At 63.0% G+C, this 57,047-nt stretch carries 48 protein-coding genes, 2 rRNA genes and 3 pseudogenes (2 of these 53 cut by a window edge); 33 read left to right on the forward strand and 20 right to left on the reverse strand.

The features are described 5' to 3' along the window. The 4 genes in view from cobJ to cobG are tightly spaced (each overlapping or abutting the next) and all read right to left on the reverse strand, a layout consistent with a single transcriptional unit that may run on beyond the window. Positions 1-841: the start of a precorrin-3B C(17)-methyltransferase gene (cobJ, locus tag PFEN_RS04635; protein WP_191485843.1), read on the reverse strand. 866 nt of this gene lie to the left of the window's left edge; only the first 841 of its 1,707 coding nucleotides appear in the window; its start codon is at positions 839-841; its stop codon lies off the left edge, out of view. Next, positions 838-1,569, reverse strand: coding sequence for a precorrin-2 C(20)-methyltransferase (locus PFEN_RS04640; RefSeq protein WP_191485923.1), 732 nt, complete (start codon positions 1,567-1,569; stop codon positions 838-840). The genes cobJ and PFEN_RS04640 overlap by 4 nt, the downstream gene beginning before the upstream one ends. Then, positions 1,569-2,195 carry a precorrin-8X methylmutase gene (locus PFEN_RS04645; protein WP_191485844.1) on the reverse strand — a complete coding sequence of 209 codons (627 nt, stop codon included), beginning with the start codon at positions 2,193-2,195 and terminating at the stop codon, positions 1,569-1,571. Before PFEN_RS04645 ends, PFEN_RS04640 begins: the two co-directional genes overlap by 1 nt. Then, the gene (gene cobG, locus PFEN_RS04650) at positions 2,188-3,636 is read right to left on the reverse strand and encodes a precorrin-3B synthase (RefSeq protein WP_224770888.1); all 1,449 of its coding nucleotides are present in this window, start codon (positions 3,634-3,636) and stop codon (positions 2,188-2,190) included. Before cobG ends, PFEN_RS04645 begins: the two co-directional genes overlap by 8 nt. 140 nt (positions 3,637-3,776) lie before the next feature. Here cobG and cbiE point away from each other — a divergent pair, with 140 nt between their 5' ends. The 25 genes from cbiE to PFEN_RS04775 all read left to right on the forward strand — a co-directional run bounded on the left by cbiE (position 3,777) and on the right by PFEN_RS04775 (position 28,005). Next, positions 3,777-4,979 carry a precorrin-6y C5,15-methyltransferase (decarboxylating) subunit CbiE gene (cbiE, locus tag PFEN_RS04655; protein WP_191485846.1) on the forward strand — a complete coding sequence of 401 codons (1,203 nt, stop codon included), beginning with the start codon at positions 3,777-3,779 and terminating at the stop codon, positions 4,977-4,979. A gap of 139 nt (positions 4,980-5,118) precedes the next feature. Next, positions 5,119-6,216 carry a cobalt-precorrin-5B (C(1))-methyltransferase gene (locus PFEN_RS04660; RefSeq protein WP_191485847.1) on the forward strand — a complete coding sequence of 366 codons (1,098 nt, stop codon included), beginning with the start codon at positions 5,119-5,121 and terminating at the stop codon, positions 6,214-6,216. A gap of 11 nt (positions 6,217-6,227) precedes the next feature. Beyond that, positions 6,228-6,968 carry a cobalt-precorrin-6A reductase gene (locus PFEN_RS04665; RefSeq protein WP_191485848.1) on the forward strand — a complete coding sequence of 247 codons (741 nt, stop codon included), beginning with the start codon at positions 6,228-6,230 and terminating at the stop codon, positions 6,966-6,968. A gap of 54 nt (positions 6,969-7,022) precedes the next feature. Further along, positions 7,023-7,358: a type II toxin-antitoxin system RelE/ParE family toxin gene (locus PFEN_RS04670; protein WP_191485849.1), complete on the forward strand. Its 336-nt coding sequence runs from the start codon at positions 7,023-7,025 to the stop codon at positions 7,356-7,358. Between the two features lie 6 nt (positions 7,359-7,364). After that, the gene (locus tag PFEN_RS04675) at positions 7,365-7,688 is read left to right on the forward strand and encodes a DNA-binding protein (RefSeq protein WP_191485850.1); all 324 of its coding nucleotides are present in this window, start codon (positions 7,365-7,367) and stop codon (positions 7,686-7,688) included. 144 nt (positions 7,689-7,832) lie between these two features. Continuing rightward, positions 7,833-8,234, forward strand: coding sequence for a DUF2946 domain-containing protein (locus PFEN_RS04680; RefSeq protein WP_191485851.1), 402 nt, complete (start codon positions 7,833-7,835; stop codon positions 8,232-8,234). Positions 8,235-8,282: 48 nt separating this feature from the next. Next, positions 8,283-8,771 carry a copper chaperone PCu(A)C gene (locus tag PFEN_RS04685; protein ID WP_191485852.1) on the forward strand — a complete coding sequence of 163 codons (489 nt, stop codon included), beginning with the start codon at positions 8,283-8,285 and terminating at the stop codon, positions 8,769-8,771. Between the two features lie 21 nt (positions 8,772-8,792). After that, on the forward strand, positions 8,793-9,230 hold the full coding sequence (locus PFEN_RS04690) for a DUF2946 domain-containing protein (RefSeq protein WP_191485853.1): 438 nt from the start codon (positions 8,793-8,795) through the stop codon (positions 9,228-9,230). Positions 9,231-9,324: 94 nt separating this feature from the next. Further along, positions 9,325-11,445 (forward strand): TonB-dependent copper receptor, encoded by a 2,121-nt coding sequence (locus tag PFEN_RS04695; protein ID WP_191485854.1) that lies wholly within the window; start codon positions 9,325-9,327, stop codon positions 11,443-11,445. 310 nt (positions 11,446-11,755) lie between these two features. Continuing rightward, the gene (locus tag PFEN_RS04700; protein WP_191485855.1) at positions 11,756-13,138 is read left to right on the forward strand and encodes a PepSY-associated TM helix domain-containing protein; all 1,383 of its coding nucleotides are present in this window, start codon (positions 11,756-11,758) and stop codon (positions 13,136-13,138) included. 216 nt (positions 13,139-13,354) lie between these two features. Further along, a complete protein-coding gene (locus PFEN_RS04705) occupies positions 13,355-14,143 on the forward strand; it encodes an ABC transporter ATP-binding protein (RefSeq protein ID WP_191485856.1) in 789 nt (262 codons plus the stop codon). Then, entirely contained in the window at positions 14,140-15,090 is a 951-nt protein-coding gene (locus tag PFEN_RS04710; RefSeq protein ID WP_191485857.1) for an ABC transporter substrate-binding protein, read from the forward strand. Before PFEN_RS04705 ends, PFEN_RS04710 begins: the two co-directional genes overlap by 4 nt. Beyond that, positions 15,087-16,097 carry a FecCD family ABC transporter permease gene (locus tag PFEN_RS04715; protein WP_191485858.1) on the forward strand — a complete coding sequence of 337 codons (1,011 nt, stop codon included), beginning with the start codon at positions 15,087-15,089 and terminating at the stop codon, positions 16,095-16,097. Before PFEN_RS04710 ends, PFEN_RS04715 begins: the two co-directional genes overlap by 4 nt. A gap of 343 nt (positions 16,098-16,440) precedes the next feature. Continuing rightward, the gene (gene urtA, locus PFEN_RS04720; RefSeq protein WP_191485859.1) at positions 16,441-17,706 is read left to right on the forward strand and encodes an urea ABC transporter substrate-binding protein; all 1,266 of its coding nucleotides are present in this window, start codon (positions 16,441-16,443) and stop codon (positions 17,704-17,706) included. A gap of 259 nt (positions 17,707-17,965) precedes the next feature. Then, positions 17,966-19,468 carry an urea ABC transporter permease subunit UrtB gene (gene urtB, locus PFEN_RS04725; RefSeq protein ID WP_191485860.1) on the forward strand — a complete coding sequence of 501 codons (1,503 nt, stop codon included), beginning with the start codon at positions 17,966-17,968 and terminating at the stop codon, positions 19,466-19,468. Then, positions 19,468-20,547 (forward strand): urea ABC transporter permease subunit UrtC, encoded by a 1,080-nt coding sequence (gene urtC / locus PFEN_RS04730; RefSeq protein ID WP_191485861.1) that lies wholly within the window; start codon positions 19,468-19,470, stop codon positions 20,545-20,547. The genes urtB and urtC overlap by 1 nt, the downstream gene beginning before the upstream one ends. Next, complete coding sequence (gene urtD, locus PFEN_RS04735; protein ID WP_191485862.1) at positions 20,544-21,404, forward strand: urea ABC transporter ATP-binding protein UrtD; 861 nt, start codon at positions 20,544-20,546, stop codon at positions 21,402-21,404. The genes urtC and urtD overlap by 4 nt, the downstream gene beginning before the upstream one ends. Positions 21,405-21,560: 156 nt before the next feature. Next, positions 21,561-22,259 carry an urea ABC transporter ATP-binding subunit UrtE gene (urtE, locus tag PFEN_RS04740; protein WP_191485863.1) on the forward strand — a complete coding sequence of 233 codons (699 nt, stop codon included), beginning with the start codon at positions 21,561-21,563 and terminating at the stop codon, positions 22,257-22,259. A 30-nt stretch (positions 22,260-22,289) separates the two neighbouring features. After that, positions 22,290-23,129 (forward strand): urease accessory protein UreD, encoded by an 840-nt coding sequence (locus PFEN_RS04745; RefSeq protein WP_191485864.1) that lies wholly within the window; start codon positions 22,290-22,292, stop codon positions 23,127-23,129. Positions 23,130-23,172: 43 nt separating this feature from the next. Further along, the gene (ureA, locus tag PFEN_RS04750) at positions 23,173-23,475 is read left to right on the forward strand and encodes an urease subunit gamma (protein WP_191485865.1); all 303 of its coding nucleotides are present in this window, start codon (positions 23,173-23,175) and stop codon (positions 23,473-23,475) included. A gap of 7 nt (positions 23,476-23,482) precedes the next feature. After that, positions 23,483-24,016 carry a GNAT family N-acetyltransferase gene (locus PFEN_RS04755; protein WP_191485866.1) on the forward strand — a complete coding sequence of 178 codons (534 nt, stop codon included), beginning with the start codon at positions 23,483-23,485 and terminating at the stop codon, positions 24,014-24,016. 6 nt (positions 24,017-24,022) lie between these two features. After that, complete coding sequence (locus tag PFEN_RS04760) at positions 24,023-24,556, forward strand: GNAT family N-acetyltransferase (protein WP_191485867.1); 534 nt, start codon at positions 24,023-24,025, stop codon at positions 24,554-24,556. Next, positions 24,553-24,861, forward strand: a complete 309-nt coding sequence (locus tag PFEN_RS04765; RefSeq protein ID WP_191485868.1) for an urease subunit beta — start codon at positions 24,553-24,555, stop codon at positions 24,859-24,861. Before PFEN_RS04760 ends, PFEN_RS04765 begins: the two co-directional genes overlap by 4 nt. A gap of 184 nt (positions 24,862-25,045) precedes the next feature. After that, on the forward strand, positions 25,046-26,746 hold the full coding sequence (ureC, locus tag PFEN_RS04770) for an urease subunit alpha (protein WP_191485869.1): 1,701 nt from the start codon (positions 25,046-25,048) through the stop codon (positions 26,744-26,746). 107 nt (positions 26,747-26,853) lie between these two features. Then, positions 26,854-28,005 carry a sensor histidine kinase gene (locus PFEN_RS04775; RefSeq protein ID WP_191485870.1) on the forward strand — a complete coding sequence of 384 codons (1,152 nt, stop codon included), beginning with the start codon at positions 26,854-26,856 and terminating at the stop codon, positions 28,003-28,005. Positions 28,006-28,043: 38 nt separating this feature from the next. On the opposite strand, the gene PFEN_RS04780 is transcribed toward PFEN_RS04775, so the two are convergent. Both PFEN_RS04780 and PFEN_RS04785 read right to left on the reverse strand, forming a co-directional pair. Then, positions 28,044-28,349 carry a chaperone modulator CbpM gene (locus PFEN_RS04780; RefSeq protein WP_191485871.1) on the reverse strand — a complete coding sequence of 102 codons (306 nt, stop codon included), beginning with the start codon at positions 28,347-28,349 and terminating at the stop codon, positions 28,044-28,046. 2 nt (positions 28,350-28,351) lie between these two features. Beyond that, the gene (locus PFEN_RS04785) at positions 28,352-29,302 is read right to left on the reverse strand and encodes a DnaJ C-terminal domain-containing protein (RefSeq protein WP_191485872.1); all 951 of its coding nucleotides are present in this window, start codon (positions 29,300-29,302) and stop codon (positions 28,352-28,354) included. Between the two features lie 309 nt (positions 29,303-29,611). On the opposite strand from PFEN_RS04785, the gene PFEN_RS04790 reads away from it, so the two are divergent. Then, entirely contained in the window at positions 29,612-30,877 is a 1,266-nt protein-coding gene (locus PFEN_RS04790; protein ID WP_191485873.1) for an Hsp70 family protein, read from the forward strand. A gap of 136 nt (positions 30,878-31,013) precedes the next feature. Here PFEN_RS04790 and PFEN_RS04795 read toward each other — a convergent pair whose 3' ends face one another. The 3 genes from PFEN_RS04795 to PFEN_RS04805 form a co-directional block, all read right to left on the reverse strand. Beyond that, positions 31,014-31,757, reverse strand: a complete 744-nt coding sequence (locus tag PFEN_RS04795) for an outer membrane beta-barrel protein (protein ID WP_191485874.1) — start codon at positions 31,755-31,757, stop codon at positions 31,014-31,016. A 327-nt stretch (positions 31,758-32,084) separates the two neighbouring features. Further along, positions 32,085-33,095, reverse strand: a complete 1,011-nt coding sequence (locus tag PFEN_RS04800; protein WP_191485875.1) for an AI-2E family transporter — start codon at positions 33,093-33,095, stop codon at positions 32,085-32,087. A 103-nt stretch (positions 33,096-33,198) separates the two neighbouring features. Then, positions 33,199-33,558, reverse strand: coding sequence for a PsiF family protein (locus tag PFEN_RS04805; protein WP_191485876.1), 360 nt, complete (start codon positions 33,556-33,558; stop codon positions 33,199-33,201). A 105-nt stretch (positions 33,559-33,663) separates the two neighbouring features. On the opposite strand from PFEN_RS04805, the pseudogene PFEN_RS30425 reads away from it, so the two are divergent. Further along, a pseudogene (locus PFEN_RS30425) lies at positions 33,664-33,753 on the forward strand (EamA family transporter); the annotation flags it as partial. A gap of 30 nt (positions 33,754-33,783) precedes the next feature. Here PFEN_RS30425 and PFEN_RS04810 read toward each other — a convergent pair. From PFEN_RS04810 to PFEN_RS04825, 4 genes are all read right to left on the reverse strand, one after another. Then, positions 33,784-34,902 (reverse strand): GNAT family N-acetyltransferase, encoded by a 1,119-nt coding sequence (locus tag PFEN_RS04810; RefSeq protein WP_191485877.1) that lies wholly within the window; start codon positions 34,900-34,902, stop codon positions 33,784-33,786. Between the two features lie 159 nt (positions 34,903-35,061). Next, complete coding sequence (locus PFEN_RS04815; RefSeq protein ID WP_412071389.1) at positions 35,062-35,511, reverse strand: OmpA family protein; 450 nt, start codon at positions 35,509-35,511, stop codon at positions 35,062-35,064. 58 nt (positions 35,512-35,569) lie between these two features. Continuing rightward, entirely contained in the window at positions 35,570-36,841 is a 1,272-nt protein-coding gene (locus PFEN_RS04820; protein ID WP_191485879.1) for a diguanylate cyclase domain-containing protein, read from the reverse strand. Then, positions 36,838-37,410 carry a YfiR family protein gene (locus tag PFEN_RS04825; RefSeq protein ID WP_191485880.1) on the reverse strand — a complete coding sequence of 191 codons (573 nt, stop codon included), beginning with the start codon at positions 37,408-37,410 and terminating at the stop codon, positions 36,838-36,840. The genes PFEN_RS04820 and PFEN_RS04825 overlap by 4 nt, the downstream gene beginning before the upstream one ends. A 333-nt stretch (positions 37,411-37,743) precedes the next feature. On the opposite strand from PFEN_RS04825, the gene PFEN_RS04830 reads away from it, so the two are divergent. The 4 genes and pseudogenes from PFEN_RS04830 (at position 37,744) to PFEN_RS04845 (ending at position 42,255) form a co-directional block, all read left to right on the forward strand. Beyond that, complete coding sequence (locus tag PFEN_RS04830) at positions 37,744-38,595, forward strand: sugar phosphate isomerase/epimerase family protein (RefSeq protein WP_191485881.1); 852 nt, start codon at positions 37,744-37,746, stop codon at positions 38,593-38,595. A gap of 12 nt (positions 38,596-38,607) precedes the next feature. Next, positions 38,608-39,666 carry an isopenicillin N synthase family dioxygenase gene (locus PFEN_RS04835; RefSeq protein WP_191485882.1) on the forward strand — a complete coding sequence of 353 codons (1,059 nt, stop codon included), beginning with the start codon at positions 38,608-38,610 and terminating at the stop codon, positions 39,664-39,666. Between the two features lie 43 nt (positions 39,667-39,709). Beyond that, positions 39,710-40,497, forward strand: a pseudogene (locus PFEN_RS04840) (ABC transporter substrate-binding protein). Positions 40,498-40,713: 216 nt separating this feature from the next. After that, positions 40,714-42,255 carry an amino acid ABC transporter permease/ATP-binding protein gene (locus tag PFEN_RS04845; RefSeq protein WP_191485883.1) on the forward strand — a complete coding sequence of 514 codons (1,542 nt, stop codon included), beginning with the start codon at positions 40,714-40,716 and terminating at the stop codon, positions 42,253-42,255. An 8-nt stretch (positions 42,256-42,263) separates the two neighbouring features. Here the strand turns inward: PFEN_RS04845 and recD are convergent, their stop codons facing one another. From recD to recC, 3 genes are read right to left on the reverse strand one after another with little or no spacing between them, the layout of a single operon-like run. Continuing rightward, positions 42,264-44,351 (reverse strand): exodeoxyribonuclease V subunit alpha, encoded by a 2,088-nt coding sequence (gene recD, locus PFEN_RS04850; RefSeq protein ID WP_191485884.1) that lies wholly within the window; start codon positions 44,349-44,351, stop codon positions 42,264-42,266. After that, positions 44,348-48,034, reverse strand: a complete 3,687-nt coding sequence (gene recB, locus PFEN_RS04855) for an exodeoxyribonuclease V subunit beta (protein WP_191485885.1) — start codon at positions 48,032-48,034, stop codon at positions 44,348-44,350. Before recB ends, recD begins: the two co-directional genes overlap by 4 nt. Further along, complete coding sequence (gene recC / locus PFEN_RS04860) at positions 48,031-51,489, reverse strand: exodeoxyribonuclease V subunit gamma (RefSeq protein WP_191485886.1); 3,459 nt, start codon at positions 51,487-51,489, stop codon at positions 48,031-48,033. The genes recB and recC overlap by 4 nt, the downstream gene beginning before the upstream one ends. Before the next feature lie 81 nt (positions 51,490-51,570). On the opposite strand from recC, the pseudogene PFEN_RS04865 reads away from it, so the two are divergent. After that, positions 51,571-51,690: pseudogene (locus PFEN_RS04865) on the forward strand (transposase); the annotation flags it as partial. 188 nt (positions 51,691-51,878) lie between these two features. Here PFEN_RS04865 and PFEN_RS04870 read toward each other — a convergent pair. After that, positions 51,879-53,063: a M20 aminoacylase family protein gene (locus PFEN_RS04870; protein ID WP_191485887.1), complete on the reverse strand. Its 1,185-nt coding sequence runs from the start codon at positions 53,061-53,063 to the stop codon at positions 51,879-51,881. Positions 53,064-53,131: 68 nt separating this feature from the next. After that, on the reverse strand, positions 53,132-54,442 hold the full coding sequence (locus PFEN_RS04875; RefSeq protein WP_191485888.1) for an MFS transporter: 1,311 nt from the start codon (positions 54,440-54,442) through the stop codon (positions 53,132-53,134). Positions 54,443-54,602: 160 nt separating this feature from the next. On the opposite strand from PFEN_RS04875, the gene PFEN_RS04880 reads away from it, so the two are divergent. Then, positions 54,603-55,523, forward strand: coding sequence for a LysR family transcriptional regulator (locus PFEN_RS04880; RefSeq protein WP_191485889.1), 921 nt, complete (start codon positions 54,603-54,605; stop codon positions 55,521-55,523). Positions 55,524-55,713: 190 nt separating this feature from the next. Here PFEN_RS04880 and rrf read toward each other — a convergent pair. Both rrf and PFEN_RS04890 read right to left on the reverse strand, forming a co-directional pair. After that, positions 55,714-55,829: ribosomal RNA gene (gene rrf / locus PFEN_RS04885) — 5S ribosomal RNA — on the reverse strand. 171 nt (positions 55,830-56,000) lie between these two features. After that, positions 56,001-57,047, reverse strand: a 23S ribosomal RNA gene (locus PFEN_RS04890); it runs 1,845 nt beyond the window's last position.

Below are 57,047 nucleotides of genomic sequence, written 5' to 3' on the forward strand. Positions count from 1 at the left end.
CCTGTTGCGCCATTTCAGCGACAGAACCGCTCGAGGCGACAAAGCGCAACGGCACACCCAGCTCGACCGCCGCCGCGCGCAACGCGGAACTGGCCATCTCGCTGTCCGCCGCCAACAGGCAGGCCAGCGACTGCCGGGCGATATTCGCCCCGTGCAAGGCTTGGCGCACGGCACTGGCCAGCTCCGGCACCTGGGCCGCGACCGCCACCAGCACACTGCGCGGATAAATCAGCAATTCGTTGGCGGCCGGCGCGCGCTCGGCGCTGCCGACATGAATCGACAAGCGTGCCTGGCGATCCTCCGGCAAGTGCGCCTGCGCCAGCCAGGGCGCCGCCCCTTCGATACGCACGCTTTCGCCGGCCAGCAGGTCGGAGACAAAGCGTTTACCCAGTTCCAGATCGCCCAGGGCATAACCACTCGGCGGGTTCAGCAGGCAGGTGCCGAAACGCAGCTCACCACTGGTGGTGATGGCCGCCGCCACACCGAGGCCGGCGGCCATTTCCCGGGCCATGACATTCACCCCGCCGAGTCCCCCGAGCAGCGGCACCACGGCGCTGCCATCCTCGGCCACCGCCAGCACCGGCGGCTCGGCGCCTTTTTCCAGCAACACCGGGGCCAGCGTGCGGATCACAATACCGGCGGCGCACAGGGCAATGATGGGGGTGTCCTGCTGATAGAGCTGGCGCAGCGTCGCGCCAAATTCGTGGTACAGCCGATCGGCGCCGTCGACGCGCTCCGCCAGCCCGTAGACCAGCGCATCCGGGTAAATCCGTTGCAGCCGACGGGCCGTCGCCAGGCTGCCATTGCCGAGGATGACAATGGCCGGTTGCGCGCGACTCATCCCTGCCACCGTTCGCCGGGCACAATGATCAGCGAGAAGTACGGCGAGGACATCGGCTCGACCTCATTGAGCGGCACGATCTTCTGATTGGCCATGGTCGCCCGCTCCACATACAGGGCACGGCCAGCCAGGCCCAACTCTTCCAGCACCTGGCGAACCTTGTGGAAATTGCGTCCCAGTTTCATGATCACCGCCGCGTCGGCATCGGCCAGGCGGCGCTTGAGTTCGTCATGCGCCAACACGCCGGACAACACCGACAGGCTCTGGTTGCGGTACACCAGCGGGACCCCGAGCACCGCGGCGCCGCCGAGCATCGAGCAGACCCCGGGAATCACCTGGGCCTCATAGCGCTCGGCCAGACGGTCGTGCAGGTACATATAGGAACCGTAGAAGAACGGGTCGCCCTCGCAGATCACCGCCACGTCGCGGCCGGCATCCAGGTGCGCGGCCACGGCCAGGCTGGCCTCGTCGTAGAAATCGCTGATCACCTGCTCATAGGACAAGGGCGCGGGCAGCGCCTCGGTGGTCACCGGATAGACCAGCGGCAACAGGGTCTGGGCCTCCTGCAAGTGCGCCTCGATAATGCCGAACGCATTGCCTTTCTTGCCCTTGGCGACGAAGTACGCCACCACCGGCGACTCGCGCAGCAGGCGCAGGGCCTTTAGCGTAATCAGTTCCGGGTCACCGGGACCCACGCCGAGGCCGATCAGACGTCCAGGCTGCTGCATCATTCAACCTCCGTAGCGAGGGCATTCACCGCGGCGGCGGCCATGGCGCTGCCACCCAAGCGCCCCTGCATGATCACGAACGGCACGCCACGGCTATCGGCCGCGAGCATCGCCTTGGACTCGGCGGCACCGACGAAGCCCACCGGAAAGCCGAGGATCAGCGCCGGTTTCGGCGCGCCGGCATCGAGCATTTCCAACAGGTAGAACAGCGCCGTCGGCGCGTTGCCGATCACCACCACGCTGCCTTCCAGGTGGGGCCGCCACAGTTCCAGCGCCGCCGCCGAACGGGTATTGCCCAGGGCCTCGGCCAACTCGGGCACGCGCTCGTCGCGCAAGGTACAGATCACCGGGTTGCCGGCTGGCAGGCGCGCACGGGTCACGCCCTCGCTGACCATCCGCGCGTCGCAGAGAATCGCCGCGCCGGCCGCCAGGGCTTCGCGCCCGGCCTTGCCGGCACCGGGGGAAAATTGCAGGCCGTCGATGGCATCGACCATGCCGCAGGCGTGGATCACCCGCACGGCGAGCTTCTCCAGATCCGCCGGAATACGCGCCAGGTTGGCTTCCGCGCGAATGATCGCGAAGGAGTTGCGATAGATCTCCTGACCGTCGCGGATGTAATCAATCATCGGTGTTGCTCCGTGAGCGGGCTTCCAGCAGAACGCCCGCCGCATCAATAGTAAGGTCGCGCGCCTGCAGCCGGCCGAAACCCGGTTGGGCCGCATCGCGAAAATAGAGGTCGTAATGGCCGGGCGAAACCGCCAGCAAGGTCGCCGGCGCCACATGGGCCGCCGCGCAGGAGCGCGCGCAGCCGGACAGGTGCACGCCCTGGGGCTGGTCCCGCAGGCGCAGCGCCAGCGTCCGGGCATCGCCCTTGGTGTCGGCCAGGCCCTTGCCACAGCCAACCGAACCGGTACAGGCGATCAGTTGTACCAGGGCGTCGCTGGCGTCGCCTGACAGGCCGAGGCGTTGCAACCGCGCGCTAACGATTGCCGCGTCTTCGACACGAATATTGGGCAGCAACAGGCTCTGCCAGGGCGTCAGGCGCAGGCTGCCATCACCGAACTCATTCGCCAGCCGGGCCACGCCATCGAGCATCGAGGCGTCGAGCCGGCCCAGGGGGGGCACCGCGCCAATGTACACAAACCCCGGCTGACGCTGTGGATAAGTGCCGATATGCAGTAGACCGGGGGCCGCGGATCGCTGCCAGGACGGGACCGCCACGGGTTCAAAGCCAAGGCGTTGGGTCAGTTGCGCGAGGAATTCCGCGGGCGAGACTGCGGCCAGCAGATGGCTCATGCGCGTCTGTTCGGGGCGAGCCAGATCGAGAAACAGCTCCAGCACCGCCACCACCAGCCCATGCCCTTCGGCCAGGGGCACGGCGGCCAACGGCGGGTCGTTGGCCGGACAACCGGCCAGGCCGAACGCCAGGTACGGCAGGTCGTCCAGCAGCAGCGCCGACAACCACAGGTCATGGGGATGCTCCAGCATCGCCAGGGCCTCGCCGCCATCCAGTTGCACCGCGAACTTGGCCGACAATTCATGAAAGCGCTGGTGGCCCTGCAACGTCAGCAGGATCCGCGAGGCCAACGGACGCGTGTCGATCAGCATCCGCGAATCAATGCCCGCGCTCGGACTGAGCATCAGGTTGCGTACATCATCTGCGCCACTGGCCTGCGCCAGCCTGGTCGGCAAGGACTTGTCCGCGAAGCTTCTATCGACCTTGAGGTCCTCTTCGCGGGCAATCGGGCCTCGACCGGCGGCTCCTGCAGGCAAAGGTGTATCTGCGGTTTCGGTAGTGGGGCCCAGGCCGGCAACCAGCAACGTCTCGATCAAGGCCGAATGCTGCTTGCCGATACCGCGAATCTGCAGGTTGGCCCGATTGGTCGCTTCGATCACCCCACCGGCATAGCGCTCGGCGGCACGGGCCACCGCCTGGGCCTGGGCGCTGTCGATGACCCCGCCGGCCAGCTTGATCCGGCAGATACCACCGTCCAGCGCCGGGACGATACGCAGTAACCCCGGGCAGGCCGAAGGGCGGATGGCAATGGTGGGCAGGCGTTCGTTCAAGGGGGTGACCGGCTGTGAAGGAAAAAGGCATTGACGACTATCGAAAGGCATTTCGCCCTCGAAGGCGCGGTATTATGCCTGCTTTGTCCGATGGCATGAAAAGCCTGCCCGTCGGAACCGCTGAGTTTTGAGGATTTCAGATGGCGTCTTGGCTGACAATAGTGGGAATCGGTGAAGACGGCTTCAGTGGCCTCGGTCAACAGGCCCGGGAAGCACTGTTGGCGGCTTCACGAGTATTCGGCGGCCAGCGGCAGCTCGACCTGCTGCCGGACGCGGTCCACGCCGAGCGCCTGGCCTGGCCGAGTCCGTTTTCCCTGGAGCCGCTGCTGGCCCTGCGCGGCGAACCGACCTGCGTGCTGGCCAGCGGCGATCCAATGCTGTTCGGCGTGGGCGCCAGCCTGGCGCGCCGGGTCGCCGCCGAGGACATGCGGGTGCTGCCCGCGCCCTCCTCCTGTTCGCTGGCCGCCGCCCGCCTGGGTTGGGCCTTGCAGGATGTGGTGACGCTCTCGCTGGTCGCCCGCCCGCTGGCGAGCCTCAATGCCCATCTGCACAGCGGCGTGCGCCTGCTGGTGCTGAGCAATGACGGCCTGAGTCCCGCCGCCATTGCCGCGCTGCTGCGCGAACGGGGGTTCGGCCCGAGCCGGATCAGCGTGCTGGAACATCTCGGTGGCCCGGCGGAACGGCGGATCGCTGGGCTGGCCGAGGACTGGAACGATCCAGTCGTGGCCGATCTGAACCTGGTTGCCATCGAATGCCTGGCCGCCCTCGGCACGCCACGTCTGTCACGCATCGGCGGGCTGCCGGACGCGGCCTTCGAGCATGACGGCCAACTGACCAAGCGCGATGTCCGCGCCATCACCCTCGCCCGCCTCGCCCCGATGCCCGGTGAGTTGTTGTGGGATGTCGGGGCCGGCAGCGGCTCCATTGGCATCGAATGGATGCGCGCCCACTCCAGTTGCCGGGCCATTGCCATCGAGGCCGATACCGGCCGCCAACAATTGATCGAACGCAACCGTGAGCGCCTCGGTGTGCCGGGCCTGCAACTGATTCGCGGTAGCGCGCCCGAGGTCCTGGAGGGGCTGGAGCCAGCGGATGCGATCTTTATCGGCGGTGGCGTTACCCGTCCCGGAGTGCTGGACAGTTGCTGGGCGCGGCTCAAGCCGGGAGGACGGTTGGTGGCGAATGCCGTGACCTTGCAAAGTGAACTGCTGCTGATGAACTGGCGCCAGGCCCACGGCGGCGAACTGACGCGCATTCATATCGCCCAGGCCCAACCGCTGGGGGATTTCGACACCTGGCGCCAGGCCTTGCCGATCACCCTGCTCGAGGTGCTCAAACCGTGAGTTCCGCAGGCCCTGTAGGAGCAGCCGGTCGACGCTCGATTGCTCGCGATGGAAGTCCGGGCAGCGCTGGGCATCAGGTTTCCCGCGTTATCGTTGACGCCCATCGCGAGCCAGCTCGCTCCTACAGAGGGCAAGCGTGATGCGTGAGGAGACCGCCGAACAACCCGCGCCCCTGCGCAGCGGCCTGACCACCGGCAGTTGTGCCACCGCCACCGCCCTGGCGGCGGCGCGCCTGCTACTGAGTGACATCAGCTGCGACGCCGTACAAATCACCCTGCCCAAGGGCAAGCGCGTGGACCTGCGCCTGGAGTTCTGTCGCCGCCATGACGATGCGGCCGAGGCCGGCACCATCAAGGATGCCGGCGACGACCCGGATGTCACCCACGGCGCCCTGCTGTACACACAGGTGCGGCTGATCGCCGAACCCGGCGTGCAGTTTCATGCTGGACGCGGTGTCGGCACCGTCACCCGCCCCGGCCTGGTCCTGGCCGTCGGCGAACCGGCGATCAACCCGGTGCCACGCCAGATGATCAGCGACCATCTGCTGCAACTGGCCGCCGAGCACGGTTATACCGGCGGCTTCTCGGTCACCGTCAATGTCCGCGACGGCGAGACCCTGGCCCTGAAGACCATGAACCCGCGCCTGGGTATTCTCGGCGGGCTGTCGATCCTCGGCACCAGCGGCATCGTCCGGCCGTTTTCCTGCGCGGCCTATATCGCCTCGATCCACCAGGGCATCGACGTCGCCAAGACCAACGGCTACCTGCACATCGCCGCCTGCACCGGCAACGCCAGCGAAGACACCATGCGCCGGGTCTACCACCTGCCGGAAATCGCCCTGATCGAAATGGGCGATTTCGTCGGCGCCGTGCTCAAGCACCTGCGCAAGGTGCCGGTGGACAAACTGAGCCTGTGTGGTGGCTTCGGCAAGATCAGCAAGCTGGCGGCCGGGCACATGGACCTGCACAGTCGACATTCGAGCATCGACCTGCCGCAACTGGCCGCCTGGGCGGCCGAGGTCGGCGCCGACCAGGCCTTGCAGGATGCGATTGTCCAGGCCAATACCAGCCAGCAGGCGCTGGCCATGGCCAGCGCGGCGGGTATCGCCCTCGGCGATGCGGTCTGCCAGCACGCCCGCGACTTCGCCCGTGGCGTGGTCCCCGCGCAGGTGCGGGTGGAAGTCTTCGCCATCGACCGCCAGGGCGGCATCGTCGGCCATGCCGAAGCGCTGCCATGAGGAGTCCCGATATGAAGAACCCAACCAGCAAGCGCCTGTTGCTGCTCGGCGGCGTCACCGAAGCACTGGCGATTGCCCGGACCTTGGGCCCCGCGGATATCTACAGCCTGGCGGGTATCGGGCGGGTGCCGACGGACTTGCAGTGCCAGGTCCGGGTCGGCGGTTACGGCGGCGCCGAAGGCCTGGCGCGGTTCATTGAGGAGCAAGGCATCGACCTGCTGCTGGACGCCACCCATCCCTACGCCGCGCAAATCAGCCACAACGCCGCTACCGCCGCGCACTTGAGCGGCATTCCTTGTTGGGCGCTACGACGCCCGGCCTGGGTCGCGGAGCCCGGCGACGACTGGCGCGAAGTCGCCGATTGGGCCGCGCTGGTCGAAGCCCTCAAGCCCTTCCAACACCCACTTTTCACTCTGGGCCGCGAGCCTCTGCAACATCTGGAAGAAATTCCCGCCGGGCAGTTCTGGACCCTGCGCGCCCTCGATGAGTATCCCGGCAACGCTCGTTGCGCAGTGATTGGCGCCCGTGGACCGTTCCTGCTGGAAGATGAGCGCGCCTTGTTCGAGCGCCGCGCCATCGACGTGCTGATCAGCAAGAACAGCGGCAGCAGCGCCACCGAACCCAAGCTGCAGGTGGCCCGGGAACTCGGGGTACCGGTGCTGCTTCTCCAGCGCCCGGCATTGCCGGCGGTGGACCGGGAGTTCCAGACGCTCACTGAAACACTTGCCGCGTTGGCAAGCCTGGGCGAATAGATCACGATCATCAGCTTGCCAATATAGTAACCTTTAGGTTACCTTTAGAGCGCAATGATCGAGGTCGAAGAATATATCGGGGACAACCAGGCCAACTCATTCGAAAACTGGTTCGCGTCGTTGGACGTGCAGGCCGCCACGAAGATATCCACCGCAATCCTTCGCATGCAGATGGGCAACACCGCCAACATCAAGTGGTTCGACGGCCTGGGCGAGTACCGCATCGATTGGGGCCCGGGCTACCGAATCTATCTGATACAGGAAGGCAAACGGTTGATCATCCCGTTTGGCGGGGGTTACAAATCCAGTCAGAAAAACGACATCAAGCAAGCCAAAACGCTCATTGCCGAATACCAGCGCCGTAAAAAAGCCGCATCGAAAACGAGGTAACACTGAATGGCCCTTACTCGCAGCTTCAAACAGACCATCGCCGAACGGGCACAGCGCGACCCTGCGTTCGCCCAGGCACTGCTGGATGAAGCCGCCACCCTGTTTCTCAATGGCGAACCCGAGATTGCACGGGTGATCCTGCGCGATCTGGTCAACGCTACCGTTGGCTTCGAGGGCCTCGCCAAGGAAACCGACAAACCGAGCAAAAGCCTGCACCGCATGCTCTCGGCCAAGGGCAATCCGAGCATGGACAACCTGGCCGCTATCTTTAGCGTGATTCGCGCCACGCTGGGCGTGAAGATCGAGGTCCACGCCATTCCGGCCATGTGACGGCATGCTGCTACGCTTCTGTACAACGACCAGCAGATAGACCCTACACTCGCTTGCGACCTTTCACCGCAGTTCGTACTTTTACTTATGAAGGGCGTTCAGGCTAAATACCCACCTGTTTGAAACGCTTACGGAAATCCTTCCATGCCTCGACAACGGCTAGCATTTGCCTGGATCGCCTGCTTCGCAGTGCTGTTCAATCTGCTCGCCATGCCAATGTCCGGGGCCATGGCGCAAGCGTCGCGGGACTCGCTCCCGGAGCAATTGCTCTGGGGCAGTTTCTGCTCGGCCGGTGGCACCCGGATGGTGGCCATCGACCTCGGCAAGCTGGAACAGAAAGCCCCACGGAACGACGACCACTCCACCATGCAACACTGCTGGTGCTGTGCCGCCTTCGCGCCGCTGCTGGCGTTACCCGGCCATGTACCGCGGTTGCCGGTGGCGCGGGTCGAAACCGCTCCGGCGCGCCTCGCCACGGACATCGCCGCCCCCACACCACGCCAGCAATGGCCTTCGCTCAATCCCAGGGCCTCTCCACTGAGCTGATTCACGCCTGCTGTTTGTGTGCGTCATGAATCGTTATGGAGAACCACCATGCTCAAGAATGCCCTGATGCTGGCCGCCCTGCTGCTGCCCGCCTGCTTTGCCAATGCCCATGAGTTCAAGGTCGGCGACTTGCAGATCAACCACCCCTGGTCCCAGGAACTGCCGCCCAACGCCCCGACGGTGGCGGCCTATTTCGTGATCCACAACCCGGGCAGCACGGCCGATCGCCTGACCGCTGTTGACAGCCCCATCGCCGGCAAGGCCGAGCTGCATGAACACGTGAGGCAGCTCGACCTGATGAAAATGCAGCAGGTCGCCAGTGTCGATATCCCCGCCAAGGGCGACGTGACATTCGCGCCCATGGCCTATCACGTGATGCTGCTGGACCTCAAGGATCGCAGCCTGTTGCAGGACGGCAAGCACTTCCCGCTGACCCTGCACTTTGCCAAGGCTGGCGACGTGACCGTCGAGGTGTCGGTGCAGAAACAGCCACCTGCCGGCAGCCATGACATGAGTCATATGGACCACATGCAGTAATCGACGACGTCGCTGAACGCCATGCGTAGCTCACGCCTCAGGTCGCCCCGCTGCCGCGCACAAGTACGCGGCAGCTGGTTGAGCCTGTTCGCCATGCTGATGATCTTTATCGGACCGCTGATTTCCCAGGCGATGCCGATGGATCACCGCATGCCCATGTCAATGGGCATGGACATGGACATGGACATGGACATGTCGATGGCGATGCCCGGGCATGTGGGCATGGAACAAAGCGCCGACGAGCATCACCCCCCCAGCGCCGAGCACCCTGCACTGTGGGAAAAATGTGGCTATTGCACGCTGCTGTTCAGTTGCCCGGCCCTGCCGCAGAGCCTGAGCTTCGCCGCCCTTGACGGCCCCCGCCCGGCAGCCGTCATCGTCCCCCAGACCCGCCTGGGCCACGCCCGGGAAACCACCTTCCCCGGAGCCCGCACCCGCGCTCCACCCGTGTTCCAGTAAGCAACCACAGACTTTCTTAGCCGACCCGCCTGAACTGTAAAACACAGTAGCAGGGCGGCGGCCGTGTTGTATTCGCTTGAATAACGGAACGCTTATGTCCACTGCAAACACTCGCCCGCGCGCTGCCCGGGCGTCCTCCCCGTTCGCCCTGAACGAGGCCCGCGCACGTCTGCGCCAGAGCACCGCGCTGATGTGCGGCGCCTTGCTCGCGCCCGCGGCCTTCGCCACCGACTCGGCGCAGGAGCCCACCCGGGAAATCGCCCCGACGGTGATTACCGCCATTGCCCCGAGCTCGCCGCTGACGGTGATCACCGACCCCAAGGACCCGCGCCAGCCGGTCCCGGCCAGTGACGGCGGCGATTACCTCAAGACCATCCCCGGCTTTGCCCTGGTACGCAACGGCGGCACCAACGGCGACCCGGTGCTGCGCGGCATGTTCGGCTCGCGCTTGAACATCCTCACCAACGGCGGCCAGATGCTCGGCGCCTGCCCGGGCCGGATGGACGCGCCGACCTCATACCTATCCCCGGAAACCTACGACAAGCTGACCGTGATCAAAGGCCCGCAGACCGTACTCTGGGGACCAGGGGCCTCGGCCGGGACCATCCTCTTCGACCGCGAGCCGGAGCACTTCGGTGAACTGGGTACGCGGGTCAACGCCAGTCTGCTGGCCGGTTCCAACGGGCGTTTCGACAAGGTCGTCGATGCCGCCGCCGGCGGCCCGCTGGGTTATGTCCGGGTGATCGGCAACCAGGCCCGCGCCGACGACTACAAGGACGGTAACGGCGACAGCGTGCCCTCGCGCTACGACAAGTGGAACGGTGACGTGGCGCTGGGCTGGACCCCGGACGCCGATACCCTGCTGGAACTGACCGCCGGCAAGGGCGACGGTGAGGCGCGCTATGCCGGGCGCGGCATGGACGGCGCGCAGTTCAAGCGTGAAAGCCTCGGCCTGCGCTTTGAAAAAGCCAACATCGGCGAGGTGCTCGACAAGCTTGAGGCCCAGGTCTACTACAACTATGCCGATCACGTGATGGACAACTACAGCCTGCGCCAGCCTTCCGGCACCGGGATGATGGCCGGCCCCATGGCTTCGAATGTCGACCGTCGCACCCTCGGCGCCCGGCTCAAGGCCACCTGGCGCTGGGCCGACTGGCAACTGATCGGCGGCCTCGACGCGCAGACCGACGAGCACCGCCAACGCAGCAGCGCGGGCATCGACACCTACCAGGACCTGCCGCGCAACAAGGACGCCGAGTTCCACAACTACGGTCTCTTCGGCGAACTGACCTGGTATGCCGCCGAGCGCGATCGCCTGATCAGTGGCGCCCGACTGGACCGCGCCTCGGCCAAGGACCTGCGCCAGCGCATCGGCTCCGGGATGAGCGCCCAGCCCAATCCGACCGCCCACCAGACCCGTTCCGATAGCCTGCCCAGCGGCTTCGTGCGCTACGAGCATGACTTGGCCGGCAGTCCGGCTACGCTGTACGCCGGCCTGGGTCATGCCGAACGCTTCCCGGACTACTGGGAACTGTTCTCCCCCGACAAAGGCCCGAGCGGCTCGCTCAATGCCTTCGATGCCATCAAGCCGGAGAAGACCACCCAGCTGGATGTCGGCCTGCAATACAAGACCGAGGACCTGGAGGCCTGGGTCTCGGGTTATGCCGGCCAGGTGCGCGACTTCATCCTGTTCAACTACCAGACGGGGATGATGGGCACGACCTCCCAGGCACGTAATGTCGACGCGCGGATCATGGGCGGCGAACTCGGCGCGGCCTACCGGCTGACCTCCAACTGGAAAGCCGATGCCAGCCTGGCCTACGCCTGGGGCCAGAACACCAGCGACGGCAAGGCGCTGCCGCAGATGCCACCACTGGACACTCGCCTGGGCCTGACCTACAGCCAGGACAACTGGAGTGCCGGCGGCCTCTGGCGGGTGGTCGCGCGGCAAAACCGTATCGATCAGAACGAAGGCAACGTGGTGGGCAAGGACTTCTCCAGAAGTGCCGGCTTCGGGGTGTTCTCCCTCAATGGCGCCTATCGGATCAACCAGCACGTCAAGCTCAGCAGTGGCATCGACAACCTGTTCGACAAAGCCTACGCCGAGCACCTGAACCTGGCCGGCAACGCCGGGTTCGGCTACCCGGCCAATGACCCACGGGCCATCAACGAACCGGGGCGCACGTTCTGGACCAAGGTCGACATGAGTTTCTAAGCGTAATGGTGGCGAACGGACTTGTCGGGACGCCGTTCAGTTAAGGCAATTTGAAGTCGAACGCGGACTTGTGGCGAGCGGGCTTGCCCGCGCTGGGCGGCGAAGCGGCCCTAAAACCCGCGAATCCGCTGCATCAGTCAGATCGAGGTGGCCGGTTTTGCGACTGCTGCGCAGCCGAGCGCGGGCAAGCCCGCCCACCACAAATCTCGGCCAGACTTAAGACCATTTTTAACTGAACAGCATTACGACAAGCCCGCTCGCCGCACTGTCACCGTATATCCAATGACCCATACCTTGCGGAGCGCTCCCGATGAGCCAACCTAAAATTTCCTTCTACAACCTGGCCTGGCGCTGGCATTTCTATGCCGGGCTGTTCGTCGCGCCGTTCATGGTCCTGCTGGCCCTGACCGGGATCATCTACCTGTTCAAACCACAACTCGACCCGCTGCTGTACAGCGACCTGATGACAGTCCGGGTCGGTCATCACAGCCTCAATGCCGACGACCAGATGCGCCGCATCGAGATGGCTTATCCACAAGTACGGATCAAGCAGTACCTGCCACCGCTCAACGCCGAACGCAGCGCGCAGTTCGTGCTGGTCCGCGACGGGCGCGAGCTCAACGTGTTCCTCGACCCCTATCGCGGCAACATCCTCGGCGAGCAGGATGCCAAGCTCAACCTGCAAGCCGTCGCCCGCGCCCTGCACGGCGAACTGATGATCGGCACGCTGGGTGACCGCCTGGTGGAACTGGCCGCCGGCTGGGGCGTGATGCTGGTGGTGTCCGGCCTCTACCTCTGGTGGCCGCGGGGTCGCTCCACGGCCGGTGTGCTCTGGCCACGCCTGGGCAAGCGCGGACGGATCGTCTGGCGCGACCTGCATGCCGTCAGCGGCTTCTGGGGGGCCGGACTGCTGTTGTTCATGCTGCTCAGCGGCATGGCCTGGACCGGTCTCTGGGGCAAACAGTACGCCGAGGTCTGGAACCAGTTTCCCGACGCCATGTGGAACAACATGCCCAAGTCCGACCTCGAGGCCCGCAGCCTCAACGACGCGACACGCCAGACCGTGCCCTGGGCCCTGGAGAATACGCCGCTGCCAGTGTCCGGCGACCATGCCGGGCACATGAAGCACGACGCTGCCTCGAATGGCCCGGCGGCACCCGGCATCAGCCTGCAACAGGTAGTAGACATTGCCACCACGCGGCAGGTCGAACCCGGCTATAGCATCACCCTGCCGACGACCGCCGAAGGCGTGTTCACCATCGCAGTGTTCGCCGACGACCCGCGCAACGACGCCACCTTGCATGTCGACCAGTACAGCGGCACGGTCCTGGCTGACGTGCGCTGGCAGCAATACGGCAATGTCGCCCGGGCCACCGAGATGGGCGTGATGCTGCATGAAGGCAAGCTGTTCGGGCCGATCAACCAGTTGGTCATGCTGCTGGTGTGCCTGATGATCCTGCTGAGCGCCGTCAGCGGCGTGGTGATGTGGTGGAAGCGTCGTCCGCAAGGCGGCCTCGGTGTGCCGCCACTGCGCCACGACCTGCCCCGCTGGAAAACCGCCCTGATGATCATGCTCGCCCTGGCGATCCTGTTCCCTCTGGTCGGCGTTTCGCTGATCGTCGTCTGGCTGCTGGACTGGGCGCTGCTGTCACGTCTCAAGGGCAAAGCTGAATCGGCTTCATCTGCAACCTGAAGGGCTAGAGAGGCATCTCACTGAGAAATCGCTAGACTTTTAATGCAAATCTGTTGCAATTACGATTAGTTATAATATAACAGTACGCACCGCGAACTCGTGGGAGCCCGGCTTGCCGACGATGGAGACCGGAAGGTCGATGCAAGGCTTGCCGACGTTATCGCCAGCAAGCTGGCTCCTACAAGGGGGCGTATATTTTCCGATAATGAGTAACGAATGACCTCGCTGACCCTCACCCACCTGGCCTGGACACCCCCGGGGCATGGTCACCGCCATCAGCCGTTCCAGCTGCGTGACGCCAACCTGCGGGTGGCCGCCGGCGAGTTCGTCGGCCTGATCGGCCCCAACGGCAGTGGCAAGACCAGTCTGCTGCGTTGCGCCTACCGCTTCAGCCAGCCGGAATCGGGCACGGTCCTGCTCGGCCAGCAGGACGTCTGGAAACAATCGCCGCGCTGGGGCGCCCAGCGCATCGCCGTGGTGCTCCAGGAGTTCCCCGATGCCTTTGGCCTGACCGTCGAGGAAGTGGTCGCCATGGGGCGTACCCCGCACAAGAAACTCTTCGAGGGCGACACCGAGGTCGACCACCGACTGATCCACCAGGCCCTCGAATCGGTAGACATGCTGGGTTTCGAAGACCACGCCTTCGCCACCCTTTCCGGCGGTGAAAAACAGCGGGTGATCCTCGCCCGCGCCCTGGCCCAGCAACCGCAACTGCTGATCCTCGACGAACCGACCAACCACCTTGACCCACGCTTCCAGCTGGAACTGTTGCGCCTGGTCAGACAGTTGAAGGTCGGCACTTTGGCCAGCATCCACGACCTCAACCTGGCAGCGGCGTTCTGCGACCGCTTGTATGTGCTCCACCACGGTCGCATCGTCGCCAGTGGCCCCCCCGCCGCAGTCCTCACCGTCGAACTGCTGCGCGAGGTCTTCGGCGTCGAAGCCCTGATCGATACCCACCCCCTTTCCGGCTACCCGCGAATCACCTGGATAACCCAACCATGAAGCCACCGCACCTGGCGCTTTGCCTCGGTTCACTGTTCACGTCCATGACCGCCCTGGCCGACTCGACGCATTACCCGTTGACGGTCCAGAGCTGCAACCGCGAGGTAACCTTCAAGGAGGCCCCCAGGCACGCGGTCAGCCATGACATCAACATGACCCAGATGATGCTCGCCCTCGGCCTCAAGCCACGCATGGCCGGCTACAGCGGAATCAGCGGCTGGAAAGCGGTCACCCCGGAAATGGCCAGGATCCTCGATGGCCTGCCGGAACTGGCGGCCAAGTACCCGTCGCTGGAAACCCTGCTCAATGCCAACGTCGACTTCTTCTTCGCCGGCTGGGACTACGGCATGAACGTCGGCGGCGCCGTCACCCCGGCGACGCTGACGCCCCTGGGCATCAACGTCTACGAGTTGACCGAGTCCTGCGCCTTCGTGATGAAGCGCCGGAGCGCGAGCCTCGACGACACCTACAACGACCTGCGCAACCTGGGCCGGATCTTCGATGTGCAAGACCGCGCCAATGCCCTGATCGGCGAGATGCAGGCGCGGCTGGCCGCTGTGCGCAAGAGCCTGCCGCCCGAGCGTCCACGGGTGTTCCTCTATGACAGCGGCGAAGACCGCGCCATGACCTCCGGCCGCCTGGCCATGCCCCAGGCGCTGATCGAAGCCGCGGGCGGACGCAACGTATTGGATAACGTCGACGCCAGCTGGACCCGGGTGAACTGGGAAAGCGTCGTGGAGAAGAATCCCCAGGTGATCGTCATCGTCGATTACGGCGAAATCACCGCCGAACAGAAACAGCACTTCCTGGAGAACAACCCGGCGTTGCAGTCGGTCGAGGCGATCCGCAACAAGCGCTTCGTGGTCATTCCGTATGTCGAGGCGACACCGGGCATCGATAACGTCAAGGCCATCGAAACCCTCGCCAAGGCCTTCCACCCGCAATGATGAGCCGTCGCTACGCCTTGTTGCTCTGCGCCCTCGGCGTCCTGTTGCTGCTGTCCTGCGTCCTGTCCCTGGGCTTTGGCCCGGCACGGGTACCAGTGGAGGCGGTGTGGCGGATTCTTTCGTACAAGATGCTGGGCCAGGGCGAAGTGAGCTGGAGCCCCGGGCAGGAGCACATCGTCTGGCTGATCCGGGTACCGCGCATGCTCCTCGGGGCGCTGGTGGGGGCCGGACTGGCGTTGATCGGCGCGGTGTTGCAGGCGGTCACCCGCAATCCCCTGGCCGACCCGCACCTGCTCGGCGTGACCTCGGGGGCGACCCTCGGCGCGGTGATCGTGGTGCTGCACCTGGGTGAAATCGCCGGCCTGCTGACCTTGCCCATCGCCGCCTTTATCGGCGCCCTGGGCAGCATGCTGGTGGTACTGGCCATTGCCAGCCGCAACGGTCGGCTGGACAGTGACCGGCTGCTGCTGTGCGGGGTCGCGGTGTCCTTCGTGATGATGGCGCTGGCCAACCTGCTGCTGTTCCTTGGCGACCATCGGGCCAGCTCCGCGGTGTTGTTCTGGATGCTCGGCGGCCTCGGCCTGGCACGCTGGGAACTGCTGCCGATACCGGCGGCGAGCGTGCTGCTGGGGCTGGTGCTGCTGGTGGGCATGGCGCGACCATTGAACGCCCTGATGGCGGGCGAGCAGACCGCCGTGACCCTCGGCCTGAGCGCGCGCAACGTGCGCCTGAAGGTGTTCCTGATCGCCTCGCTGATGACCGGCGTGCTGGTGTCCATCAGCGGTTCCATCGGTTTCGTCGGCCTGATGGTGCCGCATATCGCCCGCTACCTGGTGGGCGCGGAACACCGGCGCCTGCTACCGGTGTCGGCCTTGTTGGGCAGCCTGTTCCTGGTCTGGGTCGATGTCGCGGCGCGCACCCTGATCGCGCCCGAAGACTTGCCGATCGGGGTAGCTACGGCGGCCATTGGCGGGTTGTTTTTCATCGGGTTGATGCGCCGCCGCTGAAGTATTGGAGCGGTGCTTGTGTGGGAGCGGAGCTTTTAGCGTTCTCACGACCCTCTTCGCGGGCAAGCTCCGCTCCCACAGTGTTAGTGTCGATCCATTGTTTTGTGAACGACTCGGAATCCGTGGGAGCAGAACTGCTCGCGAAGACGGTACAGCACCAATCCGGCGCTCCCCGCGCACCGCAACGCCCCTGTCGCCCCCGCTTGGTGCGACTGTTCAGACCAGCACCGTTCAAACACGACTATTTCCTGCCTTTCCCCGACTAGGCACACCCTTTGCAAAAGCCCCTTCAGCGTCTGCATCTGCCAACCCAAAAAAATTTGAGAATCTGGAGATCGCACCAATGAAGCGTCGTAGTCTGATCAAGGCTTTCACATTGACGGCATCCATTGCCGCCATGGGCATGACCTGGACCGTCCAGGCTGCCGAGACCATCAAGGTCGGCATCCTGCATTCGCTGTCCGGCACCATGGCAATCTCCGAAACCTCGCTCAAAGACATGGCGCTGATGACCATCGAGGAAATCAACGCCAAGGGCGGGGTCAACGGCAAGATGCTCGAACCGGTGGTGGTCGACCCGGCTTCCAACTGGCCGTTGTTCGCCGAAAAAAGCCGTCAGTTGCTGACCCAGGACAAGGTTGCCGTGGTGTTCGGTTGCTGGACTTCGGTGTCGCGCAAATCGGTGCTGCCGGTGTTCGAGGAACTCAACGGTCTGCTGTTCTACCCGGTGCAGTACGAAGGCGAAGAAATGTCGCCGAACGTGTTCTACACCGGCGCGGCGCCGAACCAGCAGGCGATCCCGGCGGTGGAATACCTGATGAGCGAAGACGGTGGCGGCGCCAAGCGCTTCTTCCTGCTCGGCACCGACTACGTCTACCCGCGCACCACCAACAAGATCCTGCGTTCGTTCCTGCACTCCAAAGGGGTCGCGGACAAGGATATCGAAGAGGTCTACACCCCGTTCGGCCACGCCGATTACCAGACCATCGTCGCCAACATCAAGAAGTTCTCCGCCGGTGGCAAGACCGCGGTCATCTCCACCGTCAACGGCGACTCCAATGTGCCGTTCTACAAGGAACTGGCGAACCAGGGCCTGAAAGCCACCGACGTACCGGTGGTGGCGTTCTCCGTGGGCGAGGAAGAGCTGCGCGGTATCGACACCAAGCCGCTGGTGGGCAACCTGGCGGCCTGGAACTACTTCGAGTCGGTGGATAACCCGGTGAACAAGAAATTCGTCGCCGACTGGAAGGCCTACGCCAAGAAGAAAAACCTGCCGGGGACCGACAAGGCCGTGACCAATGACCCGATGGAAGCCACCTACGTCGGCATCCACATGTGGGCCCAGGCGGCGGAGAAGGCCAAGTCCACCGATGTCGACAAGGTCCGCGAGGCGCTGGCCGGGCAGACCTTCGCCGCGCCGTCGGGCTTCACCCTGACCATGGACAAGACCAACCATCACCTGCACAAGCCGGTGATGATCGGCGAGATCCAGCCGGACGGGCAGTTCAACGTGGTCTGGCAAACCGAGGGGCCGATCCGTGCCCAGCCTTGGAGCCCGTTCATCCCGGGAAATGACAAGAAGCCGGATTATGCGGTGAAGAGCAACTGAGTGAGAGGTGGCCTGCCGAAAGCGGGCCGGCTACCGCCCATCTGTGGCCCCCAAATCCCTGTGGCGAGGGGGCTTGCCCCCGCTGGGGCGCGAAGCGGCCCTAGAACCGGAGAACCCGGTGTATCAGATAAGCCGAGATGTCCGGTTTTACGCCTGCTACGCAGTCGAGCGCGAGCAAGCTCGCTCGCCACAAATGCCCGCTCACCACAGGAACTGCGAGCACCTCCAGTTCGTCTTTTCCATGTGCAAGGCCATTGATATGCCCACTGCCCTATACCGCTTTCTCCTCGCCCTGGCGCTGCTGTTGCCGATGGCCGCCCAGGCAGGTGACGCCGAAGACTTCGTCGCCGCCCCTCCCAGCCAACAGGCCGCCCTGCTGGAAACCTGGGCCGCGCACCCGGAACCGGCGCGCATCGAGTTGATCAATGCCCTGCAAAGCGGCCAACTGGTGGTCAACGGCGAAACCCGGGCCCTGCGCCTGAACAACCGCCTGCGCGGCCTGGTCGACATCGCCGTCGCCGCCCAGCAACTGCTCGCCGCCGATGCCAAGGTGCGCCTGGCCGCCGCCCAGCAGCTGCAAAAAAGCGCCAAGCCGGCGCAACTGCCATTCCTCGACCGGCAACTGGCCGGCGAAACCAATACGCAGGTCCACGCCGCCCTGAGCCTGACCCTGGCCAATCTGCAACTGGTCGACAGCGACCCGGCCGTGCGCCTGGCCGCCGTGCGCCTGCTCGGTGACAGCGGCGACCCGCTGGCCCGCACCCGCCTCGAAGGTCTGCTGCAACCCGGCGTCGAAGCTGATGCCGGCGTGCATACCGCCGCCGAAACCAGCCTGGCGCAAGTCAAACGCAAGCTGCTGCTCGGCGAATGGCTCGGCCAGGCCTTCAGCGGCTTGTCCCTGGGCTCGATCCTGCTGCTGGCGGCCCTCGGCCTGGCGATCACCTTCGGCCTGCTCGGGGTGATCAACATGGCCCACGGTGAGATGCTCATGCTCGGGGCCTACGCCACCTATGTCGTGCAGTTGCTGTTCCAGCGCTTCCTGCCCCAGGCCATCGAGTTCTACCCGCTGGTGGCGCTGCCGGTGGCGTTCTTCGTCACCGCCGGGATCGGCATGGTCCTGGAACGCACGATCATCCGCCATCTCTATGGCCGCCCGCTGGAAACCCTGCTCGCCACCTGGGGCATCAGCCTGATGCTGATCCAACTGGTGCGCCTGCTGTTCGGCGCGCAGAACGTCGAGGTGGCCAACCCGGCCTGGCTCTCCGGTGGTATCCAGGTCCTGCCCAACCTGGTCCTGCCGTACAACCGCCTGGTGATCATTGCCTTCGCGCTGTTCGTGGTGGTCCTGACCTGGCTGCTGCTGAACCGTACCCGCCTGGGCCTGAACGTGCGCGCCGTGACCCAGAACCGCAACATGGCCGCCTGCTGCGGCGTGCCCACCGGGCGCGTGGACATGCTCGCCTTCGGCCTCGGCTCCGGTATCGCCGGCCTCGGCGGCGTCGCCCTGAGCCAGATCGGCAACGTCGGCCCGGACCTGGGCCAGAGCTACATCATCGACTCTTTCCTGGTGGTGGTGCTCGGCGGCGTCGGCCAGTTGGCCGGCAGCGTCATGGCAGCCTTCGGCCTGGGTATCGCCAACAAGATCCTCGAGCCACAGATCGGCGCGGTGCTGGGCAAGATCCTGATCCTCGCGCTGATCATTCTGTTTATCCAGAAACGCCCGCAAGGACTCTTCGCACTGAAAGGACGGGTGATCGACTGATGAACCAGCCGCTGATGCTCACCGCGACACAAAAAGCCGGGCCCAGGTTGACGATTGCCGTCGGCGTGAGTGTGTTGGCGCTGTTGTTGGCCTTGCCGCTGCTGTCGCTGCTGCCGCCGGAGAACCTGCTCCACGTCTCGGCCTACAGCCTGACGCTGGTCGGCAAGATCCTCTGCTACGCCATCGTCGCCCTGGCCCTGGACCTGGTCTGGGGTTACGCCGGCCTGCTGTCACTGGGCCACGGCCTGTTCTTCGCCCTCGGCGGCTACGCCATGGGCATGTACCTGATGCGCCAGGCTTCCGGCGACGAACTGCCGGCGTTCATGACCTTCCTGTCCTGGAGCGAACTGCCCTGGTACTGGACCGGCACCAATCACTTCCTCTGGGCCCTGTGCCTGGTGGTATTGGCGCCGGGGTTGTTGGCGCTGGTATTCGGGTTCTTCGCCTTCCGTTCGCGGATCAAGGGCGTGTACTTCTCGATCATGACCCAGGCCCTGACCTTCGCCGGGATGCTGCTGTTCTTCCGTAACGAGACCGGCTTCGGCGGTAACAACGGCTTCACCAATTTTCGCAGCATCCTCGGTTTCGGCATCACTGAACCGGGCACCCGCGCGGCACTGTTCCTGGCCACCGTGGTTTTGCTGGTTGCCGCCCTGTACAGCGCCTGGCGCCTAGCCCGGAGCAAGTTCGGCCGGGTCTTGACCGCCCTGCGCGATGCGGAGAACCGCCTGATGTTCTGCGGCTACGACCCGCGCGGCTTCAAACTGTTCGTCTGGGTGCTGAGCGCGGTCCTGTGCGGGCTGGCCGGCGCCTTGTACGTGCCGCAGGTGGGCATCATCAACCCCAGCGAAATGTCGCCGACCAACTCCATCGAGGCCGCCGTCTGGGTCGCCCTCGGCGGGCGCGGCAGCCTGATCGGGCCGCTGCTCGGCGCGGGCATGGTCAACGGCATGAAGAGCTGGTTCACCGTGGCCTTTCCTGAGTACTGGCTGTTCTTCCTTGGCGCGCTGTTTATCGTCGTGACTCTGTACCTGCCCAAGGGCGTGATCGGGCTGCTGAAGAAAAGGGGCGAACAATGAGAGTGACCGCGACCGCCGAATTCATGCTCGAACCGATCCTTGAGCCAAACAAAGACGCCGGCAGCAGCCGCGACGCCATCGGTCTCGGCCAGGCCAGCGGCACCGGCCTGGACACCCGCCACGGCACCATCCTGACCCTGGAAGACATCAGTGTCAGCTTCGACGGTTTCAAGGCCCTGAACAACCTCAACCTGTACATCGGCGTCGGCGAACTGCGTTGCATCATCGGCCCCAATGGCGCGGGCAAGACCACCCTGATGGACGTGATCACCGGCAAGACCCGGCCCAGCCACGGCAAGGCCTGGTTCGGCGAAACCCTGGACCTGTCGGCGATGAGCGAAGTGCAGATCGCCCAGGCCGGGATCGGCCGCAAGTTCCAGAAACCGACGGTGTTCGAGGCGTTGAGCGTATTCGAGAACCTGGAGCTGGCGCAGAAGACCGACAAATCGGTGTGGGCCAGCCTGCGGGCACGCCTGAGCGGCGAGCAGCAAGACGCGATTGCCGAGGTCCTGGAAACCATTCGCCTGACGACGGCGGTCAATCGGCCAGCGGGGTTGCTGTCCCACGGCCAGAAGCAGTTCCTGGAGATCGGCATGCTGTTGGTGCAGGACCCGCAACTGTTGCTGCTCGACGAACCGGTAGCGGGCATGACCGATGCCGAGACCGAGTTCACCGCCGAGCTGTTCAAGAGCCTGGCCGGCAAGCATTCACTGATGGTGGTGGAGCATGACATGGGCTTTGTCGGCGCGATTGCCGACCATGTCACCGTGCTGCACCAGGGCAGCGTGCTGGCCGAAGGGTCACTGGAGCAAGTACAGGAAAACGAGCGGGTGATCGAGGTTTACCTCGGTCGGTAGCGGTACCGGTTTGCCCCTGTTGGAATGGTGTTTGTGTAAGGGTGGTATTTGTATGGGAGCGGTGCTTGTGTGGACATGGAGCTGGTTAAGAGGTGTCCAATTCAACTTATGTGTTCACCCAAATCAGAATTCGCGACAGTTGCCGAGAGCCTGACCATGCTGCAAGTCGACAAACTGCACCAGTACTACGGCGGCAGCCACATCCTGCGGGGCCTGTCCTTTGACGTGAAGGTCGGCGAAGTCACCTGCCTGCTGGGGCGCAACGGCGTGGGCAAGACCACCCTGCTCAAGTGCCTGATGGGCCTGCTGCCGGCGAAGGAAGGGGGCGTGCACTGGGAAGGTAAAGCCATCACCCACTTCAAGCCGCATCAACGGGTCCACGCCGGTATTGCCTACGTCCCCCAGGGCCGGGAAATCTTCGGCCGTCTCAGCGTCGAAGAAAATCTGCTGATGGGCCTGTCGCGTTTCCCCGCGGCGCAAGCCCGGGAAGTCCCGGCCTTCATCTACGAACTGTTCCCGGTCCTGCTGCAAATGAAACAACGCCGTGGCGGCGACCTCTCCGGCGGCCAGCAGCAACAGCTTGCTATCGGAAGGGCCCTGGCCAGTCGCCCGCGCCTACTGATTCTCGACGAGCCCACCGAAGGCATCCAGCCCTCGGTGATCAAGGAGATCGGCGCGGTGATCAAACAGCTCGCCGCTCGTGGCGACATGGCGATTCTGCTGGTGGAACAGTTCTACGATTTCGCCGCCGAACTGGCCGATCAGTACCTGGTGATGTCCCGGGGCGAGATCGTCCAGCAAGGTCGTGGAGAAAATATGGAAACCGAAGGTGTGCGCGCACTGGTTACGATCTAACCTGTAACGTCCCAACGATAATCAGAAACCATGAATTCATCTGTCACTAGCGCCCTGTTCACCCCCAGTTGGCATGCCGAGCTGGAACTCGGCTACGCCCGCTTCGGTGATTGCACGCGTCCGGTCACGCGGCGGCACCTGGGGCCGTTGCGGGTGCAGAAACACCTGTACGCCGAAGGCCCGCAAGTCTGCCAACACATCATCGTCCACCCGCCGGGCGGAATCGCCGGCGGCGACCGGCTGGCTATCCGTGCCCACGTCGAGCGCGATGCCTGGGCGCAACTGACCAGCCCCGGCGCCGCCAAGTGGTATCGCGCCGCCGGGCCGGCCTACCAGAGCCTGGACCTGAAGATCGCCGCCGGGGCGACCCTGGAATGGCTGCCCCAGGAAACCATCGTGTTCAGTGCCGCCCAGGCCGAGCTGCGCACCGCCATTGAACTGGAAGGCGACGCCCGGCTGTTCTACTGGGACATGGTCGCCCTCGGCCGCCCCGCCAGTGGCGAGCGCTTCGACCTCGGGCATTTCCAGTCGCGGCTGGACATCCGTCGCGACGGCCAGTTGCTCTGGCATGAACGCCAACGCATCCTGGGCAATGACGACCTGCTGGATTCGCCCATCGGCCTCGACGGCCAGCCGGTTTTCGCCAGCCTGTTGGCGACCGGCGAGATCGACAGCGACTTGCTCGAACGCTGCCGCTCGCTGCCAACACGCGTGCGTGGCGACCTGAGTCAACTGCCCGGCCTGCTGGTGGCCCGCTGCCTGGCCGGCGAGGCCTTGCACGCTCGCGCCTGGCTGATCGAACTGTGGCGGCTGTTGCGCCCGGCCCTGCTGGGCCGCGACGCCGTGCCGCCGAGGATCTGGAATACATGAACCCGCCAACCCTCTTTTACTGCCTGCCAACGGATTCCGAACCATGGACCTGACTCCCCGCGAAAAAGACAAACTGCTGATTTTCACCGCTGGTCTGGTCGCCGAACGGCGCCTGGCCCGCGGGGTGAAACTCAACTATCCGGAAGCCATGGCCTATATCTCGGCGGCCCTGCTCGAAGGCGCCCGCGACGGCCAGACCGTGGCCGAGCTGATGCACTACGGCACCACCCTGCTCAACCGCGAACAAGTGATGCAAGGCATCCCGGAAATGATCCCGGAGATCCAGGTCGAAGCCACCTTCCCCGATGGCACCAAGCTGGTCACCGTCCACCAACCCATTGCCTGAGGCCGCCATGTCCTACGTTATCCGGGATGCCGTCCACGCCGACCTGCCGGCGATCCGCGACATCTACAACGATGCGGTACTCAACACCACGGCGATCTGGAACGAACAACCGGTGGACCTGGGTAATCGCCAGGCCTGGTTCAGTGCCCGCCAGGACCAGGGTTATCCGATCCTGGTGATCGTCGATGGCAGCGACAGCGTGCTTGGCTATGCCTCCTTCGGTGACTGGCGGCCCTTCGAGGGCTTCCGGCACACCGTCGAACACTCGGTCTATGTGCGCGGCGACCAGCGTGGCAACGGCCTCGGCCCGCGCCTGATGAGCGTTCTGATCGAGCGCGCCCGTGGTTGTGCCAAACATGTGATGGTCGCCGCCATCGAAAGTGGCAACAGCGCGTCCATTCGCCTGCATGAACGCCAGGGTTTCACCCTCACCGGACAAATGCCTCAGGTAGGCGTGAAGTTCGGTCGCTGGCTGGACCTGACCTTCATGCAACTGACCCTGAATCCAGGCGCCCTGCCGCCTGCCGTCAACCAGGAGTAACCCGCCATGAACGCCGCCCAACTGCGTCGTGTGAATACCGAAAGCTTTGCGCACTACCGCCAGGGTTTGATCGATTTGCTGCTTGATGCCGTCCGGCATGGCGCCAGCCTGGGCTTCCTGGCCGATCTCGACGCCGGCCAGGCCCGCGACTATTTCGACACGGTGCAAGCCGCGCTCCAGGACGGCAACCTGCTGCTCTGGGTGGTGGTTCGTGACGAGCAGGTACTGGCCAGCGTGCAACTGAACCTGTGCCAGAAGCCCAATGGCCTGAATCGCGCCGAAGTGCAAAAGCTGCTGGTACACAGCGAGGCTCGTCATCGCGGTCTTGGCCAGCAACTGATCCAGGCCCTGGAACTGACGGCAAAACAGCACAAGCGCGGCCTGCTGTACCTCGACACCGTGGCCGGCTCCGAAGCCGAAGCCTTCTACAGCGCCCTGGGCTACACCCGGGTCGGCGAGCTGCCGAACTATTGCGCCACACCGGATGGTCGCTACAAAGCCACCGCCATTTACTTCAAGACCCTGGGACAACCCGAATGATTCCTGGCGAATATCAGATCCAGCCTGGCGACATCGAACTCAATGTCGGGCGCCGCACCCTCAACCTGACTGTGGCGAACAGCGGCGACCGACCGATCCAGGTCGGTTCGCACTATCACTTTTTCGAGACCAACGACGCCTTGAGCTTCGATCGCGCCGCCAGCCGCGGCATGCGCCTGAATATCCCCGCCGGCACCGCCGTGCGCTTCGAACCAGGACAGAGCCGGGATGTCGAGCTGGTGGAACTGGCGGGATTGCGCCGGGTGTTCGGCTTTGCCGGACGGGTGATGGGTGACCTGGATTGACGCTGCTGATAGTAGCGAGGGGGCTTGCCCCCGTTCGGCTGCGAAGCAGTCGTCGAATCATGGAACGCGCGCTATCCGATAGATCGAAGTGTCGGCTTTCAGGGGTGCTGCGCGCCCCGACGGGGGCAAGCCCCCTCGCCACAAAAAATCGCACATGCCTCCATTTTGTGTTCAGGGAAACCCAATGAAGATTTCCAGACAAGCCTACGCCGACATGTTCGGCCCCACCGTCGGCGACAAGGTGCGCCTGGCCGACACCGACCTGTGGATCGAAGTGGAAAAGGACTTCACCACCTACGGCGAAGAAGTGAAGTTCGGCGGCGGCAAGGTGATCCGCGACGGCATGGGCCAGGGCCAACTGTTGGCCGCCGAAGTCGTCGACACCCTGATCACCAACGCCCTGATCATCGACCACTGGGGCATCGTCAAGGCCGACGTCGGTCTCAAGGACGGGCGCATTGCCGCCATCGGCAAGGCCGGTAACCCGGATATCCAGCCCGACGTGACCATCGCCGTCGGCGCCAGCACCGAAGTGATCGCCGGCGAAGGCATGATCCTCACCGCTGGCGGCATCGACACCCATATCCACTTCATCTGCCCGCAGCAGATCGAAGAAGCGCTGATGAGCGGGGTCACCACCATGATCGGCGGTGGCACGGGCCCGGCCACCGGCACCAATGCCACCACCTGCACCTCCGGCCCCTGGCATCTGGCGCGCATGCTCCAGGCCGCCGATGCCTTCCCGATGAACATCGGTTTCACTGGCAAGGGCAACGCCAGCCTGCCGCAGCCGCTGATCGAACAGGTCGAGGCCGGCGCCATCGGCCTCAAGCTCCACGAAGACTGGGGCACCACGCCGGCGGCCATCGACAACTGCCTGAGCGTGGCCGACCAGTACGACGTACAGGTGGCGATCCATACCGATACCCTCAACGAATCCGGCTTTGTCGAAACCACCCTCGCCGCGTTCAAGGGCCGCACCATCCACACCTATCACACCGAAGGCGCGGGCGGCGGTCATGCCCCGGACATCATCAAAGCCTGCGGCTTCGCCAACGTGCTGCCCAGTTCGACCAATCCGACCCGGCCGTTCACCCGCAACACCATCGACGAACACCTGGACATGCTGATGGTCTGCCATCACCTCGATCCGAGCATCGCCGAGGACGTGGCCTTCGCCGAGAGTCGTATCCGCCGGGAAACCATCGCCGCCGAGGACATCCTCCATGACCTTGGCGCGTTCTCGATGATCAGTTCCGACAGCCAGGCCATGGGCCGGGTCGGCGAAGTCATCACGCGCACCTGGCAGACCGCCGACAAGATGAAGAAGCAACGCGGCCCGCTGCCGGGCGACGGTGCTGGCAACAGCAACTTCCGGGTCAAGCGCTACATCGCCAAATACACCATCAACCCGGCGATCACCCACGGCATCAGCCATGAAGTGGGTTCGATCGAAGTGGGCAAATGGGCCGACCTGGTGCTCTGGCGCCCGGCGTTCTTCGGCGTCAAGCCGACGCTGATCCTCAAGGGCGGGGCGATAGCCGCCAGCCTGATGGGCGATGCCAACGCCTCGATCCCGACACCGCAGCCGGTGCACTACCGACCGATGTTCGCCAGTTACGGCGGCTCGCTGCACGCCACCAGCCTGACCTTTATCAGCCAGGCGGCACAAGCCGCGGGTATTCCCCAGAGCCTGGGCCTGAAGAAGAAGATCGCCGTAGTGAAAGGCTGCCGCGACGTGCGGAAAACCGACTTGATCCACAACGACTACCTGCCGCACATCGATGTCGATCCGCAGACCTACCAGGTCAAGGCCGATGGCGTGTTGTTATGGTGCGAACCGGCGGACGTGCTGCCGATGGCACAGCGCTATTTCCTCTTCTGAGCCGCGATGAGACCGCTGCGAGCGAAGCGTCTTTGCGCCCTGCCAACGGGACGCAAAGGCGCTAAGCTAGTCGTCACACTGGCGACTACCCCTTCGAGATAACGAACATGCACCTATCAACGTTTATCGTGCAGCAGGTCGACAACATCGTCGATGAATGGGAGCAATTCGCCAAAACCTTGAGCCCCGCAGCCGATAGCATGGGCCGGGGTGCCTTGCGCGACCACGCCAAATCGATCCTGCTGGCCGCCGCGCGGGACATGGAGAGCGCCCAGAGTGCCGGCGAACAGGCGGCCAAGGCCAAGGGCGACAGCCCGGACAATAACCTGACCCTGGACACCGCCGCCGCCAGCCACGGCGAACTGCGCCACACCGCCGGATTCGACCTGATGCAGATGACCTCGGAGTTTCGTCACCTGCGCGCTTGCGTGATTCGGCGCTGGGTGAACAGCCTGGTATCGCCGCAATTGACTCATTTCCAGGACATGATTCGTTTCAACGAAGCCATCGATGAAGCCCTGACCGAATCCACCGCCGCCTACGCCGAGCAGGTGAACCGTTCGCGGGATATTTTCCTCGCCATTCTCGGCCATGACCTGCGCGCGCCCTTGCAGGCCGTGAGCATGTCCACCGAGATGCTGGTGCGCAAGGCCCGGCTCAATGCCGAGGACCTGGTGTATGTCACCAGCATCAAAAGAGGTGCCCGGCATATGGGCAGCATGATCAGCGACTTGCTCGAGTTTGTCCGCAGCCGCCTGGGCAGCGCCCTGCCCATCGACCCGGCGCCGATGGACCTGAGCAGCGCGGCGAAAGCGGTAATCAATGAAGCCTGGGCCGGGCAGCCGGATTGCCTGCCGCAGTTGCGGGTCGAAGGCGATGTACACGGGGTGTGGGATCGGGGACGCATCGAGCAATTGCTGCAGAACCTGATCGGTAATGCCTTGCAGCATGGTGCCAGCCATCGACCGCTCACCCTGACCCTGGAGGGCAGCGCGGACAGCGTCAGCCTGACCATGCACAACTTTGGTACGCCGATTCCGCAGGAAGCCCTGGCGACGCTCTTCGATCCGCTGGTACGCGGCACCAGTGAAGAAATCGGCCAACCGGGCACGGACACCAGCCTGGGCTTGGGGTTGTTTATCGCCAAGGAAGTGGTAAGCGCCCATCAGGGCACGATAAAGGTCAGCTCCAGCGCCGAGGACGGGACACGCTTTACCGTGGTCCTGCCCAGGATATCGCGGGCCGACCCCCGCACCTGACAGCGATTTTTCAGGGCTCGATGGCCGCCGCCGGCCATTCAGTCGTGCACGAAGCGTCCCAGGCGCTGGCGCAGCATCTGGTTCTCGGCCCGCAGATGCTGGACCTCATCCAGCAGGTCCAGCGCCAGGGCGACGCCTTCCCACTCCAGCTCCAGTTCGCGATGCAGCTTCACGGCGCGCCGGGCAATACCCAACGCTTCGTCACCAAAACGCCAGGCCTCGGGCGAACGCCCCTGAGGGTCAAGGATGCCGTGTTCGACGATTTCGATCACGTAGGCGACCGGCAATTGGCTCGCCTCACAGAAGGCCTGCATATCCAGCTGAACACTCAAGGGGCTGCTCATGATTAGCTACTCCATTGCTCTCTCGGGTCGAAGGCGGCCTTTTTCGCCAGTTCCTGCCACAACGCCTTGACGGCATCGTCGTTCTGCCGGGGCATGACCGCCTTGAGTTGCACGAACAGATAACCGCGCTGCCCGGCCTTGTTCAACAGTCCATGGCCCTTGGCCCGCATGCGCTGGCCATTCTGGCTGCCCGCCGGGACCTTGAGGTTGATCTTGCCGGTCAAGGTCGGCACCTCCACCTCGGTCCCCAGCGCCAGCTCCCAGGGTGCCAGCGGCAAGGTAATGATCAGGTTCTCCCCTTCGACATCAAATTTGGGGTGAGGTGCGAAACGAATCGTCAGGTACAGGTCGCCATTCGCCCCGCCGCCGACGCCCGGCGCACCCTGGCCCTTGAGGCGGATACGTTCGCCATCGGTGACACCGGCGGGAATTTTCACGTTCAGGCTCTTGCTGGTGTTGCTGACATGCTGCCCGGCCGAATTGTGCTGCGGAATCTGGAAACTGACCTTCTTCGACTCGTTCGAGAGGCTTTCTTCCAGGAAAATCGGTAGTTCCAGTTCCACGTCCTGTCCTCGACGACCGGCGCTGCGGCCCGCTTGCGCACCACCAAAACCATTGCCGCGCGAGCCGAAGATCGAACTGAAGAAGTCCGAGAAGTCGCCAGTGTCCGCGCCACCACCACCAAAACCGCCACGCCCCTGCCAACCCGGCGGGCCCTGGAACGGCTGGCCGTGCTGGCCGTATTTGCGCAAGTCATCGTATTCGGCGCGCTTGTCGGCGCTTTTCAGCGCTTCATAGGCTTCGGAGGCATCCTTGAATTTCGCCTCGGCATCCTTTTCCTTGCTGACATCCGGGTGATACTTGCGCGCCAGCTTGCGGTACGCGGCCTTGATGGTCTTGTCGTCCGCCGTTGGCTCCACACCCAGGATCTTGTAATAGTCTTTGAAGTCCATCGAAGGATCACCATCCGTTATCAATATCGCGCCGCTCGGCAAGACACAGCATGCGCGCATCCGCGCGACAAAGATTGACCGATCTCAAGGCTGTGACTCAGGGGCGCTGCAGAAGTTTATCGGCCGTCACCGCGATTTCTTGCCATCGACAGGCACGGACCGAACCAATGACTGCAAGTTTGGGGGCAATTACTGGCCTTTCAAGGGCAGAGCCGTACAAGAACCGCCATTTAACGGATCACCGGCCTTCGAATCCGCGCGCGACTGGCATACACTGCGCGGCCGTTTTGCAACCGGAACCCGAACACCATGAACAACGCCTCTGGGGCCCGTGCCTGCGGTATCGACTTCGGCACCTCCAACTCCACCGTCGGCTGGATACGCCCCGGCATGGAAACGCTGATCGCGCTGGAAGACGGCAAGATCACCCTGCCGTCGGTGGTCTTCTTCAATTTCGAGGAGCGCCGCCCGGTCTATGGCCGGCTGGCCCTGCACGAATACCTGGAAGGCTACGAAGGCCGACTGATGCGCTCGCTCAAGAGCCTGCTGGGTTCCAAGCTGATCAAGCACGACACCAGCGTGCTCGGCACGGCGATGCCGTTCAAGGACCTGTTGGGGCTGTTTATCGGCCAATTGAAGCAGCGTGCCGAAGCGACCGCCGGTCGGGAGTTCGAACAGGTGGTGCTGGGTCGTCCGGTGTTCTTCGTCGACGAAGACCCGGCCGCCGACCAGGAAGCCGAAGACACCCTGGCCGAGGTGGCGAAAAAGCTCGGTTTCAAGGAGGTATCGTTCCAGTACGAACCGATTGCCGCGGCCTTTGACTACGAGTCGACCCTGGACCGTGAAGAGCTGGTGCTGATCGTCGATATCGGCGGCGGTACCTCGGACTTTTCCCTGGTGCGCCTGTCGCCAGAGCGCCGGGGCCTGGACAACCGTCACGACGACATCCTCGCCACCGGCGGTGTCCACATCGGCGGGACCGACTTCGACAAGCAACTTTCGCTGGCCGGCGTGATGCCGCTGTTCGGCTATGGCAGCCGGATGAAAAGCGGCGCCTATATGCCCACCAGCCATCACATGAACCTGGCGACCTGGCACACCATCAACGCGGTGTACTCGCAGAAAACCCAGCTGGCCCTGGGCAGCATGCGCTACGACATCGAGGACACCGGCGGCATCGATCGCCTGTTCAAGCTGATCGAGCAGCGGGCCGGGCACTGGCTGGCGATGGAAATCGAGGAAACCAAGATCGAGCTGACCCATGCCGAGCAGCGTCATGTGCCACTGGATCGCATTGAGCCGGGCTTGAGCGTGGAGTTGAGCCGGGCCCTGTTCGAGTCGGCCATCGACAACCTGCTGGGGCGGATCCGCAACAGTGTCAGCCAATTGCTCGGCGATGCCGGCGTGAGTGTCGAGCAGGTCGACACGGTGTTCTTCACTGGCGGCTCCAGCGCCATTCCGGCGCTGCGCCAGAGCGTCTCGGCAATGCTGCCCAATGCCCGGCATGTGGAAGGCAACATCTTCGGCAGCATCGGCAGCGGCCTGGCGATCGAGGCGCAGAAGCGCTACGGCTGAAACCTCAGGGCCCCTGGATTGAACACAGGTCCCCTGTAGGCGCCAGCTTGCTGGCGATGAGGGCAGTGAGTCTTGCATCGCCTGATCGGCCACTATCGCCAGCAAGCTGGCTCCTACAGGGTGTTGTGGTGTTTTCTCAGAACGCGATACCGACCTTGGCACCCAACTCGTCACGCTGAAGCTGGACCTTCCTGGCCAAGTCGTTATTGGTATTCAACTGATACCCGGTCTGGCTGTAATAAACCCCCGCGGCAATCGACAACGCACCTTGCGTGTTGAACAGAAAATTCGCTTCAGCGTAAGGATTGGTCCGATCCTTCAAGTCCGCGGTAGCGATATCCATGCCGTTGACCTTGAGTTTCAAATCACTCTCAGTGGTCCGCCGCACGCCCGCCTCCAGGCGCACGCTGGCGGAATCAAAGTGGTGGGTATAACCCATCGCCGCCTTGAGGAATGGCGAGCGGCCGAGCAGGGAAATCTCGTAACGGTCGATGTGTGACGTGTAGCGGGTACGACCGTATCCACCGCCACCGATCACATCGAGGAAGTCACGATCCCCCAGGGCCATGCGCCAGCCTATATCCACATCACCCTGGAAATCCTTGAGCCGGTCGTCCTTGTCCTTGCCGGACTTCAGGTCAATACCGGCCTGATAGATCAAGCCGGGCCCGGCGGTCATCTTGTTGCCGAAGTTATAGAACAGCCCGCCCTCGGGCAGCGAGTCTGTCTCGGACAAGCCCGCACCTTTGAGGTTGAAGCGGTTATAGGTACCCAGGATACCGAATTGGGAGATCGGCTCACTGGATGGCGCAGCCGTTGCCAACAAGGGCATTGCAATCAAGGCAACGGCGGCAGACTTGCTAATCAGTTGAGTAAGCATGGGAAAGAACAGCTCCATCTGAAGATTAAAGGCTGAGCACACGTCCAGAGACACTTTTCCTGCACGCACACTTCTTCGTAGGCATGAATGCGAAATGCACGGCGGACAGCTCAATTCAGAATGGAATGCTACGGAAAAAGGGCGCTGGGCGAATTAGGCGGAATTAAGCAAGGCGTGTCGGATACCGCACCTGCTTTCCCACCTTACTGCTTTGGCCGCAGTAGGACATATTTCGTCTTAAAACACTTTGAACAACCCGGACAGGCGATGCGCGCCCTGCCGCTCGCATCGCCGGCAACCCGGCCCTGGGGAAGTGATGCCTATCGGTCAGACCAGCTCCGCCAGCTTCAACTCGCTCTTGAGGTACGCATAATAGATCGGCCCCGCCACCACGCCGGGCAAGCCGAACGCCGCCTCGAACACCAGCATGGCCATCAGCAGCTCCCAGGACTTGGCACTGATCTGCCCGCCGACGATTCGCGCGTTGAGGAAGTATTCCAGCTTGTGGATAAACATCAGGTAGCCCAACGCCGCCGCCGCGACCCAGATCGACAGCGACAAACCGACGATGGTGATCAGGGTGTTGGACATCAGGTTGCCGATCACCGGCAACAGCCCGAGCAGGAAGGTCAGCACGATCAGGGTCTTGGTCAGCGGCAACTTGATCCCGAACAGCGGCAGGACCACCGCGAGAAAGATTGCGGTGAAGGCGGTGTTGAGCGCCGAGATCTTGATCTGCGCGAAGACGATATTGCGAAACGCCTGCACCAACAGTCGCAAACGCTCGAACAACGCCGCCGCCAAGGGCTTGCGCAGGGTGATGTCCGACACATGCTGCAAGGCCACGATCGCCCCCAGCACCATGCCGATCAGCAGGGTCACGAACATATGCGCCGCGTCCTTGCCCACCAGTTGCAGCTCGCTCAGGTGCTTGCTCAGCCACTCGCCGATGGCGACTTGGAACTCGGCCGCGCTGGCCGGCAGATAAGCGTCAATGAATGGTGGCAACTGCCCACGCGCCTTGTCCACCACCACCATGAACTTTCCGAGGGACGCACCAGGATTTTCCGCTTCGTGCAGCAGAAAGCTGATGGCTCCGGCAAAGATCAGGCTCAGCACACTGACGATCAGGGTGCCCAGCAAGGCCACCGCCAGCCAGCGCGCACGCCGCCCGGCAATCAGGTGTTCAAGCTTGGGCGTGAGCATGTTGACCAGCTCGAACACCAGTAAACCGGCCAACAGGCTGGGTAACAACCGCAACGGCAATGCCAGCAACAACCCACCGAAAACAAGGATCAAACTGGCCAAGACTACGTAACGCTGGGAAAACGCTGACATACAGCCTCAAAGAGAACGGCGCTGAAAGGCAGGCAGTCTGCCAGCCTTCTCCGGGGAGAACCAGCGGCAAGCGCCAGAAGGGCGGCGGCCCGGCATTTTGAAGCTACTTTTTCTTCAGGCAATTGCTCATATAGGCCTTGTACGCATCACCCTTGAGCCCCTGGGGTTTGTTGGCGTTGCAGTCCTTCATCTTCTGTTGCTGCGGTGTCAGCACCTTGGCCGGCACGGCCGCGGTCGCGGGCTTGGTCGCGGGGGCCGCAGGAGTGGCGGCCGCAGGAGTGGCGGCCGCGGGCGCGGCTTTCAGGCAGTTACTCATAAAGCTCTTGCGTGCATCACCCGCAAGGTTCTGGGCCTTGGCGTCCGCATTGCAAGTGCTCATCTTGCTTTGCTGAGCCGTCGCCGCAAACCCCTGCGAGCAAAGTAACAAGCCGACCAACAACAATGGGATACGAAGCATCTTCATGGAGTTTTCTCCTTGTTACCGCACCGAAGGGCACGGCCTGCCTTCAAGTGTAGACAAACGCTGTTACACATCCAGCGAGAGCAGACCAGGCCAACTGCACCGCCCAGCGTGGTCCAGCATGAAGAGTTGGCGCTGTATCATCTGGTGGCTGGGGTGATCCTCTCGGAGCGCTGGAGCACGCCGTTGCGACGCGCCCGATCCGGCCCCGGCAAGCGTCGCGCCTACTTATTCCTCGGCCGTCGCCTGCAGGTCCGGGTCCAGGCTCTGCCAGGTAATGTTCTTGGCCACCGCGCCGAAGATGCGATGCAGCAACGGGTTGCGATGACGGCAATAGCAGTCCAGCGAGACCAGTTGATGGCCAAGTTCGCGCTTGACCCGGTAACCGGTCTGGCCACTGTCCAGGCGCGTGGCCCCGACACGGTAGGACCACTTCACGGCCTGCTCCCATAGCTGGAAATACAGGTGCGCCTGTTTGCCCACTTGATAATCGATGCCGATGAACTTGTTGATCGCCTTGTCACCGAGCAGAAAGCACAGCATGAACGCCACCATCTTGCCGGTCTTTTCATCGCTCAACAGGATGAAATGCGACTCGGGCTTGAGAGCAATCTGGCGAAAGAACTCTAACGTGAGCTTTTCGAATTTGGTCTTGCCCTTCTCGTAGGTTTGCAGGAAGAGCCTGTACAACTCTTGCAGCGTTGCTTCATCCGGTTGCTGCACGACCCGGACCGCCAGGGCCCCCGGCGCCAGACCATGCTTGAGTTTCTTTTTCAGCAGATAACGGTGACGGCTCTTGAGGGTCTTGAGATAGCCCTCGAAACCACCCGGGGCCAGATCGACCGCCGTCCCCGGAAAACTCACCATGGGAAACAGCCCGTGGCTTTCGCACAATCCTTCAAACGCCGCTTTCTGCCCCTCGCCAAAGTCCTTCCAGACCGTCATCGCCGCGTTCTTGGCTTTCGCCCGCAGGCTCAACGCGTCTTGCAACGGTCCGACGATATCCGCCAGCGAATGACCCGGCAGCAAGCCGATGGAACCCTCGTCGGAACAGGGTGAACCGACAAACAGCGTGCGCTGGTAACGCAGCGCCGGGATCACTTTCAGCACTCTGGCAATCAAGGGAGGGATAACCAACTCCATGGGCACGTTCATGACGAACGTGGGGGCCAGCCCGATCGGCTGCCCCTCTTTCTCCAGAATGGCGTAGGCGAACTCGAACTGATCCTCAAGCCCCCCCTCTTCCAGGGCTTCGTACCACCAACGACCTTCGACACCAGTAAAACAACTTTCCCACAGTACAGCGGGTATAGACGCAGCGCGGCTGGCCCATTGCACGTTAACCATTCAAACTTCCTCTCAGTCGGCGTCCTCCGGAGAGGGACCACACTTATACCCCCATGCAGGAGTGTCGAGAAGGAAGCGCATCAATTATTTCAACAATTATCACGCTGCTCACAACGTCGACCAGAGGGCCCCCCAAGCGTTTTCACTCGCCGTGGTTCGCTAGTCCGCAATCACTACAATCGACACCCGGCGGTTCTCGGTACGTCCCTCTACCGTGCTGTTGCTGGCCACCGGCACGCGGCTGCCGAAGCCGCGCAACTGGATATTCTGGTGCTTCATCCCGGTCTGCTCCAGCACCGTCGCCACGCTGTTGGCCCGACGCACGGAGAGCTGTTCGTTGTAGGACTCCTTGCCCGACGCATCGGTATGCCCATCCACCCGCACCCGCTCGATCCCCACGCCCAACAGGGCCTTGGCGATTCGCTCGACGATGTCATGGCTCTCCTTGTTCAACACTTCCAGGTCGCTGCCGAACAGCACCTTGCCCGACAGACCGAAAGCCCAGCCCTCGTCCGTCAGTTGGAAGCCCTGTTGCTTGAGCACCGCGATCTGCGCCGCGCTCAGGCCCTTGGGCGGCGCGGTCTGGCAGCCGGCCAGCGCCAGCAGCATGGTGAACAGGGCCAGGGTAAAAAACCGTAGGGGCCGTCGGGTCAGTGTGTACAAGGGTTCAACTCCTGGTTTGAACAATGGCGGCGGAGTGCTCCGACTCCGCCGTGTGTTGCCCGCCTCGGGACAGGCGTTTGGCTTGGTACATCGCCGCATCGGCGGCGTTGAGCAAGGCCCCCGGAGTGGTGCCATGGTCGGGATAGACCGCGATACCAATACTCAGGGAGGTCAACACCTGGGCCTGGCCAGGCACCGCAATGGGTAAGTCCATGCTGGCGATGATCTTGTCGGCAATGCGCTGGGCATCTTCGATCTTGTGCAGCGGCGTGAGCAACACGGCGAACTCGTCACCGCCCAGGCGCGCCACCAGATCCTCTTCGCGCAGTTGCGCACGCACCCGCGTTGCCACGGCGACCAGCACCGCATCGCCTGCCGCATGACCGAAGTTGTCGTTGATCTGCTTGAAGCGATCGCTGTCGAGAAACAGCACGCCGACCCGCTCCTCCTGCTTGGCGGCATTGCGCAGCGAGCGTATCAGGCGGCCCTCGAAGAAGGCGCGGTTCGGCAGACCGGTCAGGCTGTCGTGGTTGGCCTGGTGGGCCAGGGATTCGTTTTCACTGCGCAGGTGGGTCTGCCAGGACTCCAACTCATCGAGCAGGGCGTTGAAGTCGCTGCCCAGGTTGTCCAGTTCGGTAATCCGCGCCGGCGGCACGCGCCGGTCGAACGCCCGTTCGATGCGCGCGGCATGGGCCACGTCGGCCAGGCTACGCAACGGACCGATAATGCCGCGCAGCAGGCGCCGGGCCAGGTACAGCCCGAGCCACGCCGCCAGGACACTGCACACCAGGATCCCGAGCAACCCGCTGAGCAGGAAGCGCAGCAGGCTGCCACCATGCCCGGTCAGGCGGATGCTGCCGACCTCGCGATCCTGATGGAGAATCGGCAAGCGGATGGGTTGTTCGAGCAGGGTTCGCGCCAGTTGCATCTCCACCTCGGACAGCAAACCGGTTTCCGGCCGCTGCCAACGCGCCAACAGTTGACCGTGAGCGCCGAAGATTTCGGCATCGGCCACCTCCTCGGTCTCGGCGATCAGGGCCAGGGCCTCGGTGGCGGCGGCGCCGTCATTGAACACCACCGCCGCTTCCACGGTGTAGCTGATGGAGCGGGCGATCAGTTGCAGGTTGTGCTCGGCGTAGACCCGCAGGGCCAACACCCCGAGCAGGGTCAGCGACACACTGACCAACCCCACCGCGGCCATGGCCGCCAGCAGGTGCCCACGCCCCAGCACCGAGCGCAGGCTGGAGGGCGTGCCAGCCTTGTTGCGTCCAATCATGGTTGAGCGCTCCGACGCCGGGAGAGCTGCAACACGCTGGGATGAATACGCACGCCGCTGCGGGCGACCGAATCGAGATTGACCTCGAACGACACCTGATTATCCGCCACGCGCAGGCAGAAGAGGCTGCCGACGGTGCATTGATCGCCGCCTTCGCTGATGCTCAGCACCGCATGGCCATTCAGGGCGGCAAACAGTTGGTTGCGTTCGTCGTCGCTCAGTTTGCCGATATACACCGCGTCGCAGGCACTGCCAAGGGTCGTGCTGGTCGCCAGCAAACGCTGGACCTGCACGGTTCGCCCGGTGGCCTGGGTGGTGCCCTTGACCAGATCGTCGGTGTACTCGGTGGGGCCGACAATGCACAGTCGCAGCTGTGCAGGTTCCACAGGCCAGCGGGCATAACTGAGAATCCCCAGCACCACCTGGGTGACCGCCTGGGCACGCTGATCGGCAGCGTCGGCCAGGGCGTCCTGGGCAAAGCCTGCGTGCGTCGACAAACAGAGAAGGGCAGACAGGCAGAACTGTCTCCACCCCCAAAATCGCCCTGTCGTCGAGACCGCCACGTCCATGAAGGAATTCTCTCAAAACCACGTAGGAATAATGCCGCAACGATAGCATAACCCTTGGATCGCCAGAATGGATCTGAAGCACTAGATAGCCCACTATTGGTTTATGAATCTCTGAAGTATGGATTTGAGCTTTCCTATTCTTCTGCGCGCCATGGGCTGCCTAAGATCGACGCCATGCTCCCGCGGGGGCGAATACTCTCCCCTGCTCTGATGTCAGACCGGCTCCGCAGAGAACTGGCTGAACCAACGCCCTCTGTTACTGCCGTAACCGCTCGTCCCGGCCCGACACCGTGACGCGCATCGAACCGTCCAAGGCTTCGTTGAGGCGCACCGATGAAATTGGAGATTTTCCGTACCCTTTGGGGCTATACCGCGAGCAAGGCCCAGGCCCTGGAGGAACTGCTGGCCGCCGGCTTCGACGGCCTGGAGGCACGCCTGCCCCTGCACGCCGCTGAACGCGCCGAGTTCGCCGCCTTTCTGCGCGCCAACCACCTGGGCTATATCAGCACGCTCTTCACGGCCTACGACGTGCTCCCGGAACAAGCCGCCGCGCCCGCCGAACACCTGCAGGACCTGGACCGCAAACTGGCCTGGGCCGCCGAACTGCAACCGCGCTTCGTCAACGTGCTGGCCGGCAACGATCGCTGGCCCCTGGCGCAACAGGTGGAATTCTTCGGCCAGGCCATGGACCTGGCACAACGTCATGGCCAGTTCTGCGCCTTCGAAACCCACCGCTCGCGCTCGCTGTTCAACCCCTGGCTGACCCTGGAGCTGATCCGGCAACTGCCCGACCTGCGTTTCACCAGCGACATCAGCCACTGGATCGTCACCTGCGAGCGCCTGTTGGACGATCCCGCCGATGATCTCAGTGCCTTCGTCGAGCGCGTTCACCATATCCAGGCGCGGGTCGGCTACGACCAGGGGCCCCAGGTACCGCACCCCGGCGCGCCGGAATACGCCCGCGAGCTGGCCTTCCACCAGGCCCACTGGGAAAGCATCTGGCGCGCCCAGCAGGCGCGCGGCTACGCGGTCAGCACGCTGACCCCGGAGTTCGGTGCCGACGGCTACCTGCATCACCTGCCCTTCACCAATGTGCCGGTCGCCGACCTGTGGTCGCTGAACGTCTGGATGGCCCGGACCGAGCGCGAGCACTTCCAGCGTTTCAGCCAATCAACCCATCCGTGAGGTGTTTGCGTCATGCCTGAGAACAACCCCAATAGTCCGGCCCAGGCCAACTTCAAGAGCATTCCGCGGGTGAACATCGCCGGGCTGTTCAGCGCCGAGCGCGAACACCGCCTGGCGGTGGCCGAGCAACTCGGGACCGCCGCCAGCGAAGTGGGTTTTCTGTACATCACCGGGCACGGTATCGATCCGCAACTGATCGATAACCTGCGCCAGGCGGCCAAGGAGTATTTTGCCCAGCCGTTCGAAACCAAGATGCAGCACTACATCGGTACCTCGAAAACCCACAAGGGTTTCGTCCCGGAAGGCGAAGAGGTGTACGCCAAGGGCAAGCCGGATCACAAGGAGGCCTTTGACATCGGCTTCGAAGTCCCGGCGGACGACCCGTTGGTGCTGGCCGGCACGCCACTGCTGGGGCCAAACGAGTGGCCAACGCTGGCAGGCTTCAAGGAAGCCGTGCAGGCCTATTACGCGGCGGTCTTCGCCCTCGGACGCAAGCTGTTCGGCGGTTTTGCCCTGGCCCTGGGGTTGGAGGAGAACACCTTCGATGCGCTGGTCACCCGGCCGCCGTCGAAGCTGCGGTTGATCCATTACCCCTTCGACGATGCCGCCCAGGACGCTCCCGGCATCGGCGCCCACACCGATTACGAGTGCTTCACCATCCTGCTGGCGGACAAGCCCGGCCTGGAAGTGCTGAACGACCAGGGCCAGTGGATCGACGCGCCGCCCCTGCCCGGAGCCTTCGTGGTGAATATCGGCGACATGCTCGAAGTAATGAGTGCCGGGGCCTTCGTCGCCACGGCCCATCGGGTGCGGACGGTGAGCGAGGAGCGGTATTCCTTCCCGCTGTTCTATGCCTGCGACTTCCACACCTTGATCCAGCCCCTGCCGGGGTTCGCACGGGCCGGCCAGGACTATGAACCGATCGCCATTGGCGAGCACATGTACGGCCAGGCCTTGCAGACCTACCAGTACCTGCGCAAGCGCGTGGAGAACGGCGAGATAGCCCTGCCGGAAAAGGCCCGCAAGCCGTCGAGTTTCGGTCATTTGAAAAACCAGTCACAGCCATCCTGAACCCAGCCCTCACACCCCAGCCTTCACATCGGAGCCATCGAACATGCACAACAAAACAATGCGCCTGAGCCTGATCGCCGCCGGCCTGCTCTGCGGCAGTGCCGCCTTCGCCTCGACGGCCATCCCCGGCCAATTGAAAGTCGGGATGGAAATCACCTACCCGCCGTTCGAGTCCTATGACGCCGACAAGAACGTGGTCGGCTCCGATCCGGAACTGTCCCACGCCCTGGCCAAACACCTGGAGGCCAAGGCGCAGTTCGTCGACACCAAGTTCCCGAGCCTGATCCTCGGCCTCAATGCCGGGCACTACGATGCGATCATTTCCGGCATGTACATCACCCCGAGCGCCAGACCCAGGCCATGACCATTGCCTACGCCAAGACCGGCGCGGCAATCATGGTGCCGAGTTCCAGCACCCTGAAACCGGGCACCCCGGAAGACCTCTGCGGGTTGAAGATCGGCCTTGAGCAGGGCACCACCTGGGTGGCGCAGCTCCAGAAGCTGTCGAGCGACTACTGCGTGCCCAAAGGCAAGGGGGCGATCACCGTGAATGAATACCCCTCGGCGCCGGAAGTCACCCAGGCTCTGTTGTCGAACAACATCCAGGCGCAGGTGGAAATTGCCGGCGCGGCGAAACTGATCGCCGAGAAGACCAAGGGTCGGGTGGTGGTGAGCAGCGAACACCTGGTCTATCCGCAAACCCTCGGGATCTTTGTGAAGAAGGGCAATGACGAGCTGTACCAGGCATTGCTCAAGGCATTCGAGGAAACCAAGAAGAGCGGCGAGTACACGGCGATCCTGAGCAAGTACAGCCTGGAAGCGGCGGAGTAAAGTCGGCTGGAGCTGGCGGCAAGCGCTAATGCCCATCAGTTAAAAACCGATCTCAAGTCCGGCGAGATTCGTGGCGAGCGGGCTAGCCCGCGTTCGGCTGCGAAGCAGTCGTAAAACCGGCGAACTCGATCTGCCCGATAGACCGAGTTCGCCGGTTTTGGGGCCGCTTCGCGCCCCAGCGCGGGCAAGCCCGCTCGCCACAATACCGAGGTATCTATGCAATTCGATTGGCCCTATTTCTTTTCGCTGTTCTCGATGCCGGCCTTCTGGCAAGCCTGTGTCACGGTGGTCGAACTCAGCGCCCTGGCCTGGTTTATCGGCATGCTGCTGGGCTTCTTCCTGGCCTCGGCCAAGCTGTCCGCCTCGGCCTGGTTGCGTCTCCCGGCGGCGGCCTACATCTGGTTGTTTCGCAGCATCCCGCTGCTGGTGCTGGTGGTGTTCGTCTACAACCTGCCACAACTGTTCCCGGTAACCGGCAACGTACTGTCCAACCCGTTCTATTCCGGGTTGTTCGCGCTGGTGGTCACCGAGGCCGCGTATATGGCCGAGATCCATCGCGGCGGGCTGATCTCGGTCGCCAAGGGCCAGAAGGAAGCCGGTCGCGCGCTGGGCATCGGCGTGCTCGGGTTGCAACGCTTGATCGTGATTCCCCAGGCCTTTCGTATCTCATTGCCGACCCTGATCAACGAGTACATCACGGTGGTGAAACTGACCTCGCTGGTCTCGGTGATTTCCCTCACCGAACTGCTCACCGTCGGTCAGCGCCTCTATGCGCAGAACTTCCTGGTGATGGAAACCCTCGGCGCGGTGGCGGTCTACTACGTGCTGATCGTGAGTCTGTTCGGCTGGCTCCTGCAGCGCCTGGAGCGGCATCTGGACCTGGGCCAGCGCACCCCGCAAACCCTCGACGAGAGCGCCATTGCCGGGCTCAGGGCCGCGCTGCCAACGCGGGTCCAAGCGCCTCGCGCGCAGTCGGTCAGCGGCGCCCCGCTGGCACTGGATCTGCAGAATATCCACAAGTGCTATGGCAACCACGCCGTGCTCAGGGGCATTGATCTGGCGGTCGGCAGTGGCCAGGTGATTTCCATCATCGGCCCGTCCGGCTCGGGCAAGACGTCGCTGATCCGCACCATCAACGGCCTGGAAAGCATCGACCGGGGTGAGATCGTACTATTCGGCGAGGGCTTTATCAGCGCCGCCAATCCCCCCAACACCCCGCAGATTCGCCGGGGTGTGCGGCACATCGGCATGGTGTTCCAGAACTTCAACCTGTTCCCCCATCGCTGCATCCTCGACAACGTCACCCTGGCGTCGCGCTATCACGGTGTGGCCCGCGAAGTGAGCGAGCAACGGGCACTTGCCTTGCTCGACAAGGTCGGCTTGCTGGCCCATGCCCGCAAGTATCCGCATCAGTTGTCCGGCGGTCAGCAGCAGCGCGTGGCGATCGCCCGGGCACTGGCGATGGAACCGCAGATCATGCTGTTCGACGAACCGACGTCGGCACTGGACCCGGAGCTGGTGGGGGAAGTACTGAAGGTGATTCGGGAATTGGCGGATGAGGGGATGACGATGCTGATCGTTACCCATGAGATGGATTTCGCCATGTCGATATCCGATCGGGTGGTGTTCATGGAGAACGGACTGGTGCAGCTGGATGCAAGCCCACGGGCGATCCGCGAGGAGGCGGAGGGCGAACGGGTGCGGAGGTTCATGGGGATTGAGGGAGCCGCTCAAACCGAGAGGGTTATGGTGGGTTAGTGACACCGCTAACCCAGCTCCAGCATCAATCCGCTGAGCCGCTTGACCTTGCGCCCCACCGCCTCTTCGAACACTCCGCCGCACGGTTCGATCAGGCTGAACCAGTCCTTGGCCCGGGTGATGCCGGTGTAGATCAATTCCTTGGTCAACACCGGATTCAACGCCTGCGGCAGGATCAAGGCGGTATGGGCAAACTCCGAACCCTGGGACTTGTGCACCGTCATCGCGTACACCGTCTCCACATCGTTCAACCGGCTGGGCAGGACAAAGCGCACCCCACCCTGTCCGTCATTGCGCGGGAAGGCCACCCGCAGTACCGCCTGGCCCGCTTCGGGGCCATCGCGCTCCGGCAGTTTCAAGGCAATACCGATATCGCCGTTCATCAGGCCCAGGCCGTAGTCGTTGCGGGTCATCAGCACCGGACGCCCTTCATACCAATGCTGGTCGCTGTCGATCAGACGATGGGCGAACAACGCAGTGGTGATCCGCTGGTTCAAACCCTCGACGCCCCAGGGCCCCTTGCGCACGGCACAGAGCAACTGGAACTCGTCGAAGGCCTGGAGCACCGTGCGCGCCCAATCGGTCCAACACGCCTGCGCCAGATCCGTGCCGGCGCGCGGACGCTGGCTGCGCAACACCTCCAAATAGTGTCGATAACCTTTTGGACCAGAACCCTGCCCTTCCAGCACCAGCCGTTCGAATTTCTTGTCCCGCTCGCCCTTCAGCGACAGCGCAAACAGGTCTGCGTGACTCCCCGCCGCCAGCAGCGCCCGCGCCTCGTCCGCCGCCTGGCGATTGACCAACCGCGCCAACTGGCCGATGCCGCTGCCTTCGCCAAAACGTCGGGAATGACGCAACATCACCACTTGCTGGGCCAGTGGATGGCTGCCGTCCAGGTCTTCCCGTAAACCGCTGCCATCCAGCGTCTCGCCGCTGACCGCCTGCAACCAGTCACGGGTCGCCGCGCTGTACCAGCCCTCCTCGGCATCCCGACAGAGGTCGCCCAGGACCGCGCCGGCCTCCACCGAGGCCAGTTGGTCCTTGTCGCCCAACAGGACCAGCCGGGCATGCTCGGGCAAGGCATCGAGCAGGTTGGCCATCATTTCCAGGTCGATCATCGACGCTTCGTCCACCACCAGCACATCCAGCGGCAGACGGTTGCCGGCGTGGTGGCGGAAGTGCCGGGTACCCGGTCGGCTACCCAGCAGGCGATGCACGGTGGTGACATCGCTGGGGATCTTGCCGCGCACGCCATCGTCGATATCCAGCGAGCGTACCTGCGCGCTGATGGACTCGGTCAGCCGTGCGGCGGCCTTGCCGGTGGGCGCCGCCAGGCGGATGCGCAAAGGTTTTCCCGCCGCCACCGCCGGTGCCTGGAGCAAGGCCAGCAGCCGCACCACGGTGGTGGTCTTGCCCGTGCCGGGACCGCCGGTGACGATGCTGAACGCGCCCCGCGTGGCCAGGGCACAGGCGAGTTTCTGCCAGTCGATACGGGCACCGGGCCGCGCGGCACCGAACAGCGCGGTCAGGCGCTGCGCCAGGTCCTCCGGGGTTTCTTCCTGTTCCGCCAGGCGTCGGCGCAGGGCTTCGTCGATACGCCGTTCGTAAGCCCAGTAGCGACGCAGGTACAGGCGTCGCCCGCTGAGCACCAATGGCCGCTGCGCGGCCTCCAGCCCCGGCTCGTCCGCCAGCGCCACCAGCGAACTGGCCTGCAACGATCGGCACCAGTGCTCACCGTCCAGCGCCACCAGCAGTTGCGACGGTAGCAATAACGCGCCGCCCTGCACATCGCCCTCCGGCGGCAGCGACAGGGCAAAGTCCGGCTCCCGCAAGGTGGCGAACAGATCGAGACAGACATGCCCATGGCCCAACTGATGGCTGGTCAGCGCCGCCGCCAGCAACACCAGCGGATCGGCCTCGGGATCAAGCTCATGGAGAAAGACCACAAAGGCCTTGTCCAGCGCCCGCAACCAGCCCCGTTCAACCCAACGTTCCAACAGCAACAACAAGTCCACCGCGCGGCTCAGGGGGGTCAGTTCGGCCAGGCTGTCGTCACTCAGCGCCGTCGGCAGGATTTCGGAAAAAGAACGCTTCATAACAGACTCCCCTGCTCCCAGACGGGCTCGCCGCGGGGCACCGGTTTCCCCTGGAACAGCAGGTCCAGGTGCTCGATCAGCTCGCGCGGCGGCCGGGTGAAAAACACGCCCTGGCTCGGCGCCCGGGTGCCACGCAGGAACAGGTACAAGGCCCCGCCCATGTGCCGGTCGTAGTCGTAATCCACCAGACGCGCCTTGAGTTGGCGATGCAGGGCCAGCAGGTAGAGTACGTATTGCAGGTCGTAGCGGTTGTCCAGGATCGACCGGTTCATGGCCTGCTCGGTGTAGGCCGCGTCATCGACGCCCAGCCAGTTGGATTTGTAGTCCGCCACGTAGTAGCGCCCCCGGTGTTCGAACGTCAGGTCGATAAAGCCCTTGAACATGCCATTGAGCGAGACCGCTTCGGCCTGGGCGCGGGCGACGCCACCATGGGTGTGACGACGGACCAGTTCATCGACCTTGAGTACGTCGACCTGGTGGCTGGCGAACCAGAATTCCATTTCCACCTGATAGGACTTCAGTTCGCTGAACACCACCGGCGGCTGATCGTTGCCCAGGCGCAGGGGCGTCTGCAGCAGATCGGCGAGCCAGTCGCTCAGGGCCGTGATCCAGCCTTTCCAGCCACGCAGGTTGCAGCGTGGCGCGACGGCTTTTGCGATCAACGCGCGGTCGGCGCAAAAGCCCTCGTCACCGGCCCATTCGAGCAGGCCATGGAGAAAGGTGCCAGGGTTCGGGCCACGGGGAAAACGATGAATGTCGCTACCGCTCGGCACCAGGTCGCGAGGCGCGTCCGGGTCGAGGCGCTCGTCGTCGAAAAGCTTCTGCGCCTGGGGACTTTCCGGGGCCTCGGCACTCTCGGCGCTCTGTGCCTCGCCAATGCGCAATGCGCTGTAGGAAGCGATCCACCAGTACTCGGAAGCGTTGCGCTTGGGCACGCGCGGAGCGAGCAAGGTCGCTTCATTGCGTGGCGCCTGGAAGGCTTCAGCAGTGGCTGCGGGCAGCCCTTCGCAAGCCAGCGCCGGACAATCCTGTTGCAGGTCCAGCAGCCAGCGCTCAAGGCCGGCGGACTCGGCCAATGGTGTACCGCCGCCCAGCAGATAACCGAGGGCGGACAGGTGCAACACCGAACTGTTGTGGTTGCCGCGCTTGAGGTCGGCCACTCCCAGCCAGCAGGCATGCCGCGCCCGGGTCAGGGCGACGTAGAGCAGGCGCAGGTCTTCGGCCAGGCGCTCGTCATCGGACTGGACAATCAACTCGGCGCTGGGCTTCAGGCTGACCTGGGCCTTGCCGTCGGCATCGTGGTAACGCAGCGGCAGGCGACTGCCATCCACCGGTTTGACCGAACAGATGAAGGGCAGGAACACCAGGGGATATTCCAGGCCCTTGGACTTGTGGATGGTCACCACCTTGACCAGTTGCTCGTCGCTTTCCAGACGCAGGATCTGTTCTTCGCCCGCCTGGCCGGAGGACGCCAGGTGTTCACCGAGATGACGGATCAACGCCTGCTCGCCGTCGAGTTCGGCGGCCGCCTGTTGCAGCAGTTCGGACAGGTGCAGCAAATTGGTCAGCACCCGCTCGCCGTCGCTACGGACCATCAGCGCCTGGGGCAAGTGGAAGTCATGGATCAGCCGACGCAGCATCGGCAACACCCCTTGTTTGCGCCAGATCTCGCGGTACTTGCGGAACTGCATCACCCGCTCTTCCCAGGCCAGCTCATCCTGGTTCAGGCGCTCCAGTTCAGCCAGCGACAGGTTCAGAGTGATGCAGGCCAGGGCCGCCCGCAGCGGCCGTTCGACATCCGGCTCGGCGCAGGCCTTGAGCCAGGCCAGCAGGTCATGGGCCTCCTGGGCGGCGAACACCGAATCCTTGTCCGAGAGGTAAACGCTGCGCACGCCGCGACTCGCCAGCTCGCCACGGACCGCCTGGGCCTCCTTGCCATCACGCACCAGGATCGCAATATCGGAGGGCAGCAGGCCCTTGAGCACGCCGTCGCGAACGAAGCCGCAGCGTTGCTGTTGCCCAGCGTTGAGCAATTCGACAATACGGCTGGCGCAGGAAGCCGCCAACTGCTGACGATACAGCGTGCCGGACACTGGTTGTTCGGACACCAGTTGCCAGAGGTTGAGCGCCGCCACGGGCTGGCCGTCGATCTGCAACACCTCCTTGCGTCCCTGGGCGGCCACCGGCAGAAACGGCACCGGGTTGTCGGCGCCGCGGCGAAACAGAAACGCCCCGCGCCCCTGCTCGCGCTGCTCGGCCTGTTCGAAAACGTGGTTGACCGCCGTGACCATCGCCTGGCTGGAACGGAAGTTGGTGCCCAGGGTATGCAGGCGACCGTGAGTGGCCTGGCGCGCCCGCAGGTAGGTGTAGATATCGGCGCCACGGAAGGCGTAGATCGCCTGCTTCGGATCGCCGATCAGGAACAGGCCGCACTCGGGGCTGTTGTCCTCGATGCGGTAGATGCTCTCGAAGATCCGGTACTGCACCGGGTCGGTGTCCTGGAACTCGTCGATCAGCGCCACCGGGAACTGCTCGCGGATCAGGCTCGCCAGGCGCTCACCGCCGTCGGCCTGGAGCGCCGCGTCGAGGCGCAGGAGCATGTCGTCGAAGCCCATCTCGGCACGCCGGCGCTTCTCTTCCTCGAAACGCGTGCCGACCCAGCGGGCCGCGTGCTCGAGCACGGCGGCGTCGGGGGAGGGCAAGGCATCGAGGCTGGCTTTCAAGCCGGCCATGGCCTCAAGGCCCGGATGGCTCGGCGGCTCGCCCTTCCAGGCTTCGGCCAGGCCCACAGGGGTCAGGCGACTGAAGCCGGTGCCGATATCCAGTTGTTCCTGGGTCTCGTCGGCGGCCCAGGCCGTCAGTTTCTCGAACCAGGGCTCGAAGTAACGCGCCTGCATCTTGCGCCCGTCGACAGTCTTGTTCGCCACGCCTTGCAGGCAGATATCCCGCAGCTCGACGGCCCATTGCCGCCAGGGCGCCTTGAGCTGCACCAGGGCCTGGCGACGTTCCTCAATGCAGGCTTCGATCAGTTCGGCCGGCTCTTGCCGGTTGTCGTTGCCTCGTTCGCTGCCGAACAGGGCCCGCACTCGCGGCAGCAATGCCGCCGGGCCGCCCCAGTTCGCCCGGACCCAGTTCAGCGCATCGCCGTGCATCTTGTAGCAGAACAACCGCCAGTAATCGCGCAACACTTCGCCGAGCAATTCACTGTGGTCGGTCTCCAGGGTCTGGGTAAACAGGCTGCCGCTGTCGAAGGCGTGTTCACGCAGCATGCGCTGGCACCAACCGTGGATCGTCGAGACCGCCGCTTCGTCCATCCACTGCGCGGCGATATCCAGGCGGTTGGCACACGCCGGCCAGTGTTCGTTCGGGTACTCGTCGCGCAGTTGGGCGATCAGTGCATCCGTTGCCGGTATCTCGTCGCGAAAGAACCGCGCGGCTTCCGCCAGGCGGGTACGGATACGGTCGCGCAGCTCCTGGGTAGCGGCATCGGTGAAGGTCACCACGAGGATTTGCGGTGGCAGCAACTCGCGACCGAACCCCGAGTTCTCGTCGCCATGGCCGAGAACCAGGCGCAGGTAGAGCGCGGAGATGGTGAAGGTCTTGCCGGTGCCGGCACTGGCTTCGATCAGTTGGCTGCCGCGCAGCGGAAAGGCCAGCGCCAAGGGTGTCTTGCTGTCGGTCATGGACGCGCCTCCTCGGTGGCGAGTGATCGCCAGGGAGCTTCGAGCAGCGGACGATAGAGTGCATCGCACCAGCCTTCGAACTCCTCGCTGTCGATCAGCGCGTTGTAGTCGGCGAATTGACGGGCCAGGGCCGCGCTTTCCCGTCGCTCGCCCTCGCTGTTCACGCCGTCGCCATCGTAGGTCTTGCGCGCCGCGTCCTGCGCCTTGAGCGGGTCCGGCTGGGAGAGCCAGGCAAAGGCGGTCTTCACCGCGACCGGCAGCGGCCGGCGCATCCCGGACTGCCAGGCCAGCAGCAGGTTGCCGAGAATCTCGGCCGCTCGCCGCGGTTCGAACGGCGGCAGCAGCAACGTGTCGTCGCTGGCCACCAGGGCGGTGGTCATCGACAGTTCGCCGGCACAAGCCACCAGGTGCTCGACCCAGGGCCGCGTGAGGCGGTGCCATTTGCGCGTCTTGAGCGAGCCGATACTGTTGGGGATGGTCATCACCGCGAGCAGGCCGCCATCACTGCGCTGATGCAGGCCGCTCAGCCAGCCCTCCACCCGGATACCGTCGGCGTCGAAGGCGACGGGCACGGCACTGGTCAGCGCGGTTGGCCAGAGGCTGAGCAGTTGCCGGTAACGTTGCAACAGGTCCGGCAGCGGTTCGATCAGTTCGTGTTGCAGCAATTCGCCGAACCCGGCCATGGGCAGCAGGCCGCTGGCTTGCAAGCGCCGAGCCTGGTGCTGCAGGGCTTCGTCGGAGTGGTCCGGCTGCAGCAGCGCCGCTTGCAGCAGGCTGTCGCTGAGGCTGTAGCGTTGCAGGGCGTCGAGCACGAACGGTTCTTCATCGGCCAGCGGTGCCTGTGCCGCTTCGAAGAAGACTTTCAAGCGCAGGCTGAAAAAGTGCCGAACCGGGTTGCGCAGAAAGTCCTGGAGCTGGGCCAGGGTCAATGGCTCCTCTTGCCGGTAGGGGTCGAGCGGCGCAATCGTTTCATGCGGACTTTGGCTCTCATGCAGTTGCTGCCACTCGCGGGCATAGCTGAACAACTCGGCATGACTGTCATGGAAGTAGCGGGCGCTGAAGGGTTGCAGCGGATGCTCCTGGGTCAGGGCCCGCAGCAGATGCTCACCGTCGGCGTCCGGCAACCGCCAGCCCGCGGCGAGGTGGTCGCGCAACTGGCCGATCAGGACCGAAGCCGGACGCTCGCTGTTGTCGCGGATGCTGTGACCGACCCAGCTGATATAGAGCTGGTGCCTGGCCGAGAGCAGGGCTTCGAGCAGCAGGTAGCGGTCGTCTTCACGCCGTGAGCGGTCGCCGGGACGGTAGTCGCTGCTCATCAGGTCGAAGTCCAGTGGCGGTTGCGCCCGAGGGTAGTCACCGTCGTTCATGCCCAACAGGCAGACCAGCTTGAACGGGATTGCCCGCATCGGCATCAGGGTGCAGAAGTTCACCGCGCCGGCCAGGAAGCGTTGGGACAGGCGGCCCTGGTCGAGACCGGCCAGCCAGGCTTCGCGCACCACGGTCAGTGGCAGGATTTCCTGCAGGTTCACCGCGTCGCAGGTTTCCAGCCAGTCGGCACGCAGTTGCTCGAGCTGGATCAGCAGGTAGTCGTCGTGTTCGGTACTGGCGAGGAAAAACAGCTGGATCAACGCATGCAGGCGCTCACCCCATTGTTGCGGCAAGGCCGGCTCGGAAAGCTCCTGGTGGGCGATTTCCAGCGCATCAAGCAGGGCCACCAGCGGGCCGATCAAGGCGGCATCAAGGCCGCCGATCTCGTCGTAGGGTTCGATGCCGGCGCAAGCGTCGCCGCTGCCGACCGCGTACCCCAGAAGCATGCGCCGCAAACCGAACTGCCAACTGTTCTGCTCCAGCGCGTCGGGCAGGCCAAGGCCGGCGCGTTGTTCGGCATTCATGCCCCAGCGCACGCCGGCACCCTCGATCCAGCGATGCAAGGTCGGCAGGTCACGCTCTTGTACATTGAAGCGCGCACGTAAGGCGGGGACGTCCAGCAGATCGAGGATCTCGCTGACCGGGAAGCGGCTGTCGGGCAATTTGAGCAGGTGCTCGACGGCAATCAGCAGGGGGTCGCGGCCGCGCTGGCCCTGGTCGGCCAGGGTGAAGGGGATGAAGCGCGGGTCGCCGCGCTCAAGCTGGCCGAAGACCGCGCGGATGTGCGGGGCGTAGCTGTCGATGTCCGGGACCATGACGATGATGTCGCGCGGCCGCAGGTCCGGCTCGGCGCTGAAGCGTTCGAGCAACTGGTCGTGAAGGATCTCCACCTCACGCTGAGCGCTGTGGGCGACATGGAAGCGAATCGACTGGTCCCGCGCCAGGTCGATGGCCGGCCAGTGTTCGCGGGTTTCGTTGAGTGGGCGCAGTTCGAGGATATCGTCCTGCAATTGATTGAGCAGGGTCAGTGGCACGCTGTCACTGAACAGGTCGATACGGCCGTCGCGGAAAGCCGCGCGATAGCTGGCCGGATCGTCGTAACTGTCCAGCAGGTTGATGTAGTCGCGGCCCTGCTTGCCCCAGGCGGCCAGCAGCGGATGCGCGTGCTGGTGCAGGGTTTGCGGGTCGAGGGCCAGCGGCATCCCGGCCTTGCGGGCCTGGCGTTTGTATTGGTTACGCAGCAAGTCCTTGTCGGCGACGATATCGGTCCAGTGATGACGACAGGGGTTATGTACGCAGAGCAGCACCTGGCTGAAACGGGCCAGTCCGGCGAGGGCTTCGAGGGCCTGGGCCGGGAGCGAGGAGATGCCGAAGACGATGACCCGTGGGGGCAGGCCTGGTGGTGCGCTTTCAAGCTGGTTGACTCGTTCGATAAAGCGCTGGTGCACGCCGGCGCGGCTTTGGGCCATGCCGCAGGTGCCGACATCCAACAGCAGCGCACGCCATAACTCGGCCTGCCAGCAATTGGCTGGTTGCAGTGGCTTGATCTCGCCGCGGCCGCTGCGCAGTTGGTGGCGGCCGGCAGCCCAGTCTTCCAGCCAGTCGGCGCGATAGACCTGGTATTGGTCGAACAGGTCGGCGAGACGCTCGGCCAATTGGTAGCGCTTGCGCAGATCGGTGTCGTGAGTGAGGAAGCGTTGCAGCGGCTCGAAGTGCGCTTGGTCGATCAGTTCCGGCAGCAGACGCATCAGGCGCCAGGTCAGCGGGCCTTTGTCGAGCAGGGATTTGGCGGGGATTTCGTCGCGGCCCAGGACCATTCGGTAAAGCTGCCACATAAAGCTGCCGGGCAGTTGCACATCGATGGCGGCGGCGATGCCGCAGCCACCCTGGTCGTCGTCTTCCGGGTCTTCGGCCAGGGCGAGTTTCAGCCACTGGGCGATACCGTTGCTCTGCACCAGGGCGATTTCGTTCTCCAGGGGCGCCAGGGGATAACGCCGCATCACGCTGATCACCAGGCTGCGCAGCTCCTCGGGGCTGTTGCTCTGCACCACCATGAAGGCGGGGTTGAGTGAGGTCGCGTCCGGCATGCCGACTTCCTTGGAGAATTCAAAACGAAGGCAGGACTTTAACACCTCCAGCGCGGCCAATCCCCCTGCCGGAACACCTATCCCAAACCCTATAAAGCTCAAGTCGTCCAGGAATGCTTGCAACCTGGCGTGTCGATGGCCAGCGTAGCGCTACGCCACGGCGTCAACGCTAACCTGGTTAGAAAGTGGATACCTGCTTAACGTGATCGTCAGGCGCCAGCGTTGCCGGCTTTCGTTCCGATGACACTGGAGCCCCGAACTCAGGCCGATCAACCAATGCCTATCAGTATCGAGATCCCTTTCGGGCAGCAAAAACCTAGCCAGAGTGATCGCGGTATTCGGCCAAAAAAAAAGCCAGTCCGGCGTTACGGCAGGCCTGGTTTTTTGAGTTAGTTTAGATACCGTTCCACCAGGCGCGCCCAGTAGGCAGCGCCGATAGGCAAGTTTTTGTCATTGAAGTCGTAGGCCGGATTATGAACCATACAACCATCTTCTCCAACGCCATTGCCCAAGCGTAAAAAACAACCTGGCCGCTGCTCAAGCATGTAAGCGAAGTCCTCGCTGGACATGAGCTGATCGGCATGAGCAATCACATGGTCATCACCCACCAGTTCCCGTGCTACTTGCAGAGCAAATTCGGTTTGCGCTCGGTTGTTGTCGATCACCGGGTAACCCGCCATATAGTCGATTGTGGCCGTTGCTCCATAGCTGTTTGCCTGGGCATGGACCAGTGCTTCGATGCGCTCTTTCAACTGGCTACGTACCAGCTTGCTGAACGAGCGGACGCTCAGCTCAAGGTAGGCACTGCTGGAAATCACATTGTTAGCAACCCCCGCCTGAAGCAAGCCGACCGTTACCACAGCAGGTTCAACAGGGTTGATATTGCGCGCGACAATGGTCTGCAGCGACATGACGATGCTGGAAGCCACCACCACCGGGTCCACCGTAAGGTGCGGGCGAGCCGCATGGCCTCCGAGACCATGAATGGTAATCGCGACCTTGTCGCTGGCCGACATGAACGGTCCGCTTCTAAATAGGAAGGTACCCGGGGCCTCGCCGGGGTGATTGTGCATTCCGAACACGGCATCACAGGGAAAGCGTTCGAACAAACCATCATTTACCATGCGTTGCGCACCGCTATCGAAACCCTTCTCCTCTGCGGGTTGAAAATAGAGGTGCACCGTTCCGCGGAAGCTTCGTGTGCGCGCCAGATATTCAGCCGCCCCAAGCAGCATGGCGGTATGGCCGTCGTGGCCGCAGGCGTGCATTTTTCCCTGATGGACACTGGCGTAAGGCAAGCCGGTCTGCTCGGTCAACGGCAGAGCATCCATGTCCGCTCGTATGCCAATGCTCTTGCCGGCGCCTACCGTCAGGCTGCCTACCACACCGGTCTCACCAACGCCTTCGGTTACGCTAAACCCCCAGGCCCGTAAGCTCTCTGCAACGAGTTTAGCGGTTTGAAACTCCTCGTAGGCCATTTCCGGATGCTGGTGAATATGGCGGCGAATACGTGTCAGCTCCTCAACTTGAGGGCGTAAATCATCGACGTTGCAGTAGTGAGGTTCAGTCTTCATCACTGTGAGTTCCTAGCGGTGAATAATCGAGTGCAGGAGTGCTGCCAGTTGGGACGCATCCCCAGCGCCTACGGTTGAGCCTGGGCCGGTAAACGCAACGTCAACGTGCAAAGACCACCGATCACTAAAAGGACGGCCATTACGGCCATCCCCGCAGCGAACGAGCCGGTGAAGTTCTTCAAGGCGCCGATGATAGACGGACTAACAAACCCACCAAAGGCACCGATGCTGTTGATCAGGGCTATGCCGCCAGCGGCGGCAGTATCTTTGAGGTAGCTAGAGGGCCCAGCCCAGAACACGGCATAGGCAGCGTATGTGGATAGCGTTGCGAGGGTGATACTGCACAGCGCCAACGTGAGGTTGCCGGAACTGAAACCGGTCAGCACCAAGCCTACCGCGCCCAGAAAGGCGGGCACTGCGCCATGCCAGCGGCGCTCGCCCAGGCGATCGGAACTCCGGGCATTGATCAGCATCGCGAGAATGGCGGCGCTGTAAGGGATCATTGAATAGAGGCCGATCTCGAAAATATTCGTTACGCCAGCGTCTCGCAATATGCTCGGCAACCAGAAACTGACGGTATACAGACCGCAGATCAGACAGAAGTAAATGAGGGCCATCAGGTAAATTCGCCAATCCTTCAAGGCGGCAGCGAACGTGTGTTGTTTTGACGCCTGCACCTGTTCCAGATCATTCGCCAGCAAACGTTTTTCTTCTTTGCTCAGCCATTTGGCCTGTTCCGGCGAGTCACTCAAAAAGAAGAACGCAGCTATACCCAAAAGAATGCAAGGCGCCCCTTCGAGAATGAACATCCACTGCCATCCCGCCAAGCCATGAATGTCGGCGAAAGTCCCCATGATCCAGGTCGACAATGGTCCACCGATGACGTTCGAGACGGGTCCTGCCAACAGGACGCACGCCATTACTTGAGCGCGACGCTTGCCTGAAAACCAGAAGGTTAGATAGAGGATCATGCCCGGAGCAAATCCAGCTTCAAACACCCCTAGAAAAAATCTCAGGACATAAAAGGTAGAGCTGTCATGGACAAACAGCATCGAGGTTGAAGCCACCCCCCACAACAACATGATGCGACTGAGCGTCTTACGTATTCCTATTCGTGCCAGCCAGAGATTGCTCGGCACTTCGAACATTACATAACCGATAAAGAAAATCCCTGCCGCCAATCCATAAGCGGCATCGGTCAGACCGAACTCCTGCTGCATCGCAATCTTGGCGTAACTGATATTGACCCGATCTAAATAGGCGAGGACATAGCACAACAACAGAAAGGGTAATAGGCGCCAACTGATTTTGCGATACATCTTGCGCAGGGCGAGGTCATCGAGGGGGATCGATGTGATCCGTATTGCTGCTTGAGCCATATTGAAGTCCTCGCAAATTCCGCATTTGTTTTTATTGTGTCGATTGAATGAGCTTGGCATCGCCCAATTGACAGGGATTATGGGGAGGGTAGAAACTTCAAACAATAGCTATATTCGCTGACAAGTGTTGCTTTGAAAGCAACAGATAGGAGAGCCTAAATTGCAGAAAATTGGCCTTAATGAACGTCGGCTTCACTATTTTTCAGCGGTTGCAGAAACCGGCTCGATCCGAGGCGCAGCGGACCGTCTGAATATCGAGCCCTCGGTTGTCAGCCGGCAGATCCATCAATTGGAAAGCGAGTTGGGGGTGCAACTCCTACAGCGCCATGGTAGGGGGATCGTCCCGACAGAGGCTGCCAAGCTGGTGATCAACCATTGTCGTGAGCGGCGATCAAGCGAAGCCTTGCTGCTGACTCAGATTTCTGAACTCAAGGGTCTGGAGAGAGGTGAGATTCACATTGTTGCGGGCGAAGGCTTCCGCGAGGAATTAGTCCGCTGGGTGCTCCAGGACTTCAGTCAGCAGCACCCCAAGCTGGTCGTTACTCTGGAGTTCGCCAATGCCGTCGACACAGTGCGGATGCTGGCAAGTGATCAGGCTCACATCGGCTTGGCATACCGTCCACCTATCGATCCCGCCGTGCGTACGGTCATGTTGCGCAAACAGCCAATGTGCGTCATCACCTGGCCCGGCCATCCCCTTACCGAGAAGAAACAGCCGCTGGCATTGGGTGATGTTTGCCCCTACCCGGTGGGATTGATGTCCAACGGCTTTGGCTTGAGCAATCTGGTTAAGCTGGCGCAATACCACGACCGCATTCAATTCGAATCCAATCTGGTCACCAACTCAATCGCCACCCTGAAGAGCTATGTAAAAGCCCACCTCGGGGTGACCTTTCTGTCCTCGCACGCGGTAGCCAATGAGATCGCGGAAGGAACGCTTGTAGCGCTCAGGACCCGCAGCGAAGTATTCGAAAGTGCTGAGGCCCACCTGATGGTCCGCGCGGGTCGGCAACTGTCAGTCGCGGCTGAAAGGTTGTTGGCCATGTTGAAACAGAAGGCCGTTTTTGATGGCCCTGAATAATCTTGATCCAGCGCTCCCGAAAAATAGGTGCATGCGTTTAAATATAACCCTTGAGCCCCGCGGCGCTTGAACCGACGCCATCGCTGGCAATCGAACAGTCACTCTAGATCCTGGATCGGGCACCGGACATTTGCGCAGCACAAAAACAAAACCCCTGATCGCGTTAGCAATCAGGGGTTTTGGAATTTAATCTTGACGATGACCTACTCTCACATGGGGAAACCCCACACTACCATCGGCGATGCATCGTTTCACTGCTGAGTTCGGGATGGGATCAGGTGGTTCCAATGCTCTATGGTCGTCAAGAAATTCGGTAGCCAGCTCGTTTTCTCTTGCGAGATCACGCTCCAGCAAATGGGTATGTGACAGCTCGGTGTTTTGTGAGTCGCAAACTTTCGGTTCGTTTCGTCTTCACACACCGCAATCTGGTGCTCCTTCGCTCTTCAGCTCGAAGCCTGCAAATTGCTTGGGTGTTATATGGTCAAGCCTCACGGGCAATTAGTACAGGTTAGCTCAACGCCTCACAGCGCTTACACACCCTGCCTATCAACGTCGTAGTCTTCGACGGCCCTTCAGGGAACTCAAGGTTCCAGTGAGATCTCATCTTGAGGCAAGTTTCCCGCTTAGATGCTTTCAGCGGTTATCTTTCCCGAACATAGCTACCCGGCAATGCCACTGGCGTGACAACCGGAACACCAGAGGTTCGTCCACTCCGGTCCTCTCGTACTAGGAGCAGCCCCTCTCAAATCTCAAACGTCCACGGCAGATAGGGACCGAACTGTCTCACGACGTTCTAAACCCAGCTCGCGTACCACTTTAAATGGCGAACAGCCATACCCTTGGGACCGGCTTCAGCCCCAGGATGTGATGAGCCGACATCGAGGTGCCAAACACCGCCGTCGATATGAACTCTTGGGCGGTATCAGCCTGTTATCCCCGGAGTACCTTTTATCCGTTGAGCGATGGCCCTTCCATACAGAACCACCGGATCACTAAGACCTACTTTCGTACCTGCTCGACGTGTCTGTCTCGCAGTCAAGCGCGCTTTTGCCTTTATACTCTACGACCGATTTCCGACCGGTCTGAGCGCACCTTCGTACTCCTCCGTTACTCTTTAGGAGGAGACCGCCCCAGTCAAACTACCCACCATACACTGTCCTCGATCCGGATAACGGACCTGAGTTAGAACCTCAAAGTTGCCAGGGTGGTATTTCAAGGTTGGCTCCACGCGAACTGGCGTCCACGCTTCAAAGCCTCCCACCTATCCTACACAAGCAAATTCAAAGTCCAGTGCAAAGCTATAGTAAAGGTTCACGGGGTCTTTCCGTCTAGCCGCGGATACACTGCATCTTCACAGCGATTTCAATTTCACTGAGTCTCGGGTGGAGACAGCGCCGCCATCGTTACGCCATTCGTGCAGGTCGGAACTTACCCGACAAGGAATTTCGCTACCTTAGGACCGTTATAGTTACGGCCGCCGTTTACCGGGGCTTCGATCAAGAGCTTCGCGTTAGCTAACCCCAT

The sequence above is a fragment of the Pseudomonas sp. FEN genome (genome assembly GCF_904067045.1).
GTDB lineage: Bacteria > Pseudomonadota > Gammaproteobacteria > Pseudomonadales > Pseudomonadaceae > Aquipseudomonas.

Excerpts from the sequence above, each read along its gene's own strand:
- urtC (WP_191485861.1), top strand. The coding sequence starts at position 19,468 with ATGAACCAGCCGCTGATGCTCACCGCGACACAAAAAGCCGGGCCCAGG.
- PFEN_RS04660 (WP_191485847.1), top strand. The coding sequence starts at position 5,119 with ATGCGTGAGGAGACCGCCGAACAACCCGCGCCCCTGCGCAGCGGCCTG.
- PFEN_RS04810 (WP_191485877.1), bottom strand. The coding sequence starts at position 34,902 with ATGGTTAACGTGCAATGGGCCAGCCGCGCTGCGTCTATACCCGCTGTA.
- PFEN_RS04830 (WP_191485881.1), top strand. The coding sequence starts at position 37,744 with ATGAAATTGGAGATTTTCCGTACCCTTTGGGGCTATACCGCGAGCAAG.
- PFEN_RS04870 (WP_191485887.1), bottom strand. The coding sequence starts at position 53,063 with ATGAAGACTGAACCTCACTACTGCAACGTCGATGATTTACGCCCTCAA.
- PFEN_RS04715 (WP_191485858.1), top strand. The coding sequence starts at position 15,087 with ATGATGAGCCGTCGCTACGCCTTGTTGCTCTGCGCCCTCGGCGTCCTG.
- PFEN_RS04790 (WP_191485873.1), top strand. The coding sequence starts at position 29,612 with ATGAACAACGCCTCTGGGGCCCGTGCCTGCGGTATCGACTTCGGCACC.
- urtE (WP_191485863.1), top strand. The coding sequence starts at position 21,561 with ATGCTGCAAGTCGACAAACTGCACCAGTACTACGGCGGCAGCCACATC.
- recC (WP_191485886.1), bottom strand. The coding sequence starts at position 51,489 with ATGCCGGACGCGACCTCACTCAACCCCGCCTTCATGGTGGTGCAGAGC.
- PFEN_RS04665 (WP_191485848.1), top strand. The coding sequence starts at position 6,228 with ATGAAGAACCCAACCAGCAAGCGCCTGTTGCTGCTCGGCGGCGTCACC.
- urtD (WP_191485862.1), top strand. The coding sequence starts at position 20,544 with ATGAGAGTGACCGCGACCGCCGAATTCATGCTCGAACCGATCCTTGAG.
- PFEN_RS04675 (WP_191485850.1), top strand. The coding sequence starts at position 7,365 with ATGGCCCTTACTCGCAGCTTCAAACAGACCATCGCCGAACGGGCACAG.
- PFEN_RS04800 (WP_191485875.1), bottom strand. The coding sequence starts at position 33,095 with ATGTCAGCGTTTTCCCAGCGTTACGTAGTCTTGGCCAGTTTGATCCTT.
- PFEN_RS04815 (WP_412071389.1), bottom strand. The coding sequence starts at position 35,511 with ATGCTGCTGGCGCTGGCCGGCTGCCAGACCGCGCCGCCCAAGGGCCTG.
- PFEN_RS04765 (WP_191485868.1), top strand. The coding sequence starts at position 24,553 with ATGATTCCTGGCGAATATCAGATCCAGCCTGGCGACATCGAACTCAAT.
- PFEN_RS04845 (WP_191485883.1), top strand. The coding sequence starts at position 40,714 with ATGCAATTCGATTGGCCCTATTTCTTTTCGCTGTTCTCGATGCCGGCC.
- PFEN_RS04710 (WP_191485857.1), top strand. The coding sequence starts at position 14,140 with ATGAAGCCACCGCACCTGGCGCTTTGCCTCGGTTCACTGTTCACGTCC.
- PFEN_RS04645 (WP_191485844.1), bottom strand. The coding sequence starts at position 2,195 with ATGATTGATTACATCCGCGACGGTCAGGAGATCTATCGCAACTCCTTC.
- PFEN_RS04875 (WP_191485888.1), bottom strand. The coding sequence starts at position 54,442 with ATGGCTCAAGCAGCAATACGGATCACATCGATCCCCCTCGATGACCTC.
- PFEN_RS04705 (WP_191485856.1), top strand. The coding sequence starts at position 13,355 with ATGACCTCGCTGACCCTCACCCACCTGGCCTGGACACCCCCGGGGCAT.
- PFEN_RS04690 (WP_191485853.1), top strand. The coding sequence starts at position 8,793 with ATGCGTAGCTCACGCCTCAGGTCGCCCCGCTGCCGCGCACAAGTACGC.
- PFEN_RS04825 (WP_191485880.1), bottom strand. The coding sequence starts at position 37,410 with ATGGACGTGGCGGTCTCGACGACAGGGCGATTTTGGGGGTGGAGACAG.
- PFEN_RS04685 (WP_191485852.1), top strand. The coding sequence starts at position 8,283 with ATGCTCAAGAATGCCCTGATGCTGGCCGCCCTGCTGCTGCCCGCCTGC.
- PFEN_RS04820 (WP_191485879.1), bottom strand. The coding sequence starts at position 36,841 with ATGATTGGACGCAACAAGGCTGGCACGCCCTCCAGCCTGCGCTCGGTG.
- PFEN_RS04695 (WP_191485854.1), top strand. The coding sequence starts at position 9,325 with ATGTCCACTGCAAACACTCGCCCGCGCGCTGCCCGGGCGTCCTCCCCG.
- PFEN_RS04805 (WP_191485876.1), bottom strand. The coding sequence starts at position 33,558 with ATGAAGATGCTTCGTATCCCATTGTTGTTGGTCGGCTTGTTACTTTGC.
- urtB (WP_191485860.1), top strand. The coding sequence starts at position 17,966 with ATGCCCACTGCCCTATACCGCTTTCTCCTCGCCCTGGCGCTGCTGTTG.
- cbiE (WP_191485846.1), top strand. The coding sequence starts at position 3,777 with ATGGCGTCTTGGCTGACAATAGTGGGAATCGGTGAAGACGGCTTCAGT.
- ureA (WP_191485865.1), top strand. The coding sequence starts at position 23,173 with ATGGACCTGACTCCCCGCGAAAAAGACAAACTGCTGATTTTCACCGCT.
- ureC (WP_191485869.1), top strand. The coding sequence starts at position 25,046 with ATGAAGATTTCCAGACAAGCCTACGCCGACATGTTCGGCCCCACCGTC.
- PFEN_RS04640 (WP_191485923.1), bottom strand. The coding sequence starts at position 1,569 with ATGCAGCAGCCTGGACGTCTGATCGGCCTCGGCGTGGGTCCCGGTGAC.
- PFEN_RS04680 (WP_191485851.1), top strand. The coding sequence starts at position 7,833 with ATGCCTCGACAACGGCTAGCATTTGCCTGGATCGCCTGCTTCGCAGTG.
- PFEN_RS04760 (WP_191485867.1), top strand. The coding sequence starts at position 24,023 with ATGAACGCCGCCCAACTGCGTCGTGTGAATACCGAAAGCTTTGCGCAC.
- PFEN_RS04670 (WP_191485849.1), top strand. The coding sequence starts at position 7,023 with ATGATCGAGGTCGAAGAATATATCGGGGACAACCAGGCCAACTCATTC.
- PFEN_RS04775 (WP_191485870.1), top strand. The coding sequence starts at position 26,854 with ATGCACCTATCAACGTTTATCGTGCAGCAGGTCGACAACATCGTCGAT.
- PFEN_RS04795 (WP_191485874.1), bottom strand. The coding sequence starts at position 31,757 with ATGCTTACTCAACTGATTAGCAAGTCTGCCGCCGTTGCCTTGATTGCA.
- PFEN_RS04835 (WP_191485882.1), top strand. The coding sequence starts at position 38,608 with ATGCCTGAGAACAACCCCAATAGTCCGGCCCAGGCCAACTTCAAGAGC.
- PFEN_RS04700 (WP_191485855.1), top strand. The coding sequence starts at position 11,756 with ATGAGCCAACCTAAAATTTCCTTCTACAACCTGGCCTGGCGCTGGCAT.
- PFEN_RS04780 (WP_191485871.1), bottom strand. The coding sequence starts at position 28,349 with ATGAGCAGCCCCTTGAGTGTTCAGCTGGATATGCAGGCCTTCTGTGAG.
- PFEN_RS04745 (WP_191485864.1), top strand. The coding sequence starts at position 22,290 with ATGAATTCATCTGTCACTAGCGCCCTGTTCACCCCCAGTTGGCATGCC.
- recD (WP_191485884.1), bottom strand. The coding sequence starts at position 44,351 with ATGAAGCGTTCTTTTTCCGAAATCCTGCCGACGGCGCTGAGTGACGAC.
- PFEN_RS04785 (WP_191485872.1), bottom strand. The coding sequence starts at position 29,302 with ATGGACTTCAAAGACTATTACAAGATCCTGGGTGTGGAGCCAACGGCG.
- PFEN_RS04755 (WP_191485866.1), top strand. The coding sequence starts at position 23,483 with ATGTCCTACGTTATCCGGGATGCCGTCCACGCCGACCTGCCGGCGATC.
- recB (WP_191485885.1), bottom strand. The coding sequence starts at position 48,034 with ATGACCGACAGCAAGACACCCTTGGCGCTGGCCTTTCCGCTGCGCGGC.
- urtA (WP_191485859.1), top strand. The coding sequence starts at position 16,441 with ATGAAGCGTCGTAGTCTGATCAAGGCTTTCACATTGACGGCATCCATT.